This window comes from Stenotrophomonas sp. TD3 (assembly GCF_001939825.1).
In the GTDB taxonomy this organism is placed as follows: Bacteria; Pseudomonadota; Gammaproteobacteria; order Xanthomonadales; family Xanthomonadaceae; genus Stenotrophomonas.
The window spans coordinates 1,762,663-1,819,575 of the sequence record NZ_MOYM01000001.1; the positions used below are offsets into that span (position 1 = coordinate 1,762,663).

Sequence of the window (56,913 nt, forward strand, 5' to 3'; positions counted from 1 at the left end):
CCTGGCCAAGCGTGGCCTGGAACTGGTCGAGGACGGAAGCATTTCCTTCGTGCCGCCGAACTGGATCAACACCTACCGCCACTGGATGAACAACATCCAGGACTGGTGCATCAGCCGCCAGCTGTGGTGGGGCCATCGCATTCCGGCATGGTTCGATGCCGCCACCGGCAGCTGCTACGTCGGTCGCAGCGAAGAGGAAGTGCGGGCAAAGAACAACCTGGGCAGCGACGTGGTGCTGAACCAGGAAAGCGACGTGCTGGAGACCTGGTTCTCCTCGCAGCTGTGGCCGTTCTCCACCCTGGGCTGGCCGAACGAGCAGGCCATGGCCGAGCGCGGCTTCGACCGTTACCTGCCGTCGTCGGTGCTGATCACCGGCTTCGACATCATCTTCTTCTGGGTGGCGCGCATGATCATGGCCACCGACAACCTGGTCGGGAAGATCCCGTTCAAGGACGTCTACTTCACCGGCCTGATCCGCGACGGCCAGGGCCAGAAGATGTCCAAGAGCAAGGGCAACGTGCTCGACCCGCTGGACATCATCGACGGCATCACCATCGACGACCTGGTCGCCAAGCGCACCGGCGGCCTGATGCAGCCGAAGATGGTGGAGAAGATCGAGAAGGCCACCCGCAGGGAATTCCCGGACGGCATTGCCGCCCACGGTGCCGATGCGCTGCGCTTCACCATCGCCGCGCTGGCGACCCACGGCCGCGACATCAAGTTCGACATGAACCGCGCCGAGGGCTACAAGAACTTCTGCAACAAGCTGTGGAACGCCAGCCGCTTCGCCCTGATGAACACCGAGGGTGCTGCGTTCACCGGCGTGCCGACCCCGCGCACCGATGCCGAACGCTGGATCCTCGCGCGCCTGGCCGCGGTGTCCACCGAGGCGCAGGGCCACTACGCCAACTACCGCTTCGACCTGCTGGCGCAGTGCCTGTACGAGTTCGCCTGGAACGAGTTCTGCGACTGGTTCCTGGAGCTGAGCAAGCCGGCACTGAACGGTGCCGACGCCGCCGACGCCGAAAGCACCCGCCACACCCTGCTGTACGTGCTGGAAGCGCTGCTGCGCCTGCTGCACCCGCTCACCCCGTTCATCACCGAACAGCTGTGGCAGCAGCTGGCCCCGCGCCTGGGCCTGGCCGAAACCACGCTGTCGCTGCGCCCGTACCCGACCGCCGCCGAGTTCGAAGGCGATTTCGCCCAGGCCGAGGCCGACGTGGAATGGCTGAAGGCGGTGATCAGTGCGGTGCGTCGCGTGCGCAGCGAACTGAACGTCGCCCCGTCCAAGCAGGTGCCGCTGCGCCTGCAGGCCGGGCTGGAGCAGGACCGCGTGCGCATCGGACGCTTCAGCGCCTCGCTGTCGTTCCTGCTGAAGCTGGACAGCATCCAGTGGCTGGCCGAGGGCGAAAGCGCACCGCCGGCGGCCGCCGCGATCGTGGGCGAGCTGAAGCTGCTGGTGCCGCTGGAAGGCCTGGTCGATCTCGATGCCGAGCGCGCGCGCCTGGACAAGGAGATCAAGCGCGTGGAAGGCGAGCAGGAAAAGAGCGAAGCCAAGCTGGCCAAGTTCACCGACAAGGTGCCACCGGCGGTGGTCGAGCAGGAGCGCGTGCGCCTGGTCGACTGGAACACGCAGCTGGCCGGCCTGCGCGAGCAGCGCGCGAAGCTGTAACGCCGCGCTCGGGTGTGTGCCAACCAAGGTTGGCACCTACCGCGCCGGGAGAGGTTGGCACCCACCGAAGCGGAATCGGAAACGCCGGGCGATGCCCGGCGTTTCCATTTGCCCCGCATGGCATCATCGACGGATGCCGCTTTCCATCTTCCTGCTTGTTCTCGCTGCCGCGGCGCTGCATGCCAGCTGGAATGCGATCGTCAAGCGCGGGCCGGACAAGTTCCTCGGCACCGTACTGGTGACCGGCAGTGCCGCGCTTCTGTCGGCCGCTGCCCTGCCTTTCCTGCCCTTCCCGGCCGCGCACAGCTGGCCCTGGCTGGGCGCATCGGTGCTGTTGCAGGTGACCTATTACGGGCTGGTCGCACGCTGTTACCAGCAGGTCGACATGAGCCTGGCCTACCCGCTGATGCGTGGCAGCGCGCCGATCCTGGTCGCGCTGGCGGGCACCCTGCTCGGTGAGCCATTGCCCGCCGCAGCGTGGCTGGGCGTGGTGCTGGTGAGCACCGGCATCCTGTGCATGGCACTGGGGGCGCGCGGCGGCCAGCTGCGCCTGCCGCTGCTGACCGCGGCGATGATCGCCACCTACACCCTGGTCGATGCACAGGGCGCGCGGCAGTCAGGCAGCGCGCTCAGCTACACGCTGTGGCTGTTCCTGCTGTCGGGCATTCCGCTGCCGCTGTGGGCGTTGTACACGCGCGGCGGCGCGGTGCTGGACTATGCGCGGCAGCATTGGCCACTGGGCCTGGCCGGTGGCGTCGGCACCACGGCCTCCTATGCGATGGCGCTGTGGGCCATGACCCAGGCGCCGGTGGCGATGGTCTCGGCGCTGCGCGAATCCTCGATCCTGTTCGCGCTGCTGATCTCGGTGTTCCTGCTGCGCGAACGCATACCGCGCGCGCGCTGGCTGGCAGCCTGGCTCATCGTGGGCGGCGTGCTTGCCCTGCGGATGGCGTGAGGAAAGCGTGCCAACCAAGGTTGGCACCTACCGCGGCAGGCGATGTGTCGATCACAGCGGAGACCCGTCGGTAGTGCCGGCCGCTGGCCGGCAACCAGTCTGCGTTACAGCGGCGGCATTGCCTGCAGGTCGCCGTCGACCAGTTCGATCGCCATCACCACCGCATCCTCGCGGCCCTGTGCCGCCGGGTAGTAGCGCGGGCGGCGGCCGATCTCGTTGAATCCTTCGCTGTGGTACAGCGCCAGCGCCGGCGCGTTGGACGGACGCACTTCCAGGAATACGCGCTGTGCGCCGCGGTCGGCGGCCAGCTGCACCAGCGCGCGCAGCAGCTGGCGACCCAGCCCGCGCGACTGTGCCAGCGGATCGATGCAGATGTTCAGCACGTGCGCTTCATCGGCGGCGATGCTGAGCACGCCATAGCCGATCAGCAGGCCATCGCGCTCCATCGCCAGGCCGGGATAGCCGGCGCGCAGGCAGTCGATGAAGATGCCGCGGGTCCAGGGGAAAGGGTAGCCCCGCAGTTCGATCGCCATCACCGCATTGAGGTCGCTCTCGCGCAGCGCGCGCAGGCTGACCGGGCCGGGACGGGCGACCGCACTCATGGCGTGCCTCGCTTGCGCAGGGCACGCAGCTGCGGCCACAGCGCACGCTTGGCGGCCGGGTCGTGGCGCAGCTGCTCCAGCGGCCAGCTGTCCATCAACCGCTGCGTAGCCGGGTCATTCGGGTTGCAGCCGGACGCACGCAGCAGCGCGATCTGCAGGCGATCCGGCAGGCGGACCACCGGCTGGCGTGCGTTGCCGCTGGGCATCGGGCGCTCAGCCGCCGGCACGGTGTCCGGGGCGCTGACCGGCGTTTCGCGGCGCGGCGGTGCCGGGCGTTCCTGGCGGGCTGCGGGCGCCGGCCCGGCATGCTGTTCGCGCGACGGCACGGCGGCACGCACCGCTTCCGGCGCGGCGACGCTGGCCTCGGCTTCGGCCACGCTCAACTGCAGCGCGGCATCCAGCTCGGCAGCCAGCTGGCCGTCGTGATAGACGGTGTAGCCCATGGCCTGCAGCCAGGCCTGCTGGGCCGGTGACCACAGCACGGGCAGGTCCTCGCTCACGCGGCCTCGGGCTTCTTGCGCAGGCGCTGCACGGCCCACATCACCGGGCCGGACAAGGCGTACAGGATGCCGACTGCGAACAGCACGCGCGGCAGGTCGATGACCGCAATGGCGATGGCCACCGGCACCAGTGCCAGCACCAGGAACGGCACGCGGTCCGAACGGGTGCCCTTGGCAGCGCCGCCCTTGAAGCTCCAGAAGCGGATGCGGCTGACCATCAGCAGCGCAGCGATGATCGTAACCGCCAGCGCCACGTAGCGCAGCTGGTTGCCGTCCCAGCCCAGGTTGCCATCAGCGAACGCCCAGACGAAGGACATCATCAGGCCCGCTGCGGCCGGGCTGGCCAGGCCGACGAACCAGCGCTTGTCGACCACTGCCACCTGGGTATTGAAGCGGGCCAGGCGCAGTGCCGCGCAGGCCGCATACAGGAAGGCCACGGCCCAGCCGACGCGGCCGAGCAGCGGATCGTCGAACTTCAGCCACGACAGCGACCAGTGGTACATCACCAGCGCCGGGGCCATGCCGAAGCTGACCAGGTCGGCCAGCGAGTCGTACTGCACGCCGAATTCACTGCTGGTGCCGGTCAGGCGCGCCACGCGCCCGTCCAGGCCATCCATCACCGCCGCCACGAACACGGCGATGCTGGCGTTGACGAAATCCCCGTTGGCCGCGGCGATGATCGCGTAGAAGCCGGCGAACAGGCCGGCGGTGGTGAACAGGTTGGGCAGCAGGTAAATCGTGCGCGAGCGCGGCGGCGGTGTGATCGGGTCCATGGAATCCAGTTTAATCGACTTGCCAGTGCTCGGCGCCAATGCTGCAATCGGCGTTCTACGCCCATTCCGTGGAGTTTGCCATGCGTGCCCTGTCCTGCCTTGGATGCCTGCTGCTGTTGGCCAGTGCCAACGCCGTGGCCGGTCCCGTCTACAAATGGAAGGACGCCCAGGGCGTGACCCAATACTCGGAGACCCCACCGGCGGGCAAGAAGTACGAGACCCGCGAGCAGGCCCGCACCCCGCAGGCCGCGGCCAGCACCGAGATCCCGGCCGCGCCGGTCCCCGAGCAGTGCAGCACGGCCCGGGCCAACCTGGCCCTGCTGGACGGTGGCGGCCAGGTGATGCAGGACACCGATGGCGATGGCAAGCCCGATACCCCGTTGACCCCGGAGCAGCACACCGCGCAGAAGGGATTGGCGGAGGCGGCCATCAAGGCTTACTGCCCACCGGCGGGTTAAGGGCTCGGCAGGGCTGCGCCCTGCACCTGCAGAAGCTGCAAGCAACGGCAATGGCAACGTCAAAAGCGGCTCTGGTTTCCTGCTGGTTTGGCGGGGCGGTGTGGGCTGGCAGGACACGCCGTGAACCCCGCTCCGCGGTCCGGCCCAGCCGCTGGCGGCTGTGCGTTTGGGCGCTTGCGAAGCAGTGCTTCGCAAGCAAAGCGCCCTCACCCATGGGGGCTCGATGGCGCCATCCATGGCGCCAACGGTCCTGCCACCCCACACCGCCCCGCCCCTGACAGACCACTAGTGACGGTCAGTAGATCCACGCCATGCGTGGATGAAATCTGTCAGATCTCGAATTGAATCCGGGGTCAGATCCGTTTTCCTCCGGAAAACGGATCTGACCCCCACCGGCATGTCCAACAGATCGCGGGGTCTGTCAAAGGCGGGGTGGGTCCGGTTGCGGGGGCGTGAGCCGCATGGATGCGGCGACCGAGCCTACATGGACGTATTCACGGCGCCCCCGCAACCGGACCCACCCCGCCATCTCCCAGGAAACCCGTTCTTGCTGTTGCCGTTGCAGCTGACGTTGCTTGAGGCGGGTGCAGGGCGCAGCCCTGCCGATACCCCTCCCCCCGGCCGGGCTGGCAGAATAGAGGTCTCTGCCGTTATCCGAAGCCGACGATGCGCCTCTCCCAGTTCCACCTGCACACCACCAAGGAAACCCCCAGCGACGCCGAGCTGACGAGCCATCGGCTGATGCTGCGCGCGGGCATGATCCGCAAGCTGGCATCGGGCCTGTACACCTGGTCGCCGCTGGGCCTGCGCGTGCTGCGCAAGGTCGAACGCATCGTGCGCGAGGAAATGGACCGGGCCGGTGCCGTGGAATTCCAGATCCCGACCATCCAGCCGAAGGAACTGTGGGAGCAGACCGGCCGCTGGCAGAAATTCGGCCCGCAGCTGCTGAAGATCAAGGATCGCAAGGACCAGGTGTTCTGCTACAGCCCGACCGCCGAAGAAGCCGCCTGCGACTTCGCGCGCAGCGAGCTGTCCAGCTACAAGCAGCTGCCGGTGAACTTCTACCAGGTGCAGACCAAGTTCCGCGACGAGATCCGCCCGCGCTTCGGCGTGATGCGTTCGCGCGAGTTCCTGATGAAGGACGCCTATTCGTTCCACCTGCACGATGAGTGCCTGGTGCGCGAATACGAGAACATGAAGTCGGCCTACAGCCGCATCTTCACCCGCCTCGGCCTGGATTTCCGCATGGTGCAGGCGGATTCCGGTGCGATCGGCGGCGATGCGTCGCAGGAATTCCACGTCATCGCCGATTCCGGCGAGGACGCGCTGGTGTTCTCCACCGGCTCGGACTACGCAGCCAACATGGAAGCGGCGATCGCTGCCGATCCGGCACCGCGTGCGGCCGCCACCGAAGCAATGCGCAAGGTGGATACCCCCACCCAGAAGACCTGCGAGGACGTCGCGGCCCTGCTCGGCATCGACCTGCAGCGCACGGTGAAGTCGGTGGCGCTGATCGCCGGCGAAGGCAAGGCACAGCAGTTCGTGCTGGCGCTGGTGCGTGGCGACCACGAGGTCAACGAGATCAAGCTGGCCAAGGTCGCCGGCCTGGACGAGCAGCGCTTCGCCAGCGAGGCAGAAATCGCCGAGCACCTGGGCAGCGTGCCGGGCTTCCTCGGCCCGGTCGCCCCGGCCAAGGCCATCCGCGTGGTGGCCGATCGCGAAGTAGCGGCGATGGCCGACTTCGTCGTCGGCGCCAACGAAGCCGGTTTCCACCTGGCCGGCGTCAACTGGGGCCGCGACCTGCCGGAACCGGAAGTGGCCGACATCCGCAACGTGCGTGCCGGCGACCGTGCCGTGGACGGCGGTGAACTGAAGATCGCCCGTGGCATCGAAGTCGGCCACGTGTTCCAGCTCGGCCGCAAGTACGCCGAAGCGCTGGATGCCACCGTGCTGGACGAGAACGGCAAGGCGGCGGTGATGGCGATGGGCTGCTACGGCATCGGTATCTCGCGCGTGGTGGCTGCCGCGATCGAACAGAACCATGACGATGCCGGCATCATCTGGCCGGACGCGATGGCGCCGTGGCAGGTGGTGGTGTGCGTGATCAACCCGAAGGGCGATGCCGCCGTGGCCGACGCCGCTGCCAACCTGCTGCAGGAGCTGCGCGACGCGGGCCTGGACGCTGCACTCGACGACCGCGGCCTGCGCCCGGGCGCGATGTTCGCCGACATGGAACTGATCGGCATTCCGCACCGCGTGGTGGTCAGCGAACGCGGCCTGGCCGCCGGCACCTACGAGTACCGCTCGCGCCGCGCCAGCGACGCGGAGAGCCTGGACAAGGCGACCCTGCTGCAGCGACTGCAGGGCTGACGTGGAAAGACCGGGGCCTGCCCCGGTCTTTTTTTGCCTGCGCCAGCGCGGGCCGATATTGCAGCGGACATAATCCGGTCAAAATCACCGCGACAGCGTCGGCATGCCGCCACGGCATGTCCTGCCTGCATTTGTGCTTGGATTAATTCATCTCTATTCTGTCCGCCGACGCCATGGACTGGCTTGTCCCGTCCACTTATTAGTTTCCGGAGTAACCGTAAATGAGCATTGACCTGACCGGCCTGTCGGCGCGCGAGCTGGGCGCCCTGATCCGCACCGCGAAGAAGCAGCAGACCATCGTCGCCAAGCGCCGGCCGATCACCAAGGTTCGCGCCCAGCTGACCAAGCTGGCCAAGACCGAGGGTTACACCATCGAGGAACTGTTCGGCGACGCCCCGGCCCCGCGCGCGCGCAAGGTGGCCAAGGTCGCCAAGGCACCGTCGAAGACCGCTGGCCGCAAGCTGGGCAAGGTTGCCCCGAAGTACCGCAACCCGGCCAACCCCAAGGAAACCTGGACCGGCCGTGGCAAGCAGCCGCGCTGGATGGCTGAACTGACCGCCAAGGGCAACAAGAAGCCGGAAGATTTCCTGATCAAGAAGGCCTGAGGCCGGATCGGGATGCACTGAAAAACGCCGGCGAAAGCCGGCGTTTTTTCATTCCCCGGAAAGGAAAGGTGTGTGGACCAACGGTCCACACCCACAGGAAGCAGCCCAGAGGGCGATTACAGGGTTTTGCGGGCCGGCATCAGCAGGTTGCCGAACAGCAGGCCCGCCACCAGCGCCATCACCACGTTCAGTACGGTGAGGAACACGCTCTGGCCGGCGCCCACGTCCTGCTGCTGGACCAGGGTCAGCACGCCGCGCAGGCTGGTACTGCCGGGCACCATCATGATGATGCCCGGGAGGCGGATGATCGCGCCCGGACGCCCGACCAGGCGACCGAACAGGTTGCCGCCGGCGGTCAGCAGCATCGCCGACAGGAAGATGCCGGCCGGCGCGCCCCAGGCGTGGCCGCCGAACTTGGAGATCGCATAACCGGCCACCGAGGCGGCGATCACCCACGGGTAATCGCGGCGATTGGCCTTGAACAGCATCGCGAAGGCGAACGCCGCGGTCAGCAGCGAGCCCCACTCCACCCATGGCCCCTGCGGCCGCGTGGCGCGGATCACCGGATCCAGCCCGAGCACGTCGGCCAGGGTCACCGCGATCATCGCGCCGACGCTGAGCTTCATGATGGTGGTCAGCGCGCCGGCAAAGCGCGCGGTGCCCGACACCCAGTGCTGGCTGGCCAGCTCATTGACCGCATTGGTCAGCGACATGCCGGGCAGCAGCACCACCAGCGAGGCGATGATCACCGTGTTGAGGTTGAGCGCGCCAATGAAGGACGCCACCAGGGTGGCGACCATGCCGGCCAGCAGCGCCGCCAGCGCCTCGGCCGCTTCGCGGGTGGCCGGGCGACGATCGGTGACCATGCCGAGCAGGCCGATCATCAGGCCGATGACACCGGCCGTGGCAATGTCCAGCCACGGCAGCTTCCACATCCCGGCCACGCCGGCCGCGCCGAGGCTGAACGACAGGATGGTGCGCAGCTTGCCGCGCCGGCCCGGATCCTTGTCCAGCTGGCGCAGTGCAGTGTGGCCCTGGGCGATGCTCATCCGCCCGTTGGACACTTCTTCGGCGATATGGTCGGCGACGCTGAGCTTGTGCAGGTCGTTCTCACCGGGCGCCAGGCGGATCACGCGGGTGATGTCGCTGGAGCCGATCGCCTGCGCCGGATCGCTGAAGCTGAGGATGATTCCGGTGGGATTCGACCACGGTTCACAATCCAGATCGAGCTGGCGGGCCAGTGCCACCACCGCCGTTTCCAGGCGCTGGGCCGTGGTGCCATAGCTGTGCAGGCGTCCGGCGATCTCGGAAACAAAGGCCACGCGCTGTGCGTAGGTGGCCTGGGGCGTGGGGATCGTGTGAGCGTCTGCGGACATGCGCCGTAGTATTACCTACGCTGGGCCCCACCGGAGAAATTCATCCGAGTTCGACGCGAAGCCCGATACAGAACGGTTATGCTGCGATCCGAATGGCCCAAGTGACCCCGAACCACGCCCCCCAGCTCGAACAGGATGCCCACGACCCGGGCCTGATCCGCCTGTCCGGCACCTGGACCTTGAAGACCGCGCTGGCCGCGGCCGAGGTCCTGCACGGCGTTCCCGACAAACTGACCGGCATCGATGCCACCGGCATCGAACAGCTGGATTCGGCCGGCGTGCTGCAGGTGCTGCGCGTGGCCCATCGTGCCGATCTGCACGAAGACGCACTGCAGTTCCGCGCGGACCACCAGGCGCTGGTGTGCACCATCGAGGAAGTGGCCGACGACCGGCCCAAGCCCAAGCGCGATTTCGGCGTGCTGGCCGCGCTGGAACGACTGGGCGTCAGCGTCCACACCACCGGCCACAACATCAAGGCGCTGTGCAGCTTCCTCGGCGAGAACCTGGTCAAGGCGGCCCGGCTGGTCAAGGAACCCCGCCGCTTCCGGCTGACCGCCACCGTGCACCAGATGGAGCAGGTCGGGCTGGACGCGGTACCGCTGGTGGCGCTGCTGTCCTACCTGGTCGGCGCGGTGATCGCGTTCCTCGGCTCGACCATCCTGCGCGACTTCGGCGCCGAGATCTACGTGGTCGAGCTGGTCAACATCGCCTTCCTGCGCGAGTTCGCGGTACTGCTGACCGCGATCGTGCTGGCCGGCCGCACCGCCAGTGCGTTCACCGCGCAGATCGGTGCGATGAAGGCCCGCGAGGAAATCGACGCGATGCGCACCCTGGGCCTGGACCCGGTCGACCTGCTGGTGCTGCCACGCCTGCTGGCATTGCTGGTCACCCTGCCCCTGCTGACCTTCATCGCGATGGTCGCCGGCCTGGCCGGCGGCATCACCGTCGGCGCGTTCGACCTCGACATCCCGCCACAGATGTACATCGCGCGCATGCACGAGACGATGGAAGTGCGGCACATGCTGGTCGGCCTGTCGAAGGCACCCGTGTTCGCGCTGGTGATCGGCCTGATCGGCTGCCTGGAAGGACTGAAGGTCGAAGGCACAGCGCAGTCGGTCGGCGAGCGCACCACCTCCAGCGTAGTGCAGACGATCTCGCTGGTGATCATCATCGACGCCTTCGCGGCGTTGTGGTTCATGCACATGGACTGGTGACATGAGCACATCCGCCCTCCCCGAACCCATCGACATGCGCGACGACCAGGGCCACGAACTGGCCATCCGCGTGCGTGGACTGGTCAACCGCTTCGGCAGCCAGACCGTGCACGAAGACCTGGACCTGGACGTGCGCCGCGGCGAAATCCTGGGCGTGGTCGGCGGCTCCGGTACCGGCAAATCGGTGCTGATGCGCTCGATCCTCGGCCTGCGCGTGCCCGATGCCGGGCAGATCGAAGTACTCGGCCGCGACGCGCGTGCCGACGATGCCGAGAGCCGCCTGCACATCGAGCGCAACACCGGCGTGTTGTTCCAGGACGGCGCCTTGTTCTCCTCGCTGACCGTGGGTGAGAACGTGCAGGTGCCGCTGAAGGAACACCATCGCGAACTGCCCGAACGCTGGCACTACGAACTGGCACTGCTGAAAGTGAAACTGGCCGGCCTGCCCGCCGACGCGATCAACAAGCTGCCCTCGCAGCTATCAGGCGGCATGCGCAAGCGCGCCGGCCTGGCCCGGGCACTGGCGCTGGATCCGCCGCTGCTGTTCCTGGACGAACCCACCGCCGGGCTCGACCCGATCGGCGCGGCAGCGTTCGACCGCCTGATCAAGACCCTGCAGGAAGCGCTGGGGCTGACCGTGTTCCTGATTACCCACGACCTGGACACGCTGTACGCGATCTGCGACCGGGTAGCGGTGATCGCCGACCGCAAGGTGGTGGCCAACGCCCCCTTGCCTGACATCGAGAAACTGGATCATCCGTGGATCCAGGAATACTTCCACGGACCGCGCGCGCGCGCCGCGCGTGGCGAACAGATCGAGAGTGCCTGAGCCATGGAAACCAAAGCCAACTACGTGCTGATCGGCGCGTTCACCCTGATCACCGGCCTGGCCCTGCTGGCCTTCGGTCTGTGGGCCGCCAAGTACTCCTCCGACCGCACGTGGCAGGAGTACCGCGTGGTGTTCCGCGAAGCGGTGACCGGCCTGTCGGTGGGCAGCCCGGTGCAGTACAACGGCATCGCGGTCGGTTCGATCACCGAACTGAACCTGGTGCCGGACGACCCGCGCCAGGTGGTCGCGCGCATCCGCCTGAACTCCAACACCCCGGTCAAGACCGATACCCGCGCCAAGCTGGCGATCACCAGCCTGACCGGCCCGTCGATCATCCAGCTCAGCGGCGGCACGCCGCAGTCGCCGGCGCTGACCACGGTCAACAAGGATCCGGCACCGATCATCCCGACCACGCCCTCGGCGCTGCAGAACATCACCGACGTCGCCAACCGCATCGTCGAGCGCATGGACCAGATCCTCAGCGACCGTAACGTGGCCTCGATCAACGCGACACTGGCCAATCTGGAAACGATCAGCGGTGGCCTGGCCGATCGTGACCAGGGCACGCAGGCGCTGCTGCTCAGCGCACGCGATGCCGCCCGCAGCCTGGACACCACGCTGAAGACCACCAACGGCACCATCGAGCGCCTGGACAAGAATCTGGTGCAGCAGCTGCCGGGCATCATCGACAAGCTCGACGGCACCCTGGCCAAACTCGATTCGGCCGCCGGCAACGCCGATTCGATCCTTGGCGAGAACCGCGCCGCGATCAACAGCTTCGCCAACGATGGCCTCGGCCAGCTGGGCCCGACGCTGACCGAGCTGCGCGGCCTGATCCGCGACCTGCGCCGGGTCAGCGACCGCCTCGAGAACAACCCCGCGCGCTACCTGCTGGGCCGCGACGCACCGAAGGAGTTCGAACCCAAATGAGCCCGACCACCCTTCCGCGCCTGCTGCTGGCCGCTTCGATGGTCCCCCTGCTGGGCGGCTGCTCCATCCTCGGCAGCAGCGAAAAAACCGCGGTAACGCTGTACTCGCCGTCCGTGCAGGTCAAGGCGGACCCGGCGTGGCCGCAGGCCAGCTGGCAGCTGGTACTGGCCAAGCCCAGCGCCGCGCGCATGGTCGACAGCCCGCGCATCAATGTACGGCCGACACCGTCGCAGCTTGAGATCTACAAGGGTGCCAGCTGGGCGCAGCCGGCCACCGACATGATCGAGGACACCCTGCTGCGTGGCTTCGAGGATTCCGGCCGCATCCGCGGCGTGGCCCGCAGCACCGCCGGCATCCGCGCCGACTACAAGCTGTCCACCGACGTGCGCCGCTTCGAATCGGATTACCAGGGCCAGGCCACGCCGACGGTGGTGATCGAGGTCAATGCCAAGCTGATCCACGTGGCCGACCAGCGCGTGGTGGCTGACCGCACCTTCCGCCAGGCACAGCCGGTCGGCAGCACCGACGTACCGGCGGTGACCGCCGCGTTCGAGCGTGGCCTGCAGCAGCTGGCACAGGACATGGTGGGCTGGACGCTGCAGAGCGGGCAGGCTGACCAGCCGACCGTTGCACGCTGATCGCGCCGAAGCCGGGGCCCTTCCCAGCGGGAAAGGGATCCACTCCCCGAGCCCATGCGAGGTCCTTGTGGCGCCGTGCCAAGTCTGGCGGGGCGCCAGCGGGTGCATGCGATAATCACAATCCACGGCCCCTTCCCATCGCTGATGCCCGCATCCGTTTCCATCGCCGTCTGCACGTATAACGGCGAGCGCTTCCTGCAGGAGCAGCTCGACAGCCTGCTGGCACAGACGCGCCGCCCCAACCAGATCGTGATCCGCGACGATCTCTCGTCCGACGGCACGCTAGCGCTGTTGCAGGCCTTCGTACCACGTGCCGAAGCCGCGGGCATCGCAGTGGACCTGCAGGTGAACCCACAGAACGTCGGCTATCGACGGAACTTCGATGGCGCGTTGCGCGCCTGCACCGGCGAGATCATCTTCCTGTGCGACCAGGATGATGTTTGGCATGCCAACAAACTCGCGCGGTTCTGCGCAGAGTTCGATGCTCGCCCAAGGCTGCTGGCTCTGAACTGCGACGCCCAGTTGATCGATGAGGCAGGCGAATCACTTTCGAAAAAGCTGTTTGCTGCATTGCGCCACAGGAAAGCAGAGCGTTCGAGAATGCGCGCGGGCGACGGCTTCCGCGTGACGCTCAAGCTCAAGATGATGACGGGAGCCACGATGGCATTGCGCCGTGAGGTTCTTGCCGATGCGCTTCCGCTGCCAGATTCGGAATGGGTACACGACGCTTGGATTGCCGCCTGGGCGGCCGCGCGCGGAGATATCGATAGCCTGGCCGATACGCTGATCAGCTATCGGCTGCACAGCGGAAATCAACTGGGTTTAGGCGGAAACGATCCAATTCCTCGCCCCGTGCGGCGTCGACTTCAACTGGACTCCGAACAGGCACAGTGTGTGCAGTTTCTAGCGCGCGGACGCGAACGAGGCCTACCGGCATCACTGCTGGCCTGGGTGGAGCGCAAGCAGCGCCATCTCGCTGTGCGCGCACGCTTGCCAGCACCGCGCCTGCGACGCGTTCCTGCAGTTCTGAGGGAGCTGCTCGTCGGCAACTATGCTCACTTCGGGCGCGGCCTGCTGTCGGCCGGCATCGATCTGCTTCGCAGCTGAGCTCTGATTGCACCTAATTCATCCGGGATGAATCCAGCGGAAAGTCAGATTGATGCGTTCGCCCACCGGCCGGTGGGTCTTGGGCAGCGCATGCTGGTAATGGCTCTGGGTCCCCCCGCCCATCACCAGCAGATCGCCATGCCCCAGCAGAACCTCGGCCTTGCGCGCGTGATCGTCGCGGCGACGCAGCAGGAAGCGGCGTTCGGCACCCACACTCAATGAAGCAATCAACGGCGCCGGCCCCAGTTCGGGTTCACTGTCCCGATGCCAGCCCATGCCATCCTCGCCATCGCGATAGCGGTTGAGCAGCACGCTGTTGAACCGCGCCCGACAGAATGCCTCCAAGCAGTCACGCAGGCGGAGCAGCGCCGGATGCCATGGGGCAGGGACGAAATCAGTACCGGAATACCGGTAGCGCGCATCAGCATCGCCCATCCAGCAGCTCAACCGTGGCGAATCCACTTGCCGCCCAAAGATGCGGATGCGGTGCACCTCCCACGGCACCACCGCACGCAGATCGCGCTGCAGCGCGTCGGCCGCAGCGTGCTCTAACCAGCGTCGGTGCCAATGCACGGTGGCGTCGTTCAGATGCAGGTCCATGTTCGTCCGTTGCTCGTACGGCACCGGTCCTCGCGACAGGTGCCGTGCAAGGTTTCAGCCGCGCTGGAACGCGACGCCGGTCTTTTCCTTCAGATCTTCATCGCTGACACCCGGCGCAGCTTCCACCAGCAGCAGGCCGTTGTCAGTCACGTCGAACACAGCCAGGTCGGTAATGATGCGGTCGACCACGCCCACGCCAGTCAACGGCAGCGTACATTCGGCGAGGATCTTGTGCTCGCCACTCTTCGCGGTGTGCTCCATCAGCACCACCACACGCTGCACGCCGGCCACCAGGTCCATAGCGCCGCCCATGCCCTTGACCATCTTGCCGGGCACCATCCAGTTGGCCAGGTCGCCCTTGTCGGTCACCTGCATGGCACCGAGGATGGCCAGGTTGACGTGGCCACCGCGGATCATTGCGAAACTGTCGTGGCTGCCGAAGTAGCTGGCACCGGCACGTGCGGTGACGGTCTGCTTGCCGGCATTGATCAGGTCGGCGTCAACTTCAGCGTCGGTCGGGAACGGGCCGATGCCGAGCAGGCCATTCTCCGACTGCAGCCATACGTCCACGCCTTCGGGAATGTGGTTGGCCACCAGCGTCGGCAGGCCGATGCCCAGGTTCACGTAGGCGCCATCGGTCAGCTCCTGGGCGGCGCGGGCCGCCATCTCGTCACGGGTCCACGCCATGTCAGTTGCCCTCCGCGCGGATGGTGCGCTGTTCGATTCGCTTCTCAGGATGCGCGTTGTGCACGATGCGGTGCACGTAGATGCCCGGCAGGTGCACCTGGTCCGGGTCGATGGCACCGACCGGCACCACCTCTTCCACTTCCACGATGCAGACCTTGCCGGCCATCGCGCAGGCCGGGTTGAAGTTGCGCGCGGTCTTGCGGAACACCAGATTGCCAGCCTCGTCGGCCTTCCAGGCTTTTACCAGCGCCACGTCGGCGCGCAGCGCGGTCTCCATCACGTAGTGCTTTCCGTTGAACTCGCGGGTTTCCTTGCCCTCGGCCACCACCGTGCCGTAGCCGGTGGCGGTGAAGAACGCCGGAATACCCGCGCCACCGGCACGCAGGCGCTCGGCCAGGGTGCCCTGCGGGTTGAACTCCAGTTCCAGCTCACCGGCCAGGAACTGCCGTTCGAATTCCTTGTTCTCGCCCACGTAGGACGAAATCATCTTCTTGATCTGCCGCGTTTCCAGCAGCTGGCCCAGGCCGAAGCCATCGACGCCGGCATTGTTCGAGATCACGGTCAGGCCCTTGGCGCCGCTGTCGCGCAGCGCAGCGATCAGCGCCTCGGGAATGCCGCACAGGCCAAAGCCGCCCACGGCCAGGGTCTGGCCATCGGCGACCACCCCCTGCAGGGCCTCCGCCGCACTGGCGAAGCGCTTGCCGCGCTTTCCACCGGAAGTCGATTGCTGCATTGCTGTAGTACCCTGCGAATGGATAAGCGCATTCTAGCCGCAGCCCTGCATCCGACGGGTTTGCGGCGCAGCAAACCGCGCGGACGCAGCGGCCCGGGGCCGGGATGCCGCTTTCTGGCCCATGCCCCAACGCGGATACAATGGACGATCCCGCCGCGTCAGCCCGCGAACGATGCCCCCAGCGCCTCCTGCCCCCTCTCCTGCAGCCCACGAACGCGCCCTGTGCGTGGACCTGGATGGCACGCTGCTGGACACGGACCTCCTGTATGAATCGCTGCTGGTGCTGTTGGCGCGCAATCCGCTGTACCTGTTCCTGCTGCCGTTCTGGCTGCTGCAGGGCAAGGCCGCACTGAAGCGGCAGATCGCCGCACGCGCCACCGTCGATCCACGCCACCTGCCGTACAACCCGAAGGTGCTGGAACTGCTGCGCGACACGCCGCAGCGCCCGCGGGTGCTGTGCACCGCCTCGGACCAGCTGCTGGTCGCGCCGATCGCCGCACATCTGGGCCTGTTTGAACAGGTCATCGCCAGCGACGGTCAGCGCAACCTGTCCGGCCCCCAAAAGGCCCAGGCCCTGGTGGATGCGTTCGGCGAGCGCGGTTTCGACTACGCCGGCAATGGCACGGTCGACCTGGCAGTCTGGGCGCGCGCCGCAGGCGCCTGGGTGGTCAACAACGGCAGCGCACTGGCGGGCGCCGCAGCGCAACGCACGCAGGTACTGGGGCATTGGCCTGCGCCGTCCAGGCCGCAGGCGTGGTTGAAGGCGCTGCGTCCGCACCAGTGGCTGAAGAACCTGCTGGTGTTCGTTCCGCTGTTGACCGCCCACCGCTTCCTGGAAGCACCGGCGGTGGCCAATGCGCTGCTGGCCTTCACTGCCTTCAGCCTGTGCGCCTCCGGTGTCTATGTACTCAACGACCTGCTCGACCTCGATGCGGATCGCCGCCATCCGCGCAAGCGCCATCGCCCCTTTGCCGCCGGCCGCTTGCCGCTGCTGCACGGCCTGGTTGCGGGCCCGCTGCTGACGCTGTGCGGGCTGGCCGTGGCACTGGCCTGCAGCCCGGCATTTGCCGCCGTGCTGCTGGGCTACTACGCGCTGACCCTGGCCTACTCGCTACGCCTGAAGCGCATCGTCATGCTCGATGTGGTGCTGCTGGCAAGCCTCTACACCCTGCGCATCATCGGCGGCACGGTGGCCATCGGGGCAGAACTGTCGTTCTGGCTGCTGGCCTTCAGCATGTTCATTTTCCTCTCACTGGCTCTGCTCAAGCGCTATACCGAACTCCACGCGGTGCTGGCCCGTGGCAAGACCCGCGCCAACGGCCGTGGCTACGGCGTGGAAGACCTGCCGCTGCTGCAGTCGCTGGGCGCTGCCGCCGGCTACTGCGCTGTGCTGGTGATGGCGCTGTACATCAACAGCCCCGACAGCGTGGAGCTGTACCGCAACCCAAAGCTGCTGTGGTTCATCTGCCCGATCCTGCTGTACTGGGTCAGCCGCGCCTGGGTGATCGCGCATCGCGGCAACATGCACGATGACCCGATCGTGTTCGCTGCCACGGACCGGGCCAGCCAGGTCGTGGCCGCGCTGTGCGCCGGGTTTGCCCTGGTGGCGATCTGATGCGGGCCGGCGCGTATTCCTGGGGGCGGTATCCGCGCGCGCCACAGTCGCTGGTCAGGGTGCACGATCGGCTCGCCGCGCTGCCGGCCTTCGAGGGCACCGCGCTGCCGCATGGCAATGGACGCAGCTATGGCGACAGCTGCCAGAATCCGGGTGCCACCCTGCTCGACTGTCGCGGCCTGGACCGCTTCATCGCCTTCGATCCGGCCAGCGGGCGACTGCACTGCGAAGCCGGCGTCACCCTGGGCGAGATCATCGCACAGGTGCTGCCGCAGGGCTGGTTCCTGCCGGTCACCCCGGGCACGCGCCATATCACCGTGGGCGGTGCGATCGGCAATGATGTGCATGGCAAGAATCACCACCTGGCCGGCAGCTTCGGTCACCACGTGCTGTCCTTCGAGCTGCTGCGCAGCAACGGCGAACGCCGCGTGTGCCGTCCTGGCGATGGCGACGGCTGGTTCGAAGCCACCGTCGGTGGGCTCGGCCTGACCGGACTGGTCACCCATGCCGAGCTGCAGCTGCGCCGCGTGCCGGGCAGCAGCCTGGAGGTGGAGAACATCCGATTCTCCAGCCTGGCCGACTTCTTCGCACTGTCACAGGACAGCAGCGAAAGCCACGAGTACAGCGTGGCCTGGATCGACTGCCTGGCGCGTGGCCGCGGCCTTGGCCGCGGGCATTTCACGCGTGCCAACCATGCCATGCAGCCGGCCGACGAACGCCCGGCCATGCCCCGCCGGCAGTGGAAGATGCCGCTGACGCCACCGATATCACTGGTCAACCGGCTGACCCTGCGCCCGTTCAATACGCTCTACTACTGGCGCCAACCGACGCAACGCCGGCGCCACGCCTCGCACCTGCTGCCCTTTTTCTATCCGCTCGATGGCATCAGCGGATGGAACCGGATGTATGGTCCGGCTGGCTTCGTGCAGTACCAGTGCGTGCTGCCACCGCACGCGGCAGCAGACGGCGTTCCCGCCCTGTTGCAGGAAATCGCCCGCAGTGGCCAGGGTTCGTTCCTGGCGGTGCTCAAGCAGTTCGGCACGCGGCCGTCCCCTGGCATGTTGTCCTTCCCGCGCCCGGGTACCACCCTGGCCCTGGATTTCCCCAACACCGGCGAGACGCTCTGGGCCCTGCTGCGGCGCCTGGACCGGATCGTCGATGCCGCCGGCGGTGCCCAGTACCCGGCCAAGGATGCGCGGATGACCGCCGCCTCGTTCCAGCAGGCGTACCCGCGCTGGCAGGACTTCAGCCGATTCATCGATCCACGTTTCTCGTCCGGCTTCTGGCGCCGGGTGACGGAGTAAGCATGCAGAACGTCCTCATCATCGGCGCCACGTCCGCGATTGCCGAAGCCGTCGCCCGGCGCTATGCCGCGCGCGGTGCATCACTGTTCCTGGTCGGGCGCCGCGCCGACCGGCTGGCCGCCATCGCCGACGACCTGCGCGTGCGCGGTGCGCGTGCCACGCACACCCACTCCATGGACATCAACGACCTGGCTGCCCACGCCGATCTGCTGGCACAGGCCTGGCAGGCGCTGGGACGGGTGGACGTGGTGCTGGTCGCGCATGGCACGCTGCCCGATCAGGCTGCCTGCGAGGCCTCGGTGGAGACCTGCATGGCCGAGTTCGCCACCAACGGCACCTCGACCCTGGCCCTGCTGGGGCCCGTGGCCAATCGCCTGGCCGATGCTGGCAGCGGCGCGCTGGCGGTGATCACCTCGGTGGCCGGCGACCGCGGCCGCCAGAGCAACTACGTCTACGGCGCCGCCAAGGCGGCGGTCAGCACCTGCCTCAGTGGCCTGCGCCAACGCCTGGCCAAGCAGGGTGTGGCGGTGGTCGACATCCGCCCCGGCTTCGTCGACACGCCGATGACGGCTCATCTGCGCAAGGGCCCGTTGTGGGCGACGCCGGACCAGGTCGCGCGCCGCATCATCGCTGGCATTGGTCGCGGCACCCCGGTGCTGTATACCCCGGGCTTCTGGCGGTTGATCATGATGGTGATCCGCCTGCTGCCCCAGGCCCTTTTCAACAGGATCTCGCTGTGAGCACTGCAACGGACTCCGTGCTGGAGCAGAAGATCATCATTCCCGGCGGGGCCGGCCTGGTCGGCCAGAACCTGGTCGCCATCCTCAAGCGCCAGGGCTACCGCCGGCTGGTGGTGATCGACAAGCACGCCGCCAATCTCGCGGTGCTGGCACGCATGCATCCGGACGTGGTGACCGAACACGCCGACCTGGCAGAGCCAGGCGCCTGGGAGCACCATTTCGCCGAAGCCGATGCCGTGGTGATGCTGCAGGCGCAGATCGGCGGCACCGACCCCATGCCATTCGTGCGCAACAACATCACTGCCACCGACCTCATCCTCGATGCCATCGAGCGCCACGCCGTGCCCTACACGGTGCACATCAGCTCCTCGGTGGTCTGTTCGGTGGCCGACGACGACTACACCCGCACCAAGCGCGAGCAGGAACAACTTGTAGCCGCGCGTGGCATCCCTGCGGTCATCCTGCGCCCGACCCTGATGTTCGGCTGGTTCGACCGCAAGCACCTGGGCTGGCTGTCGCGTTTCATGCGCAAGGTTCCGGTGTTCCCGATTCCCGGCGATGGCCGCTACATGCGCCAGCCGCTGTACGCCGGCGACTTCGCCACCATCATCGCCAGCTGCCTGCGTTCGCGGATTGCTGGCCAGCGCTACAACATCACCGGCCTGGAGAAGGTCGACTACGTCGACATCATCCGCCAGATCAGGCACAGCACGCGTGCCCGCACCCTGCTGCTGCACATCCCCTACCGCCTGTTCCACCTGCTGCTGAGGATCTGGGCGCTGTTCGACCGCGACCCGCCATTCACCGCTGCGCAGCTGCAGGCACTGGTGGCCCATGACGAGTTCGAAGTCATCGACTGGCCTTCCATCTTCGATGTACGGCCGACGCCCTTCGCGCAGGCCATCGACGCCACCTTCAACGACCCCGAGTACGGCGATATCGCCCTGGAGTTCTGATCATGAGCGAGCGCATCGCTGTTCTCGGCGCGGGCCCGATGGGCCTGGCCGTGGCCTACCAGCTGGCCCGAGACGGGCACCAGCCCGTGGTATTCGAGGCCGATGACCGCGTCGGCGGGATGACCGCGAGCTTCGACTTCGGCGGTATGCCGATCGAACGCTATTACCACTTCCACTGCACCTCAGACCATGATTTCCTGACCGTGCTCGACGAGCTGGGGCTAGGCGCACGCATGCGCTGGACCGAGACCCGCATGGGCTACTGGTTCGGCAAGCGCCTGCAGGCCTGGGGCAACCCGATCGCCCTGCTGCGCTTCAAGGGCCTGGGGCTGGTGGCGAAGATCCGTTACGGCCTGCATGCCTTCCTGTGCACGCGACGCAACGACTGGCGCCCGCTGGACCACGTTGAGGCTTCGTCGTGGATCCGCCGCTGGGTCGGTGCCGAAGCCTATGAAACGCTGTGGCGCCGGTTGTTCGACTACAAGTTCTACGACTATGCCGGCAATCTGTCCGCGGCATGGATCTGGAGCCGGATCCGGCGCATCGGCCGCTCCCGCTACAGCCTGATGCGCGAAAAGCTGGGGTATCTGGAAGGCGGTTCATCCACCCTGCTCGATGCCCTGCATGCGGACATCCAGCGCCATGGTGGCGAGGTGCGGCTGTCCAGCCCGGTGCAACGCATCGTGATCGAGGAAGGCCGCGTGCGCGGCGTCCAGGTCGGCGGCGAGCATCTGGCCTTCGACAAGATCATTTCCACGGTACCGCTGCCGTTCGTGCCACGCCTGGCGCCGGATCTGCCGGAGGCGATCCTGGCGAAGTTCCGCGCACTGAACAACATTGCCGTGGTCTGCGTGATCGCCAAGCTGCGCAGGCCGGTCTCGGCCAATTTCTGGGTCAACACCAACGACCCGGACATGGACATCCCCGGCATCGTCGAATACACCAACCTGCGCCCGATGGATGCGCATATCGTCTACGTGCCGTTCTACATGCCCGGCGAGCACGAGCGCTATGGCGACAGCGACGACGTGTTCGCTGACAAGGTGCGCCGCTACCTGTGCATGATCAATCCGCAGCTGGGCGCAGATGACTTCATCGACGTGCGGGTCAGCCGCTACCGCCACGCGCAGCCGATCTGCGAACCGGGCTTCCTGGACCGGCTGCCGCCGCGCCGGCTGCCGGTGGAAGGACTGTGGGTGGCCGATACCTCGCACTACTACCCAGAAGACCGCGGCATATCCGAGAGCATCGGCTTCGGGCGTGCCATGGCCCGTGAGGCGGTGGCGTGACCCTGTCCCGCCCGTTTCTGCTGTTCCTGCTGGCCGGCGGCATCGCTGCGCTGGCCAACATCCTGTCGCGGATGCTTTACAGCCACTGGATGTCGTTCACCCCGGCGATCATCGCCGCCTACATCACCGGCATGGTCACCGCCTTCGTGCTGACCCGCTGGTTGGTGTTTTCCGGCAGCACCCGCCCCCTGCACCACTCGGCGTTCTACTTCGTGCTGGTCAACCTGTTCGCGGTGGCCCAGACCTGGCTGGTTTCCACCGTGCTGGCCTACCACCTGCTGCCATGGCTGGGCGTGGACGTGCTGCGCCTGGAGATTGCTCACGTGGTGGGCGTGGCGGTGCCGGTGGTCTCCAGCTACTTCGGCCACAAGTACCTGTCGTTCCGATGACTGTTCCCGGGGCGGCGTTTCCGGAAAACGGTTCCCACACATCCATGGCCGTAAACTACGGCGCTGACCTCATCCAGGATCCGATCGATGCCCCTGCCCGCCTTCAAGGCCTATGACATTCGCGGCCGCGTGCCGGAAGAACTGAACGAAGACCTGGCGCGCCGCATCGGCGTGGCACTGGCGGCACAGCTTGCGCCGGGCCCGGTGGTACTGGGCCACGACGTGCGCCTGACCAGCCCCGCGCTGCAGGACGCATTGGCCGCAGGCCTGCGCGGTACCGGGCGCGAGGTGATTGACATCGGCCTGTGCGGCACGGAAGAAGTCTATTTCCAGACCGACCATCTGGGCGCGGCCGGCGGCGTGATGGTCACCGCCAGCCACAACCCGATGGACTACAACGGGATGAAGCTGGTCAAGGAAAACGCGCGCCCGATCAGCTCAGATACCGGCCTGTTCGCGATTTCCGATGCGGTCGCCGCCGATACGTCCGAGGCGCAGCCGCCGCGCGCCGGGCAGAGCGCCCAGCACGACAAGAGCGCGTACATCCAGCACCTGTTGAGCTATGTCGATGCCGGCAAGCTGCGGCCGCTGAAGCTGGTGGTCAACGCCGGCAACGGTGGCGCCGGTGCCATCGTCGATCTGCTGGCACCGCACCTGCCGTTCGAGTTCATCCGCATCTGCCACGAGCCGGACGGCAGCTTCCCCAACGGCATTCCCAATCCGCTGCTGCCGGAGAACCGCGCCGCCACCGCCGATGCGGTGCGCGAACACGGCGCCGATTTCGGCATTGCCTGGGATGGCGATTTCGACCGTTGCTTCTTCTTCGACCACACCGGCCGCTTCATCGAGGGCTACTACCTGGTCGGCCTGCTGGCCAAGGCGATCCTGGCGCGCAACCCGGGCGGCAAGATCGTGCATGACCCGCGCCTGGTCTGGAACACCGTGGACATGGTCGAGCAGGCCGGCGGTGTGCCGGTGCAGTGCAAGAGCGGCCACGCCTTCATCAAGGAAAAGATGCGCGCCGAGGACGCGGTGTACGGCGGCGAGATGAGCGCCCACCACTACTTCCGCGAGTTCGCCTATGCAGACTCCGGCATGATCCCGTGGCTGCTGATCGCCCAGCTGGTCTCCGAAAGCGGGCGCTCGCTGGCCGACTGGGTCGAAGACCGCATGGCCGCCTACCCGTGCAGTGGCGAGATCAACTTCAAGGTTGCCGATGCCAAGGCCGCTGTCGCGCGCGTGATGGAGCATTTCGCCACGCAGTCGCCCACGCTGGACCACACCGATGGCATCAGCGCCGACTTTGGCGACTGGCGCTTCAACCTGCGCAGCTCCAACACCGAGCCGCTGCTGCGCCTGAATGTTGAAGCCCGCGGCGATGCAGCGCTGATGCAGGCACGCACTGACGACATCTCCCGCCTGATCCAGCAGTAACCGAGGAACGTATGAGCAGCATCCAGCCCGTCATCCTGTCCGGTGGATCCGGTACCCGCCTGTGGCCACTTTCGCGCGAGGCGTATCCGAAGCAGTTCCTGCCCTTGGCGGGCGAACTGACGATGCTGCAGGCCACTTGGAAGCGCGTCGCCCCGATCGCTGCGCGTGGACCGCTGGTGATCGCCAACGAAGAGCATCGCTTCGTCGCCGCCGAGCAGCTGCAGCAGGTTGGCGCCGAGCCGGCCGCGATCATCCTTGAGCCGGTCGGCCGCAACACGGCCCCGGCGATCGCGGTGGCCGCGCTGGAAGCCACCCGCGACGGTGCCGACGCTCTGCTGCTGGTGCTGCCCTCCGATCATGTGATCACCAACGAGACTGCGTTCCGCAGCGCCGTACAGGCCGCCGCTGCCGCCGCCGAAGCCGGCAAGCTGGTCACCTTCGGCATCGTGCCGACCGGCCCGGAAACCGGCTACGGCTATATCAAGGCCGCCGATGGCCAGGGCTTGCGCGCGGTCGAGCGCTTCGTTGAAAAGCCGGACCTGGATACCGCCACCGGCTACGTCAGCAGCGGCCAGTACTACTGGAACAGCGGCATGTTCCTGTTCAAGGCCTCGCGTTACCTGCAGGAGCTGGAACGTTTCCAGCCCGCCATGCTGGCCGGCAGCCGCCAGGCCTGGCAGCAGGCCCGTCACGATGCCGATTTCACCCGCCTGGACAAGGACGCCTTCACTGCCGTTCCGTCCGATTCGATCGACTATGCGGTGATGGAAAAGACCGCCGATGCGGTGGTGATTCCACTGGATGCAGGCTGGAACGATGTCGGTTCGTGGACCGCGCTGCGCGATGTCTCGCAGCAGGACGGCGATGGTAATGCCCACCAGGGCGACGTGATCGCCATCGACTGCCGCAACACCTATGCCTACGCACAACGCCTGGTGGCGCTGGTCGGGCTGGACGATGTGGTGGTGGTGGAAACCGACGATGCCGTGCTGGTCGGCAAGGCCGACCGCATGCAGGACGTCAAGACGGTAGTCGCGCAACTCAAGGCCGAAGGCCGCAGCGAGGCCACCTGGCATCGCAAGGTCTATCGCCCGTGGGGTGCCTACGATTCGATCGACAACGGCGAGCGCTTCCAGGTCAAGCGGATCACGGTCAAGCCCGGCGGCACGCTGAGCCTGCAGATGCACCACCATCGCGCCGAGCACTGGATCGTGGTCAGCGGCACCGCCGAAGTGACCCGTGGCGATGAAGTGATCCTGCTCAGCGAGAACCAGAGCACCTACATTCCACTGGGCGTGACCCATCGCCTGCGCAACCCGGGCAAGCTGCCGCTGGAACTGATCGAAGTGCAGTCCGGCAGCTATCTGGGTGAGGATGACATCGTGCGGTTCGAGGATACCTACGGGCGGAGCTGACCCGGAACCCGCTGGTGCATGCCGACCGGTGGTCGGGGTGCATGCCGACCGCTGGTCGGGGTGGGTGCCGACCGTTGGTCGGGGTGGGTGCCGACCGTTGGTCGGCACGTCACCTGCCGGGTCAGGCAATCTCCGCCATCACCCGCTTCAGACCGTCCTGCCAAGCCGGCAGAACGATGCCGAAATCCTGCTGCAGCTTGCGATTGTCCAGCACCGACCAAGCCGGGCGCTTGGCCGGTGTCGGGTACTCGGAACTTGCAATCGCTTCAACCGACGGCACCTTGGCCAATACTCCCGTCGCCAGCGCCTCGGCAAAAATCGCTTCGGCAAAACCGTGCCAGCTGGTCTGGCCGCTGGCGGTCAGGTGCCAGGTCCCGGACAGCTGCCCCGGATGCTGCAGCGCCTGCAAGGTGACATCGGCGATCAGCGCGGCCGGCGTCGGCGTACCGATCTGGTCGGCCACTACCCGCAACGCATCGCGTTCGGCGCCCACGCGCAGCATGGTGCGCAGGAAGTTCGCACCGTGCGAGGCGTACACCCACGCCGTCCGGAAGATCAGATGGCGGCCACCGGCCGCACGCACCGCGTCTTCACCGTCACGCTTGCTGGTGCCATACACGCCCAGCGGTGCGGTCGGCTCGTCCTCGCGGTAGGGCACGCTGCCCTGACCATCGAACACATAGTCGGTGGAGTAATGCACGAACGGCACGCCGTGCGCCGCGCACCAGCGCGCGATCACGCCCGGCGCCTGCGCATTGGCAGCGAAGGCAGCATCAACGTCCTGTTCGGCGCGGTCAACGGCGGTGTAAGCGGCCGCATTGACCACCAGCGACGGCTGCACGCGGTCCAGCACTGCCGGCAGGCTGTCGGGCTGGTCGAAATCGGCTGTTTCGCAGGCACTTCCGTCGGGCAGTTGACCGCTGCGGGTGGTCGCGACCACCTTGCCCAGTGGTGCCAGCGCGCGCAGCAGCTCTTGGCCGACCTGGCCGTTGCCACCGAACACCAGCACGGTCATGGCAGGTAGACCGGCAGGCGATCCTCGGCGATGTCCTTCAGGAACGGCGCATTCTCGTCCTTGGCCGACAATGTCGGTGCGCTGACCGGCCAGTCCACGGCGATGTCGGCATCGTTCCAGCGTATACCTGCATCCGCTTCCTTGACGTAGACATCCGTGCACAGGTAGCTGAACAGTGCGCGCTCGGACAACACGGCAAATCCGTGGGCGAAGCCTTCCGGAATCCAGAACTGCTTCCTGTTTTCAGCGCTCAGCACCACCGCTTCCCAACGGCCGAAGGTCGGCGAGCCGCGGCGGATGTCAACCGCGACGTCGTACACCTCGCCTTCCAGAACGCTGACCAGCTTGCCCTGGGGATGCGGCCACTGATAATGCAATCCGCGAAGGACGCCGCGCGCGGAGGAAGAGACATTGCTCTGCACGAAACTGCCTGGCAACCCCTGCTCCTGAAAGCGTTCCGCGTTCCAGATTTCGAAGAAGAAACCGCGTTCGTCGCCGAATACTGCTGGCTCGATCACGCAGCATCCCGGCAATGACGTTTCAATGATCTTCACGGCACCACGCCCCGTTCAGCCAGCTTGTTCAAGTACTGGCCATAGCCATTCTTGATCAATGGTGCGGCCAAGGCCTGCAACTGCTCAGCGTTGATCCAGCCCTTGCCGAACGCGATTTCCTCGGGACAGCAGACCTGCAGGCCCTGACGGGTCTGGATGGTCTCGATGAAATTGGACGCCTCCAGCAGCGATTGGTGGGTACCGGTATCCAGCCAGGCATAGCCACGGCCGAGCGCTTCCAGGTGGAGGTTGCCTTCGGCCAGATAGCGCTTGTTGAGATCGGTGATCTCCAGTTCGCCACGCGGCGACGGCTTCAGTTCGGCCGCGTAATCGCTGGCCTTGCCGTCATAGAAGTACAGGCCGGTCACCGCATAATTGGAGCGCGGCTTTTCCGGCTTCTCCACCAGGTCGATCACCTTGCCGCTCTGGTCGAACTCGGCCACGCCATAACGTTCCGGATCATTCACCCAGTAGCCGAACACGGTCGAGCCGTCGACGCGTTCGTCGGCGCGCTTGAGCACTTCGCGCAAGCCGTGGCCGTGGAAGATGTTGTCACCCAGCACCAGGCAGCTCGGCTTGCCGGCGACGAAGTCACGTCCGATCAGGTAAGCCTGGGCCAGGCCATCCGGGCTCGGCTGCACCGCGTACCGGATGTCCATGCCCCACTGCGAACCGTCGCCCAGCAACTGCTGGAACAACGCCTGCTCGTACGGGGTATTGATGATCAGCACCTCGCGGATGCCCGCCAGCATCAGCACGCTGAGCGGGTAGTAGATCATCGGCTTGTCGTACACCGGCAGCAGCTGCTTGCTGACGCCCTTGGTGATCGGATAAAGCCGGGTGCCGGAACCACCGGCGAGGATGATGCCCTTACGCTGGGTCATGGTGTCTCCTGGGTTCAGGCGGTGGTGCCAATGCGCTGCAGGCGGTAGCTGCCATCCAGCACGCCGTTGACCCATTCCTGGTTGTCCAGGTACCAGTCGACGGTGAAGGTGATGCCCTGCTCGAAGGTGTAGGCCGGTTCCCAGCCCAGATCGTTCTTCAGCTTGGAGGCATCGATCGCATAACGGCGGTCATGGCCGGGGCGGTCGGTGACATAGGTGATCTGGCTACTGCGCGGCTGGCCATCCGCGCGCGGACGGCGCTGGTCCAGCAGAGCGCAGATGGCCTGCACCACCTCGATATTCTGCTTTTCCGAGTTGCCGCCGACGTTGTAGGTCTCGCCGACCTGGCCCTTGGCCAGCACGGTGCGGATGGCTTCGCAGTGGTCGGACACGAACAGCCAATCGCGCACCTGCTTGCCATCGCCGTACACCGGCAGCGGTTCGCCAGCCAGGGCCTTGGCGATCACCAGCGGGATCAGCTTCTCCGGGAAGTGGTACGGGCCGTAGTTGTTGGAGCAGTTGGTGGTCAGCACCGGCAGCCCGTAGGTGTGGTGGAACGCGCGCACCAGGTGGTCCGAGGCCGCCTTCGACGCCGAGTACGGCGAATTCGGGGCGTAAGGGGTGGTTTCGCTGAACTTGCCGGTCTCGCCCAGGGTGCCGTACACCTCGTCAGTGGACACGTGCAGGAAGCGGAAGGCGGCGCCCTGCTCGGGCGGCAGCGACTTCCAGTAGTCGCGCACGGCTTCCAGCAGTCCCAGAGTGCCCACCACATTGGTCTGGATGAACGCACCCGGGCCATCGATGGAACGGTCGACATGGCTCTCGGCGGCAAAATTCAGCACTGCATCCGGCTGGTGTTCGGCCAGCAGCCGCGCCACCAGCGTGCTGTCACCGATATCGCCGTGCACGAACACATGGTTCGGGTTGCCGTCCAGGCTGGCCAGGGTCTTCAGGTTGCCGGCGTAGGTCAGGGCGTCGAGATTGACGACCGTGATGCCACGGGCGACCGCTTCGAGAACAAAGTTACCGCCAATGAATCCGGCACCGCCGGTGACAAGCCATGTGGGCACTACCTGATCTCCTGTTGATCAATCATGTGGGTCGCAGCAGCAACCTAATTCAGCTGGACAGGATACATCGGGGCCACCTTCACGACTGCCTTCACACCGTGAACGAAGCGCAGCACTCCGAAAGTTTTTGCGGCACCGCAGCACAACCATACGCATTCGCATGGTCCCCTCAAGCCAGCTAGAATCGGGATCCCACCCCCGAACCGGTTGCTGTGCGAGGACCGGACGTTCTCTCCGTTATTGAAGGACCCCGTACCAGATGAAAATCCTCGTCGCGTACAAGCGCGTGGTGGACTACAACGTCCGCATTCAGGTCAAGCCGGACGGTTCCGGCGTGGTCACCGACGGCGTCAAGCTGTCCCCCAATCCCTTCGACGAAATCGCCCTGGAAGAAGCCCTGCGCCTGCGCGACAAGGGCATCGCCAGCGAAGTCGTGGTCGCCACCATCGCCCCGGCCGACGCCCAGGCGCACCTGCGCAACGGCCTGGCCATGGGTGCCAACCGTGCCGTCCATGTGGTCACCGACCAGGCCATCCAGCCGCTGACCGCCGCCCGCACCCTGCTCAAGCTGATCGAGAAGGAACAGCCGGACCTGGTGATCCTCGGCAAGCAGGCGATCGACGACGACGCCAACCAGACCGGCCAGATGCTGGCCACGCTGTGGGGCCGCCCGCAGGCGACCTTCGCCAGCAAGCTGGACATTGCCGACGGCAAGGCCACGGTGACCCGCGAAGTCGACGCCGGCCTGGAAACGCTGGAAGTCGATCTGCCGGCCGTGGTCACCACCGACCTGCGCCTGAACGAGCCGCGCTTCATCAAGCTGCCGGACATCATGAAAGCCAAGGCCAAGCCGCTGGAGACCCTGCAGCTGGCCGACCTCGGCGTTGAAGCCGCCGATACCTTCAAGACCACCCAGTACGCCGCGCCGTCCAAGCGCAGCAAGGGTGTGATGGTCAAGGACGCGGCCGAACTGGTTGCCGCACTCAAGCAGAAGGGGTTGCTGTAATGAGCAGGATTCTCGTCATCGCCGAGCACCACGACGGCAAGCTCAACGCCGCTACCGCCAAGACTGTCAGCGCTGCTGCCGCCATCAGCGGTGCCAGCATCGACGTGCTGGTGCTGGCCGCCGACCCGACCGCCGTCGCCGCCGAGGCCGCGAAGATCGCTGGCGTCGCCAAGGTCCTGACCGTGGCCAACGCCGCCAACGCGCAAGCCATCGCCCAGGTGCTCGCACCGCAGATCGCGCAGCTGGCCAAGGGTTACACCCACGTGTTCGGCCCGTCGACCACCTTCGGCAAGGACCTGATGCCGTGCGTGGCCGCTCTGCTCGGCGTCAACCAGGTCTCCGACCTGATGACCGTTGAGGGCAGCCATACCTTCAAGCGCCCGATCTACGCCGGCAACGCCATCATCACTGTGGAAGCCCCGGCCGGGCAGATCGTGGTCGCCACCGTGCGTGCCGCCTCGTGGCCGGAAGCCGCCCAGGGCGGCACCGCCGCCATCGAAGCGGCCAGCGTCGATGCTGCCCTGCCGACCCACACCCGCTTCGTCGGGCTCGCCGCTGGTGCCAGCGACCGCCCGGACCTGCAGAGCGCCAAGCGCGTGGTCTCCGGTGGCCGCGGCGTCGGTTCGGAAGAGAACTTCAAGGTCATCTTCCAGCTGGCCGACAAGCTCGGTGCCGCCGTCGGTGCCTCGCGCGCCGCAGTTGACGCCGGCTACGTGCCCAGCGACCTGCAGGTCGGCCAGACCGGCAAGATCATCGCGCCGGATCTGTATGTGGCCGTAGGCATCAGCGGTGCGATCCAGCACCTGACCGGTATCAAGGATGCCGGCACGATCATCGCGATCAACAAGGACGGCGATGCGCCGATCTTCGAGATTGCCGATATCGGCCTGGTCGGGGATCTGTTCGCGATCCTGCCTGAGCTGGAAAAGGCGCTGTAAGGTTACGCTGTGAAATAGTAGGCTTTGCTGCATCGGCCGCCTAGTGCGGCCGATGCTCTTCCCGCTCCGGCCATTGGACCCCTTACCAGCGTGTCTCCGCAACCGTCAAAGCCCATGTCAAAGACCGTCCTGAATCAGGCACCGTCTCGGGATTTCTCATTCGTCCCGGACGTATCCGTGGTCATTCCGGTCTACGGATGCTCAAGCTGCCTGGAAGAGCTGACCGAAAGGGTCCTGGCTGCGGTCAAGAATGAGAGCAGAACAGTCGAAATCATCTTCGTCGACGACAACAGCCCAGACCAGGCATGGGAACGCATCCTGGAGTTGTCTCAACTCCATGCCGAGGTACGAGGGCTCAAGCTTTCACGGAACTTTGGGCAACACGCCGCGATAAGCGCTGGAATCGCACGAGCCCGAGGCAGGGCCATGATTGTGATGGACTGTGACCTGCAGGACATACCTGAGGAGATTCCCACGCTTCTGGCCGAGCTTAAGGAAGATGTCGAGATCGTCCTCGGACAACGCATTGAACGTCAGGACACCTGGTTCAAGCAGGCAGGCTCGCGCACCTTCTACCGTACTTTGGGCTGGTTGACCGATACCAATTACGATCCAAGCACCGCCAACTTCGGCGCCTACAGCCGCAAAGTCATCGACGCGATGAATGCGATGCCGGAAACGGACAGATTCCTTCCTCTGCTTGCCAGATGGACGGGCTTTCGGACGGTTCGTACCCCCGTGGTACACGGGGAGCGCACCGTGGGCAAGAGCAGCTACACGCTGAGCAAGCTGCTGCAGATGGCGACCCGGATCGCCCTTTCATTCTCGGACAAGCCGCTGAGACTGGTCATGTCCGCTTCTTTCGCACTCGCTGGCGTGGGCCTATGCGTTGCAGCATTCGCCGTGTATCGCTACCTCATGGGCGATGTTCGAGTCGCCGGATTCACCAGTATCCTGGCTTCGGTCTGGCTGGTGGGAAGCTTCCTCATGGCCAGCATCGGGGTGGTCGGCCTTTATGTCGGTCGCATGCACAACGAGACCAAGAGACGCCCGCAGTACCTGATCTGGCGTGACTCCTGGAGCAACGACAATGCCTGAACAGACCTTGCTCAACTACTCGCCCTTGGACTCGAATCGATTCGCGATCCACGTCGAGCGCGCGAACCTCGGGATCGATACGCCTGCGGCGCCCATGGTCGAGGCCATTATCGCCTCCCCGGCCGACCTCATCATTGCCCGCTTTCCGGCGGGCAGCAACGAGGTCCCCAATGCGCTGATCCAGCAGGGCGAAGTACTGCTCCACGCTGACACCCTTGTCTACTATGAAGTGCGGCTGCCAGCTTCTGCGGGAAAAGCGGCTCCCAATGTTCGCCGCGCGCAACTGAGCGACCTTGAGGCAATTCGCGGCATCGCCTCCGCAGGCTTCCAGAACTACCGGGCCCACTATGCGGCCAATCCGCTATTGCCCGCTGCACAGATTCTGGACGGATACATCGAGTGGGCCCAAAGCCGTGCCGACCCGTCCGACACAACCAGCGATACCTGGCTGGTGTTCGACGGCGACGATGCCGCTGGTTTCGCTACCTGCGATGTCCAGGACGGTGGCGTGGAGATCGTACTCAATGCAGTCCACCCCGCTTTCGAGCGACGAGGTCACTACGGCACGCTGCTGCGCCACCTGCTGCACCACTATGCAGAAGCTGGCCTGGTGCGCCTGAGTATCTCCACCCAGATCTGGAATTACACCGTGCAGCGACAATGGGCGCGTGCCGGGCTGTTGCTGGCGAGAGCGTACGATACGTTCCATATCGACCGCCGCCTGGCTGCACAACGGAGCAGGCCGTGAACCCCGCAACTCCTTTCTTTCCCTGGTTCATGGTCGCCGCAACGATTGTGCTGACCAGCTATGGTCAGCTCGTCATCAAATGGCAGGCAAGTTCGTACCAGGCAACGACGGCCGGGTGGCTGGGCAAACTCCCTCCTGTCATCCAGTTGCTCCTTCAGCCCTGGGTGATTTCCGCCTTTGTCGCGGCGTTCGCTGCATCCCTTTGCTGGATGCTGGCGGTTTCGCGACTGGAACTTAGTCGTGCCTATCCATTCATGGCACTGAACTTCCTGATCGTCTGCGTTGCGGCCATTCCGCTGTTTGGCGAAGCTTTCACCCTATCAAAGGCGATTGGCCTGGCGACCGTTGTCGCCGGCCTGATCATCATCAGCCAAGGCTGATATCAACTGCTCACACCAAAGAGACCTCATGATTCCGTTCAATCGCCCGTTCATGACCGGCAAGGAACTTCCCATGATCGGCCAGGCGCACGCCAATGGCCATCTTTCGGGAGACGGTCCGTTTACAAAGAAATGCCACCAGTGGATGCGGGAACGCACGGGCGCTGCGAGTGCTCTGCTCACCCACTCGTGCACTGCAGCACTGGAAATGGCCGCTCTTCTGCTGGATCTGGAACCCGGTGATGAGGTGATCATGCCCTCCTTCACGTTCGTGTCGACGGCAAACGCCTTCGCACTGCGTGGTGCGGTGCCGGTATTCGTCGACATACGGAGCGACACTCTCAACATCGACGAGGCCCTGATCGAAGCGGCGATTACTCCGCGTACCCGCGCCATCTGTGTTGTCCACTATGCGGGCGTGGCGTGTGAGATGGATACGATCATTGAGATCGCGCAACGACACGGACTGAATGTTGTTGAGGACGCAGCCCAGGACATCATGTCCAGCTACAAGGGACATGCGTTGGGGACGATTGGCCAACTTGGCGCGTTCAGTTTCCACGAAACGAAGAATGTCATTTCCGGCGAAGGCGGCGCTCTACTGTGCCGTGACGCCGCCTTCGGCGAGCGTGCGGAGATCATCCGCGAGAAAGGTACCAATCGGAGCCGCTTCTTCCGCGGACAGGTCGACAAGTACACATGGGTCGACGTGGGCTCATCCTATCTTCCCGGCGAAATCATCGCGGCATTCCTGAATGCCCAGCTGGATGACGCCGAAGAAATCACTGCGCGCCGGCTTGCCATCTGGGACCGCTACCACGCGTGGGCCGAGCCCTACGAAGCTGCGGGGCAACTGCGTCGCCCGATCATTCCGGCCGAGTGCACGCACAACGCACACATGTACTACCTGCTGCTGCCAAGCCTGGAGGCGCGCACTGCTTTCATCGCCGGAATGCGCGAGCGCGGAGTGCAAACGGTCTTCCACTACATCCCACTGCACTCCTCTCCCGCCGGAGAACGCCTGGGACGCGTGGCTGGAACGATGGAAGTAACCGACGACATCAGCAACCGCCTGGTACGCATGCCGCTCTGGCTTGGCCTCGAGCAGCAGCTGGATCAGGTCCTGGCAGCAGCGGATGCCACGATCGCGCAAGGCACCTGACGATGGCGCACGAGAGCACCACTGCGCACTCCAGCCCGATGCTGGACGAAGGACAACACGCCCTGCCACCGGTTGTTGGCCAACTGCGGGCAGGGACGCTGTTCCTGCTTGCCTACTATGCGTTTTTCCTGGTATCGAAACTCGTAGGTTTCATGCCGGGCTACTCTTTGGATGACTATGCGATCGTCCGGGCGGCCGGGGACAATAGCCTTGCCGGATTCTTCATCTCGCAGGGACGCTACGGCAGCGCACTGATGGATGTGATCCTGCATGCCTGCAACCTGACGATGTCGAGCTTCTCCACCATCGGACTGGCTGCGACAGCAGTGTTCAGCGGTTTGTTCTTCAGGGATGCGCTTGATCTTCCGCCCAAGGGCACGGCCACCATCGCCATCGGCCTCGGCGCCCTGCTGGGCGCCCATCCCTACTATACGGAGTACGTTTCCTATCGCCAGGCCGCGCTGCCGATGTCGCTGACTTTCCTCGGCATGTGGCTGGCACTCCGGCTGTACCGGGGCGCGCTCGGGGCAGGAACGGTGAGGGTCTCCCATCTCATTGCCAGTGTCCTGGTGGCCACTCTGGTCATGGGGTTCAACCAGCTTGCAGTCTGCTTCCTGTCGATTGCCGTGCTGTGTGTGCACGTCCGCCGCCTCCAGCACGGGCTTCCGCCAGGCCTCGGCCTGGGATTCCTGCGGAGACAAGGCTGGCTCGCGCCGCCTGTCCACGCCGCAGTGGCGGGCATTGTGCTGATCCTCTGCAACATGCTCGTGGCCAAGCTGGTGCTCGTCACGGCTGGTGTTCCAGCAACGGGGCGTTCGGAGCTGATTCCCGTGGAGCTGCTGACCCAGCGCTGGACCGAGCTGACGCACTTGGTTACCGTTCTCTGGGCACAATCCGAAACTGTTGCCGCATGGCCCGCAAAAGCACTCGCAGCCGCCGGCTTCATTGTCCTGTTGGTGGCCCGCCTGGGCACGGCCAAGGGTTCAGCCTGGCTGGCAGTCGTTGTTCTGATTGCCGCCACCGTCGCAGCGCTCATTCCCATCGCTGTCACGGTGACCTGGTGGCCCGTTCCCCGCACCCTGATCGCCGTCCCCTTCGCTCTGGCAGCGGCTGTTTCAGTGCTGATCCCCACCAGCAATCCCCGCGTCACTCTCGCCGGCATTCTTCTCATCACCAGCGGCTGCATCTTTTCCGCGCACAGTCAGTCGATTCTGTTCAATCAGCAACGGCTCAATCGTTGGGACCAGATGCAGGCAAGGGAAATGGCGCTCCTCGCGACCGAGAAGTATCCTGAGGCGGCTTCGAAGCTGGCAATCGTGGGTCCGACCTGGTCGCATGAAATCGCCCAAAGTATCGCTCAGGGCGACATGAACATCTCGGCACTGGGCGTTGATTGGGCACTGGATCCACTGTTCGACGAAGCGACCGGCCGCGACCAGAACGTCCGCCTGGCGCCCGAGTTCTCTGGACTGTGTTCAACCTCGGCCAAGTATCCTGCACCCAGCTCCCTGCACAAGCAGGGAGACGAGGTCGTGATATGCATGCACTGAGCTGCTCCTGCTGCAGACTCAGGTGCAAGCCCCGATTGAATGCAAGCTGATCCACTCTGATAGGTATTTCAAGATGAATGTGTTGGTTACTGGAGGAACCGGCTTCATCGGCTCCCACACTAGTGTGGAGCTGCTGGCATGCGGGCATGAAGTGACAATCCTGGACAACCTCGCCAACAGCGGTGTCGAGGTACTTGCCAGCATCGAAACCATCTCGGGGAAGGTGCCCGCTTTCGTCCAGGGAGACGTTCGCGACCGAGCGTTGCTGGAGCGTGTGATCCGCGAGCACTCCATCGACTCGGTCATCCACTTCGCCGCATTGAAGTCCGTCGGTGAATCCTGGGAACGCCCGCTCGACTACTTCGACAACAACGTAACCGGCACGATCTCGCTTCTTCAGGCCATGCAGGCCTGCGGTGTAGACAGGTTCGTATTCAGTTCGTCGGCCACCGTCTACGGCGAGGCAGATCAGTGTCCCATCCCGGAGTCGGCCAATACCCGCACCACCAATCCCTACGGGCGATCCAAGCTGATCTGCGAGCACATGCTCGAAGATCTCGCGGCGTCCACCCCAAGCTTCAGCGTTGCCTCACTGCGCTACTTCAATCCGGTGGGCGCCCACCCCTCCGGATTGATCGGCGAGGCCCCCCACGGCATTCCCAATAACCTGATGCCATACATCTCTCAGGTCGCAAGCGGGAAGCGCGAGTATCTGCGGGTCTTCGGCAGCGACTATGCGACCGTCGATGGCACGGGCGTGCGTGATTACATCCACGTGGTCGACCTCGCGCAGGCGCATGTCAAGGCGCTCGAGTTCCTCGCGCGCAACGAACGCAGCATCACCGTCAACCTGGGCACCGGGCAAGGTCATAGCGTACTGGAAGTGGTTGCGGCCTTCGAGCGCGCCAGCGGCCGTCAGATTCCGCTCAGGATCGTCGAACGCCGCACGGGTGATGTTGCCTCGTGTTTTGCCGACCCATCCGTTGCCCGTGAGCTCCTTGGATGGACGCCATCGCTGGGCCTTGACCAGATGTGCGTCGACGCGTGGCGATGGCAGATGCGGGTCGACTCCATGAAGGCGTGAATGGTCGATGCTGCCCACTACCCTCCATGACGTAACAGCAATCATCACCTTCCACCGCGAGGCGCTGTTGGCTCACAAGAGTCTTCTTTCGCTGCAGCGCTGCCGGATGGCTGCAAACAGCGCAGGCATCTCGCTGGAAGTCGTCGCGACCCTGGATCGCGCAGACGAGGAAACCACGCGCATCGTCCATTCTCACCTCGCCAACGGGTGCGTGGACCGCGTCCTGCATCTGGATTGCGGAGATCTGGGGCTGTCACGCAACCAAGCTGTGCTCGCCTCGTCCGGCGCGCGAATCCTGATCTGCGATGGGGACGACTACCTATCCGCCGATTTCCTCATCCGCTGCCATCAGCGCGCAGAAGCGCTTCCCGGATCAGCCATCCTCCATCCCGAACTGATCGTGACGTTCGAGGCAGAGACCGGCTTGTGGTGGCAGACCGGCAGCGACGCGGTGGACTTCGATCCAGCCTGCATGCTTACCGTCAACCCTTGGAACGCCTGCAGTTTCGCGCGCCGCGAGATCTACCTCGAGCTGCCCTATGCGAAGGCGCGTCCAGGCGAGTCGGGTTTCGGGTTCGAAGACTGGCACTGGAACTGCGAAACCTATGCCCGGGGGCATGCTCACGTGATTGCCGAGCGGACAGTCCACTACGTCAGGAAAAAGCGCTCTGGCTCGTTGAACAATGCGCATGCCAGCCAGAATGCGCTCATTCCTCCAACACGCCTGTTCGATCTGCAATGAGCAATATCCGCCATCTTCTCCGGGACGCCTACACCCTGACGGACCGGCTGTTGTTGACCAGGTTGCCGGAAAGCGCGAGAAGCTCCCTGGTTTCATGGCTTCTTGCATGTGCCCGGTGGATTCATCCATCAGGACACTGGCCAACCTCTGCGGCGTCATTGCTGGTTCGTCGAACATTGCGAGCACCGCAAAAGCATATGCAGATGCTGCCCAGCTGGGCGGTTCAGGATCTGCGCGACCTCTCGGTCACAGTCGACCCCCTGCTCGCCCCGGAGATAGTTCTCGATCAACGTCCACAGGCATTCCTGACCCCCGTGCACTGGACGCAGGCGGGTCATGCCTATGAACAGTTGCGGCGCAGCATCGGCAACCGACAGTTTGATACGGTTCTGCTGATTCCATGGCTCAAGCGGGGGGGGGCCGATCTTGGCGCTCTACACCATGCCCGAGCATTGCACGAAGCCTTCGGCCAACGCGTCCTGGTACTTGCGACTGAGCCCGGCGACTCTCCCTGGGCCAACCGTCTGGATGACGCCACGCCCTTTGTGGAATGCGGCCACTCACTGGCAACGCTGAGCCTTCCCCATGGTGAGCCCGAGGTCGTGCTGGCACGCCTTCTTGTCCAGTTGGCCCCCACCAGGATCCATATCATCAATTCACATACCGGGTGGCGGATGCTGCAGCGATTTGGCAAGGCCATCCGGCAGAAAACACGAGTGTTCGCCTCCCTGTACTGCGATGAGTTCGAAGCGGATGGTCGCCGTACCGGTCTTGCCCAGCAATTCCTGCCCACGTGTCTGCCGTGGCTGGATGCGGTCATCACCGACAACGCTGCGTCACCGACCGCATGGTGCGACTCGATCGGCGTCGATCCATCGCTGTTTCAAGTGGTTCATTTCCCCGCACCGGAAGTACCATCATTGCCCCCCAACCGGAGCATCAACCCGAAGCGTCTGCTCTGGGCCAGCCGCCTTGAACGCCAGAAACGTCCGGATCTCCTTGTGGAACTCGCGTCCTCCATGCCGGAGTTTCACTGGGATGTCCATGGCGCAGCACTGTCCGTGGATGACGAAAACCTGCGTCGGCTGAAAGCGCTGAGCAACGTGAGCATTCGCGGCAGCTATGAGCGGTTCTCGGACATTGTTGGTCCGGAGCACTTGGCGTACATCTACACCAGCTGCTGGGATGGTCTTCCGAACGTGTTGCTCGAAGCAACGGCATCCGGCATTCCGGTGATTGCGCCGCAGATTGGCGGCATCAGCGACTTGATTCCGACAGACATGCTGGTCCCGGCCAACGCTTCCGCGGTGGACTATTCTGTAGCAGTACGCAACCTGATGGATCCCGCTACCCGGGCGAAGTGGATCCAGACACAGTCGAACGCCGTCAGCAGCTTTACCTGGGAAAGGTTCGTCGCGTCATTGCAGCAGATTCCGGGCTACGCGCACTGACGCCGCTCCGCACCAACCCGGATCACGAACTCAGCTGATCTTGCGTGCAACCACCAGCCTGCTTCCACCAATGGGAAACCGGATGCCGGACTTGATCAGGCCCCGCTCCACGGCCATCACGCCCAGCAGCAGTTGATTGAGGATCCGGGGCAGACGCATCTCCGCATTGGCGTCCTGCTCCGGTACATCCTTCCTGGAGAGTCGCGACGCGAGCATCATCGGCAGCAGCAGACTGACAAAAGACGTCTCCAGCTCTACCTGGAAGCCCGAACGAATCAGCTTCTCCCGCAACTCACCGGTACGGTAGCGCCGCACATGACAGGCGTGCTCATCAATACTGCTCCACAGCCACTGATGCTGCGGCACGGTAAAGATAGCGGCGCCCCCAGCCACCAGCGCACGATGTATTTCAGAGAGGACAGACTCATCCTCTTCAATATGTTCAAGGACATCGAATGCACCGATGACATCGAATTCAGTGTCGAACGGGACCCGCCGCGCGTCCATCTGGAACAGGTCCGCCGATGCCATCCGCCGCGCAGCGAAGGGCAGGCCAGCGCTGAGGATCTCGCTGCCGGCAATCCTCGCTCCGGGAAATGCTTGGGCAATCCCATCGAGAACGAAGCCGGTTCCGCAGCCTATCTCCAGGAAGCTACGCAGATCCGGAGAATGGCGGCGCAACGCCCAGACGAGCAGCTGATTGCGCGCCCGGAACCAGAAGCTGCCTGATTCCAGACTGGCGAGCTCTGCAAACACTTCCGGCCTGTACCCACTTGTCGAAATGGCGTATTCAGAGGCGAACGCTGGCCAGCCATCGATGATTGGAGGCTCGAAGCTGCATTCAGGACAAACCCACTCCGATGCGTCATATGCGAAAGAACACCGTATACACCGCTTCATGCCATGTCTCTCCGAGCCATAGGGACAGAATGCGTCGGCACTCGGCCGAGGTATTCAATACTGATGTAGTTTTCCCGCCAGAATCAAGTTCCCGAACGCCCCTGCCTTGCCGCGCCCCCGAGCAGCCGGGAGGCTGGAGCTGCCGTGTTCCTCCCGGCGCGCTGCCAGCCGGGAACATGGCAAGGCAGCCGTCCTGCAAGGCATTCGACCGGGCCGTCAGCACGCACGGATGCAGGACGTTGGCGAAGTGTCAGCCTCTCCGCAAGCCGCGGAGGTACTTGCCCAACCGCAATCTGACCGGGGCAGGGATGGGCAACTTGCCAGCGACACGCCGCGCGGCTTCAAATAGCCCCACTTCTCCCTGTGCATCGAAGCGGCGCGTCTTCATGAATCGATTGACCACGCGAACAGGCAACGTCCACTTCCAGGATCGGCTCTGCATGACCTCCTGTAGCACAGCAGTGGCGTTCCGCTCCGCTTGGTTTGCACGCAACCAGTTTGCATGCTCATGCTCGGCTTGTTGCCTGTACTGCCGAGCCTCCGCGCCGATGTGTGTGAGGCGCTCACTGTAGACAACCAGCCGATCTTCGAGGGATTGCCTGTCGCCATCCACAGTAGTCCGCTGCCCCTGCACTTCTTCAAGTTCCGCGTTGAGGCGCGAAACGTCCTCCCGCAGCCCGAGCACGGCGGCCCAGCTTTCATTCAAACGGGTTTCAAGCCGCGGTTCGCCCTTGAAGCAGAACGAACGATGCTCGGTATCGTTGCCCAACTCATCCCAATGCATGGCATTGTCTATGGGAAGCAGTTCGCCAAGACGGGATTCAAGAACGCTCGTCCACGCCGCCCGTTGCTGCAGATTTTCGGTGTGGTCCACCATCGGCATCTGCTCAAGGAAGGCCTCGAAGGTCCCTTCCACCCCTAATGCCTTGCGCTTCTGGTCGTAATAGGGGTTGCTGCTCCGCAACCAGCAGGGAATGCCGTTGAGCTGGAGCCACATGGTGACATGATAAGAACAGATGTATCCGTACTCGCCCTTCAGCAGCATGGGCGACATCGCATCGCCACCCTTCATGATGAAGGACACCAGCATGATTGTATTCAGATCAACGAAGGGGAGCCCCCCTTCCAGCCGCTTGACGGTTTCGATCGAGTCAATCACTTCTTCCCGTGCATCCTGGAAAGCCTGGAAAAGTACGAGATCGCGAGTACCGGATCGTCGGGAGAGCACGTCCATGTGCGCGGAAATCTCTTCGATCTCGGCGCTGTTCCCTGTGTAACCAGAGGAATTAAGATGGAGGAAGGCACCGGTGTCAGCCCGCGTGGGAGTGAGCACCCGCGACAGTTCATTCAGAGGTTCAATCGCATCGTCGAACGAGTAACGCGCGTCCACACCCAATGACTGCATGGTTTGCAGCGAGTCGTGATCACGGGCACCAAAAAGCATCGGCTTGAATGCAGCGCAATGATGCTGGACGACCTCCGCAAAACCTGCGGAGATCTGCTGACCCGAAACGAAGTAGGCCGCACCAGGCAGATTGCGCAGGAAGAACTCCGTCACCTGCAGGACGAAGCCACCCCACATCTCATTGAGGAATCCGCCGCCGTACAGTTGCACACACGCGACGTTGCGCAGCGACCGGATGCGTGCAAGACCCAGCTGCGCCGCCTTCTCATTGCTCAGCGGCGCCGAGGACACAAACATCTGTGCATCAACGCCATATGACTGACGAAGCGAACCCACGCCCACATGGCGCGAGATGGCGTCCAAAGAAAGCACGGAAACAACCGAGAGCGTGGAAGATCGCTTGATCCGGCTGATACTTCCCATGTGCTGGAGGAGATCACCGAAGTTGCCATAGCCGAAATCACTGCCGATCAGGATCGCCTTGCTCTCCCCCGAGGCGAGGACATCGATGCTGTGCGAATCCGCATAGAAGTGGAGGTGCTGCATTAAACAACCTTGCTACTTTTCTCAGGGGCCAGACATAGCACGTCACGGACCTGACCGGCAAAAGCACCGGCGCCATGGCGTGTCTCAATCAGACTGCGACACGCCTCGGACATCCCCTGCCAATCCGCCCCCTCAGCGTACAGCGAGAGAACGGCCTCGACATAGGCCTCAACCAAGGCGGCATCGTCATACATGGACGGAATCAGGCGCCCAGTTACGCCATTCTTCACTACTTCGCTGATTCCGCCGACATCAGGCGCAATGATAGGCAGCCCCGCACCCGCCATTTCGAGCAGAATATTGGGGAGCCCATCAAAGGAACTGGTGTAGAGGAAAGCGTCGTACTCGCCCAAGGGCAGCTCGCTGAACGAGCTGAATCCGCCACGATACCGGATTCGGCCCTGCCCCTGGTCAAACACCTGTTTGGCATTCACTCCCGGATCAGCCGTGCCGAAAGCGTCAATCTTGACGTCCACACCCTGGGCCGCCAATCGCTCTGAAATAGCAGATAGCAGCTCGGGGCGCTTTTCCGGCGCCACCCGTGATGCCCACAACAGCTTTCTACGCGTCCCGAGACGGCCCGGGGCCCCGGCAACAATGGCGGCCGAACTCACGTCGCAACGTGCGTAGATCGGATGGTAGGAAGGTAGCGGTCCGAGGAGGCTGCGATCGGCTTCGATGATTGCCTCGCAGTCGGTAAGTACCCGCCAGAAACCGGGAAGATGCCTGCGAAGGACGCCCATGCCCCAAGGGCCTCGCAGAACCATGTCTCGCCAACGATACGTGGCGTCGCTGAAGCGGTAGTAGACAATGCGGAACAGGCGCGTCAACACCGGCGCATACGCGTCCAGCAGCCGGTGGGCAAATGGAGACGACTTCACGTGCAGCCTTGCATCCCCCTCACGAACGGCCAGCAGCATCCTGATGGTCAATGCATCCTGATCGGCGCTGTCCAGGTGGGGGAATGCATTGCAGATGTCGATGAATACCGAGCCCTTGGGAAGCTTGGCAACCCAGTCGTGGCGCTTCGCGGCCTGACCGGCAATCACAAGAATCCGCGCTTCAGGCTGCTGAGCGGCGATCTCATGAAGCACCTGCAGAATGTACTTCTCCGCACCCCCAGCGATGAGCCAGGGCAACAGCACGATGTCGGTGAAGCGGCCTTTGCCGATCATCCCGTAGAGGTGCTCCAGCTGCATTCCCCAGTGCTCGGGATTCCAAGGCATAGGGCTGTAGCTGCCCGCAACCTCCACCCGATGCGGTTCAATTTCCGGCTCCAGCTGGATCGCTTCCCAAAGCGATTCCTGCAGGGACTCCGATTCCATGAACAGGCGCGTATTGTCCTGGGCGAAGATCGCCTTCCGATCGGCCAACATCTCATTCCAGTCACCGGCCCGGCGACGACTCTCCCGCATGTCTGCGAGAAATACCTCCGGATCGAACAGTCGACTATGGGGAATCAGTCGGACCGACGCCGCATTGGCTTGGCGCAGCAGGCTCCCTGGGCGCTGGCGATAGAAGATCACCGTATCCGGGGCGACGATCATGTCGTAGCCAGCTGCCCGCAGTTGGCAATTGAAGTACCAGTCTTCGTATGCAAACCCCGTAGTGACGCGCAGATCATCGTACTTCAGCGAATCGAATGCAGAACGGCGAATGAAGATCCGCGAAACATACGGGTGCTGGAATGCAAAGTCGCCTGCAGTCAGGAACTTTGAATCAACATAGCGCACATTGTGGTACTGCTCACCGAACGCGCACAGGTACTCGAGGAAGACGGCAACCTCGGCTCGGTCATGCCCGCGCGCCGCCGCGAGCAACGCCACAATGGCATTGGACGAAACGAGATCGTCGGCGTCGGAGGTCCATACATACTCGCCGTCAGCGCGCCCGATGCCTGCGTTGCGGGCCAGACCCAGCGAACCAACATCGACGTCGACCTCCTTGACGGCGACGAAAACAGAAAGATCGTGTGCCCGGAAAACCTCCCGGGTTGCGTCATCGGCGCGATCGAACACCGCGACAAGCTCCACGGTGACACCTCCATCCCGGGCCCTGGCCGCGCATTGCACCAGCGACTTCAGAGTGGGCACGAGGTAGAGCGCTTCCCTGTGCATGTTCAACACCACGCTCACATCAATCATCAGTAACTCACCTTGAAGGGCATCTTGAACTTGAACCACATGGGCTGATCCACATCCGCCATTACATCGAACACGGCAGCCAACTCATCCGCATAGATGGTCACATTGTCACTGCGATCCCAGCGGCTGACCTGATTGACTCGAAGTGCGATGGAGTAGGACTGGCCACCACGCAACTGATTGGAGGAAGTGAATCGCACCCTCAACGATTGTCCAGCAACCACATCGGTACCTTTGCGCTGCGAATTGAAGATGCTCTCGCCGGTAAGGTCCTGGCCGAACTGGTCCTTGATCAGGAAACCGACACTGATGTTCTTCAGGTCCTTGTAGAACCGTACATCCACGGCTAGCGTGAGGTCCTCCCCCTGCTCGATCTTCCGGCACGGACGGCCGTCCGCGTCCACCAGCCCGACCTGCTCGATGCGCAGCACAGCACCATCCGCAAGCTCCTCCTCCGACGAAGTCGCGCCATCCGCATCGACCGGAGATGTCTGCGCCATTCGTTCAATTTCCGCAGCGGGGGCCTGATCCGGCAGACCATCCACCGTTACATCGTTGGCCTCCAGAATGATCTTGTTGTGCTCGACGAACACATCATTCATGTAGGCATTGGTCACCTCGGTGACATTTCCCTGCATCTTGAGGGTGCCACCATCGATCCAGATGGCGTAATCACAAAGTGCCCGCACTGCGTCGATGGAGTGACTGACGAAGAGCACGGTGCAACCGCTTTCCATGAGCTTGCGCATTCGCGCCATGCTCTTGTGCTGAAACCAGGCGTCACCAACGCTGAGAGTCTCATCAACAATGAGGATGTCTGGATCGACATGGATGGCTACAGAAAATGCCAGTCGCGCGAACATGCCGCTCGAATAGGTCTTGACCGGCTGGCTGACATGATCGCCGATGTCGGCAAAGCTGATGATCTTGTCCAGCTTGCCGTCAACTTCCTTGCGGGTCAGGCCCAGCAGCTGGGCGTTCATGTAGATGTTTTCGATACCCGTGAACTCGGGATTGAACCCCGAGCCGAGCTCCAGCAGAGCCGAGACGCGACCAGCGACCCTAGCCTCGCCGGACGTCGCCGCCAAGGTACCGCAGATGATCTGCAGCAGCGTCGATTTGCCCGCGCCGTTCTTGCCAAGGATGCCGTACACCTGCCCCTTGGGAATCTTGAACGACACATCACGAAGAGCCCAGAACTCCCGGTAGAAACGCCGCTCGTCATTGCCCAGCAGCATCTGCATCAACCGGTCGCGGGGCTTGTCGTAAATCTGGTAGCACTTGCTGAGGCTCTCGACCTCAATGGCGTTTTCAGATGACATCGGCGAAACCCTTTCTGGTCTTCTGGAACCATGCAAAGCCCAGTACCGCGACCGCAATGGAAACACCCATCATCTTCAGCCACATGCCCCAATGCATACTGCCGTGCCAGATGAGGAGCTCGCGGGACTGTTCAATGAAGTAAGTGATCGGACTGATGTACAGATAGGGCCGAAATTCCTCCGGCATCGCAACTGCCGGGAAGAACACGGGCGACATGAACATGAGCGCGGTCGTGACGACCACGATCACCTGGCCAACGTCACGCAGGTAGACCCCCAGCGACGCAAGAAACCATGACACGCCAACGCACAGGATCAGCAGCGGCACCATCACGATCGGCAGCCAAAGCGCCTGGATCGAGGGGATACCAAACAGGATCAGGTAGAACAGCACCCAGACCACCATGCTGATGGCAAAGTGGAACAGCGCCGCACCCAACGACACCACCGGGAGAATCTCCAGGGGGAAGATCACCTTTTTCACGTAGTTCGCATTGGACAGGATGAGCGATGGCGCCCGATTGATGCATTCAGAGAACAGCCCGAAGATCATCATGCCCACGAACAGGACCACCGCGAACTCAGTTTTCGAGCCAGACCCCCCAGCCCAACGCGCACGAAACACGACGCTGAAGACAAAGGTGTACACAACCAGCATGAGCACTGGGGTAAAGAACGACCACAAGAGCCCCATGACCGATCCACGATAGCGCCCGATCACTTCCCGCTTCACCATCTCCAGGATCAGCGTTCGATAGTGGAAGATGGAGCGCAGCGCCGTGATCGGCGCCATGCTCATCGCTTGATTTGAGTTGAACATGTTTGGACTTCCTGGGTTCATGCCTTGCCTGCCCCTTTGGGTGGACAGGTCGATACAGCGCTGGGGCGCGACCTCGGTCAGCCGCCCAACGCCCTTTCCAGATCCACCTGCAGATCCCCCAGGTCTTCCACGCCCACGCTCAGCCGCACCAGCGCGTCGCGGATGCCCAGCTGTTCGCGGCGCGCGACCGGGATCGAGGCATGCGTCATCACCGCCGGGTGGTTGACCAGGCTTTCCACGCCGCCCAGCGACTCGGCCAGGGTGAACAGCTCGGTCTTTTCGCAGAAGCGCTTGGCCGCCTCGAAACCGCCCTTGAGCACGATCGAGACGATGCCGCCGTAGCCGGCCATCTGCTTGCCGGCCAGCTCATGCTGCGGGTGCGAAGGCAGGCCCGGGTAGATCACTTTCTCCACCGCCGGGTGCTTGTCCAGCCACTGCGCCAGCGCCAGCGCGTTGGCGCAGTGGGCCTTCATGCGCAGCGGCAGGGTCTTCAGGCCACGCAGGGCCAGGAAGCTGTCGAACGGGCCCTGCACGCCACCCACCGAGTTCTGCAGGAAGGCCATCTGCTCGGCCAGTTCGGCGTTGTCGCCGACCACGACCATGCCACCGACCATGTCCGAGTGGCCATTGAGGTACTTGGTGGCCGAATGCAGGACCAGGTCCGCACCCAGTTCCAGCGGACGCTGCAGCATCGGCGAGGCGAAGGTGTTGTCGACCACCACGATCAGGCCATGGCGCTTGGCGATGGCGGCGACCGCGGCGATGTCGACGATCTTCAGCATCGGGTTGGTCGGGGTCTCGATCCACACCATCTTCGTCTTCGACGTGATGGAGGCTTCAAATGCAGCCAGATCGGTCAGGTCGACGAAGCTGAAATCCAGCCCGGCGGTGCGGCGACGCACGCGCTCGAACAGGCGGAAGCTGCCGCCGTAGATGTCATCCATCGCCACCACGTGGCTGCCGGCGTCCAACAGTTCGATCACGGTCGAGCTGGCCGCCATGCCCGAGGCGAAGGCGAAGCCGCGGGTGCCGCCTTCCAGCGAGGCCACGCAGCGCTCATAGGCGAAGCGGGTCGGGTTGTGCGTGCGCGAGTACTCGAAGCCCTGATGCTCGCCCGGGCTGGACTGGGCATAGGTGGAAGTCGCGTAGATCGGCGGCATCACCGCGCCGGTGCTGGGATCGGGCGACTGGCCGCCATGGATGGCCAGCGTGGCCAGGGCCAGCGCGCGGTCCGGGGAAGAAGCGTTGGACATGTCGTTTCCTGATTGGCGCCGATGACCGGCGCCGTCGAAGGAGCGGGAGTCTATCAGCGCGGCCTTAACGAGCTTTGACGCGGATAAACCGGGATTCAGCAGCGATCTGCGGCGATAAACGCCTTACTGAACGCGCCGACGCAGGTAATTCAGCAGGTCGATGCGGGTGATCAGGCCGAGGAAGGCGTCGCCGTCCATCACGATCGCCACCTGGCCACGGTCGAACACCGGCAGCAGGGCCTCGATCGGCGACTTCACGTCCAGCCGGTCCAGCTTGCTGACCATCGCGGTGGCGACGGTGTCGCGGAAGCGCGCTTCATCGCCATAGACATGCAGCAGCACGTCGCTTTCGTCGACGATGCCGACCAGCTGCTCACCGTCCATCACCGGCAGCTGCGAGACGTCGTACAGCTTCATGCGCTGATAGGCGGTGGTCAGCAGGTCGTTCGGGCCGATCACCACGGTGTCGCGCTGGCCGTACGGGCGCAGGATCAGGTCGCGCAGGTCGCCGTGCTGCGGGCGCTGCAGGAAGCCGTTGTCCAGCATCCAGTAGTCGTTGTACATCTTCGACAGATACTTGTTGCCGGTGTCCGGCACCAGCACCAGCACCTTCTTCGGCGTGGTCTGCTCGCGGCAGTACTTCAGGCCGGCGGCCAGCAGGGTGCCAGTGGACGAACCACCCAGGATGCCTTCCTTGCCCAGCAGCTCGCGCGCGGTGTGGAAGCTCTCGGCATCGCTGATCGCATAGGCCTTGGTGACACGGCTGAAGTCGGAGATCGACGGCAGGAAGTCTTCGCCGATGCCTTCCACCAGCCAGCTGCCCGACTTGTCGTTGAGCACGCCGTCATTGATGTATTCGGCCAGGATCGAGCCGACCGGATCGGCCAGCACCAGCTCGGTCTTCGGCGACAGTTTGGCGAACGCGCGCGACAGGCCGGTCATGGTGCCGGAGCTGCCGCAGCCGAACACGATGGCGTCGAGGTCACCACCCATCTGCTCGAGGATTTCCGGGCCGGTACCGAACTCATGCGCGGCCGGGTTGTCCGGGTTGCCGAACTGGTTGATGAAGTAGGCGCCCGGGGTCTGCTCGGCAATGGTCTTGGCCAGGTCCTGGTAGTACTCGGGGTGGCCCTTGGCGACGTCCGAACGGGTCAGGCGCACTTCGGCGCCCATCGCCTTCAGGTTGAAGATCTTTTCCCGGCTCATCTTGTCGGGAACGACCAGGATCAGCTTATAGCCCTTCTGCTGGGCCACCAGGGCCAGGCCCAGGCCGGTGTTGCCGGCAGTGCCCTCGACCAGGGTCGCGCCCGGCTTCAGGTCGCCACGCTGCTCCGCCGCCTCGATCATCGACAGGCCGATGCGATCCTTGATCGATCCGCCCGGGTTGGCGCTCTCGAGCTTCAGGTAGAGCTCGCAGACACCGGTGTCCAGGCGCTGGGCCTTGACGATCGGGGTCTGGCCGATGAGTTCGAGGACGGAAGAATGGATGGGCATTCGGAGGACTTTCGATTCGCGCCACACAGGGCCGGACCGATGATTATCCGACGGATGGCGCTGAATGTCAGGTCGGTGCGGGCATGCCGCCCGCCTGCCCCATGAAGGGATGCGGACGGCCCCGGATCGACGAGGAGACCGGTACCGCCCGCATCGGTGAGATGTACCTGCTGGCCAAGGCACCACCGCCTGTGGTGCCTTGGCGCGGCCGCCTCATCGGCGGTGCCGCGATGCCGGGGCAGAAGCGCCCGACGGGGCCATCGATGGCCAGGTCACGCCGTTCCGGGCGCGACGGGGTGCGTCAAAGCGTGGGGGACGTCGTTGGGAGCGGTGTTTCGTACATTCGCAGAAGTCGTTGCTTGGCCAGCAGCTTCTCACGCTTCATGCGACCCAGGGTGACATCATCGATCGGGAGTACACCCAACTCCGCGTCCATGCACTTCTTGTTCAACTTGCGGTGCTGGTCATGGAGTGCCCTGAACTCCGGATCACGCGCGCGACGGGCGTCGATCTCGCTCTGGGGCTGATCTTCAAACATGATGGACCTCCTTCGACAGATACACGAACGCCCCGGCCGCAAGGCACGGGGCGTTGTTCATGGAGGAGCGCCGGTCGATGGCCACCTGGACGCCTGCAACGACCTGCGGCACTGGCCTGCGCACGTCGATCTGCTGCGGTTCGCGCCCTGCTTGCATCGGCCCGGCCCTCCCATCGTCCGGTCCGCGGCATTGCGTCCCGGACGATTGACCCTACGCCTGCTCAAGGCGGGGTACAAGACCCCTGCGTCAAAAAGACCGAACCCCGCCGGGGCGGGGTTCAGGCTGAATGCTCATCGCAACGAAAAACAAACAATATCAATGCATTACGGGGCGATGATGACCTCGGCCGAGCGCGCCCGGGTGGAGGCGGCCTTCTTGCCACTGACCTGGATCCGGTTGCTGGCGACACCGGCCGCGACCAGGACATCGCGCAGCGCTTCGGCACGCTTCTGGCCCACGCCATTGGCGTTGTCGTAGGCCTCGATGCGCAGGCGCCCCTTCTTGCCGATGTTCAGGTACTCGGCCAGTGCCTTGGCCTGGTTGCGGGCGCCGCCGGACAGGCTGGAGGCGCCTGCGGCGAACGCGTCACCATTGAAGGTGAAGACTTCGCCACGTCCATCGAACTTCGACCCCGGCAGCTTCTGCCCGGACACCAGTTCGGCTTCCTCGCGGGCCAGCTTGGCGGCGTTCTGCTGTGCGGCACTGAGGCGCTGCTGCTGCTTGCCGGCCACGCTGGTCAGGGCGTTCTCGGCGTCCTGGCGGGCCAGGGTTTCCGCTTCGGCCGCCTGGCGCAGGCGTTCGGCTTCCTCGGCCTGCATCTGCGCCTGCATGCGCAGCTGTTCGGCCTCCTGGCGGGCACGGGCGGCGTCGCGGCGGCTGGCCTCGATCAGCAGGTCGCTGCGGGTGCGCTCCAGGCGGTCGACCTCGCGCGCGGCCATCGCGGTGCGCACGGCGGTCTCGGCAATTTCCACCCGGCGCTCGGCCAGATAGGTGGCCAGCTCCTGGTCGCGGCGCTTGGCCTTGTCCAGGGTGGCGATGGCCTGCTGGGCCTGCATGCGCTCGAAGGCGCCCAGCTCAGCGGTGTCGGGGTTGGCCTGGATGGCCATCAGGCGCTGGCTCAGCTGCGCCACCATCGGGTTGTCGGCGGCCACGGCCAGGGTCGGCAGCGCCAGCAGCGCGGCCAGGGTTGCGGCGGTCATCGGCTTCACCGGCGGTCCTCCCCGGTCGACAGCTGGCGTTGCAGCTGGTTGACCTCGTTGCGGCGCAGCTGCAGCTGCGCGGTGACGGTGGCTTCCTCGCTGCGGACGCGGGCCAGGTCGGCATCGGCGGCGGCGCGCAGGGCCATCGCCGGGGCGTTCTTGCGCTCGCGGCGGTCGCCGGCGGCGCGCTGGGCCTGCTCCAGCCCCTGCCGGGCCAGCCCGATCAGGTCCGGGGCGTACTGGTCGGCGTCGGCCTGGGTGGCCTTGTCGACCGCCTGCCGGGCCTGCGCCAGTTCCAGGGCGGCGTCCTGCGCCCAGGCGGGGGCAGACAGTGCGAATGCAAACGCCATCACATACAGGCCATGGCGCATTCGTGCGAAGCTAAGTCGTTTCATTGGGGAGGCCGTACCGGTTGTCGGTTCACGGCCATTGTCGTCAAGCCGACACCGTGCTGGCAACGGGCGTCGGCCGTTTCGTTGGGGAAAATTCGCAATGGATATCGGCTACTTCCTGAAGCTGATGACCGAAAAGAACGCTTCGGACATGTTTCTGACCACCGGGGCACCGGTCTACATCAAGATCGAGGGGAAGCTTTATCCGCTGGGCAACACCGGCCTGCCGCCGGGCATGGTCAAGAAAATCGCCTACTCGCTGATGGACGAAGGCCAGGTGCCGCAGTTCGAGCGCGAGCTGGAGCTCAACATGGCCATCGCCCTGCCCGATGCCGGGCGCTTCCGCGTCAACGTGTTCAAGCAGCGGGGCGAGGTCGGCATGGTCATCCGCGCCATCCGCAGCCGCATCCCGAGCATCGAGGAGCTGAACCTGCCGCAGGTGCTGAAGGACGTCATCATGACCCCACGTGGGCTGGTGCTGGTGGTGGGGTCCACCGGTTCCGGCAAGTCCACCTCGCTGGCGTCGATGATCGACCACCGCAACAGCACCACCACCGGTCACATCCTCACCATCGAGGACCCGATCGAGTACCTGCACAAGCACAAGATGTCGATCGTCAACCAGCGCGAGGTCGGGCTGGATACCCATGCCTTCCACAACGCGCTGAAGAACGCGATGCGTGAAGCGCCGGACGTGATCCTGATCGGCGAAATCCTGGATGCGGAAACGATGGAGGCGGCGATCGCCTTCGCCGAAACCGGCCACCTGTGCCTGGCCACCCTGCACTCCAACAACGCCGACCAGACCATCGAGCGCATCCTCAACTTCTTCCCGGAAAGCGCGCACAAGAACGTGCTGATGAACCTGGCGCTGAACCTGCGTGCGGTGATCAGCCAGCGCCTGGTGAAGAACAAGGAGGGCCGTCGCCTGCCGGCCACCGAGGTGCTGATCAACACGCCGATGATCCGCGACCTGCTGCGTCGCGGCCAGGTGCACGAGATCAAGGCGGCGATGGAAGGCTCGCTGGAAGAAGGCATGGAGAGCTTCGACCAGTGCCTGTTCCGGCTGGCCAAGGCCGGCATCATCGAGCAGGAGGAAGCCCTGCGCGCGGCCGACTCGCGCGATGGCCTGGCCCTGAAGTTCCGCCTGTCCGAGGGCAGCAGCGGCGAGCACGACCCGTACGCCGATTTCTCGGCGGGCGCGCCCAGCATCACCCACGGCTTCTGACCGCACGAAAAAGGGGACGGAGGGGATTAAGTCGTATATGCACTTACGACTTAATCCCCTCCGTCCCCTCTACTTTCAGGCGGCGTCAGGCTGGTTTTCCGGGCGTGCGCGGACGAAGGCGTCCACTGCCTGGCACGCCGCTTCGATGCGGCGCAGGGTCGGGTACGGCGTCAGGTCCAGACCGAAGCGATGCGCGTTGTACAGCTGCGGCAGCAGGCAGATATCGGCCAGGCTGGGACGGTCACCGTGGCAGAAAGTGCCGGTGTCCGTGCTGTTGGCCAGCAGGGCTTCCATCGCAGCGAAGCCCTCGGCGATCCAATGCAGGGTCCACTGTGTGCGGGCATCGGCCGGCAGCTGCAGGGTGCGCTCCAGGTACTGCATCACCCGCAGGTTGTTGATCGGGTGGATGTCGCAGGCCACCAGCTGGGCCAGCGCCCGCACCCGCGCGCGGCCAGCGGCGTCGGCCGGCAGCAGCGGCACCTGCGGGAAGCGCTCATCCAGGTACTCAAGGATCGCCAGCGACTGGGTGAGCGCATGCCCGTCATGCAGCAGGGTGGGCACCAGCTGCTGCGGATTGAGCGCGCGATAGGCGTCCAGGTGCTGTTCGCCGCCCTCGCGCACCAGGTGCACCGGCCGTGCGTCCCAGGCCAGGCCCTTCAGCTCCAGGCCGATGCGCACGCGGTAGGCGGCGCTGGATCGCCAGTAGGTGTACAGCACGATGCCGTCGTCGACCGGGATGTCCATCGCCGCCTCCATGCTCAGGACTTGGCCGCCTGTTCGATGCGCTGCTCGATCGCACCGAAGATGCTGTTGCCCGCGGCATCGAGCATCTCGATGCGGACCACATCGCCGAAGGACATGAACGGCGTGCTCGGCTTGCCGTCACGCAGGGTTTCGACCACACGCTGCTCGGCAAAGCACGATGCGCCCTTGCTGGTGTCTTCGTTGGCGATGGTGCCCGAGCCGACGATGGTGCCAGCACCCAGCGGACGGGTCTTGGCCGCATGCGCGACCAGCTGGGCAAAGTTGAACTGCATGTCCACGCCTGCTTCCGGCGCACCGAACCACTGGCCGTTGATGTGGGTCAGCAGCGGCAGGTGCACCTTGCTGTCCTGCCACGCAGCGCCCAGCTCATCGGGGGTGACGAACACCGGCGACAGCGCCGAACGCGGCTTGGACTGCAGGAAGCCGAAGCCCTTGGCCAACTCGCCCGGGATCAGGTTGCGCAGCGAGACATCGTTGACCAGGCCGACCAGCTGGATATGGCCGGCTGCCTGTTCCGGGGTGGCCGCCATCGGCACGTCGTCGGTGATCACCACGATCTCCGCTTCCAGGTCGATGCCGTAGTCCTCGCTGACCACCTTGACCGCATCGCGCGGGCCGTAGAAGCCCGCGCTGGTGGCCTGGTACATCAGCGGATCGGTGTAGAAGCTCTCCGGCACTTCGGCGCCACGGGCACGGCGCACACGCTCGACATGCGGCAGGTAGGCACTGCCATCGACGAACTCATAGGCACGCGGCATCGGTGCGGCCAGCGCCTGCGGGTCGAGGTCGAACACGCCATCGGCATCGCCGGCGTTGAGCGATTCGTACAGGGCGTTCAGGCGCGGCGCGATGTGGCTCCAGTCCTCCAGTGCCTGCTGCAGGGTGGCGGCAATGCCGGTGGCGCGCACGCCGTGGCGCAGGTCACGCGAGACGACGATCAGGGTGCCGTCGCGGCCGCCTTCCTTCAAAGAACCAAGCTTCATGGGTGGGTGTCCGGAGTCGTGGGCAAACAAGTTTCAAGTGTAATCAAATCTGCGGCGGCGCCAAGCTGCAGCGCGGCATCGGCCCACCCTACCGCAGGAGGGGGTTCGGCAGGGCTTGCAGCCCTGCACCTGCTCAATGCAACGGCAACGGCAACGTCAAAAGCGGCTCTGGCTTTCTGCTGGTTGGGCGGGGCGGTGTGGGTAGGCAGGACACGCCGTAAACCCGTCCCTGGGGGCTCGATGGCGCCATCCATGGCGCCAACGGTCCTGCCCACCCACACCGCCCCACCCCCGACAGATCCCCGCGGCGGCTTTTGGTGGGTGCCGACCGTTGGTCGGCACATCTGTCAGATATCGAATGAAATTCCGGGGTCAGATCCGTTTTCCTGCGGAAAACGGATCTGACCCCAAGAGCATTTCCGACAGACCGCAGCAAACTGTCGAAGGCGGGGTGGGTCCGGTGGCAGGGGCGTGAGCCGCATGGATGCGGCGACCGAGCTTACATGGACGTACTTGCAGCGTCCCCTGCCACCGGACCCACCCCCGCCATCCCACAGGAAATCAGCTTTTGCCGTTGCTTTAGCCTCCGCGGGTGCAGGGCGCAGCCCTGCAGAGAGATCCCCTACCTGAACAGGCCTTTTTGCGCGAAGTCTCGAACATCGTTTAGGCTTGTAGGGTCTGCAGCGGCCGTCCGTTTCCCTCCGGGATCGCCGGCGACCAGGGTCCGCCCTCTTCGCCCGCCCCCACTCCGACGCCGTTCGTCACGCATTCCAGCCTGCGCTTCGTGCCGGCTGCACCCAATTCTCGCAGCGCGGTTCACGGGAACGCTCCGAGTCAGCCGATCAGTTTGATCTGCCCCCGTCTGTCCGTTCGGACAGGCGTTTCTTGTACTTGGAGCAAACTCAATGTCTTTTGAATCGCTGGGCCTGGCGCCCTTCCTGCTGCGCGCGCTCGCCGAGCAGGGCTACGAAAACCCGACCCCGATCCAGCAGCAGGCGATCCCGCTGGCGCTGGCCGGTCGCGACCTGCTGGCCGGCGCACAGACCGGTACCGGCAAGACCGCTGCCTTCGGCCTGCCGCTGCTGCAGCACCTGGGCACCGCCTCGCAGGAAGTACGTGCCGGCCCGCGCAAGCCGCGTGCGCTGATCCTGGCCCCGACCCGCGAGCTGGCCACCCAGGTGCATGACAGCCTGCGTGGCTACAGCAAGTACCTGCGCATCCCCAGCGCCTGCATCTACGGCGGCGTCGGCATGGGCAACCAGCTGGACATCCTGCGCCGTGGCGTGGACCTGCTGGTGGCCTGCCCGGGCCGCCTGATCGACCACCTTGAGCGTCGCAGCGTCGACCTGTCCGGCATCGAAGTACTGATCCTGGACGAAGCCGACCGCATGCTCGACATGGGCTTCCTGCCGTCGATCAAGCGCATCCTGGCCAAGCTGCCGAAGCAGAACCGCCAGACCCTGCTGTTCTCGGCCACCTTCGAGGACAACATCCGCCAGCTGGCGCTGGAGTTCATGCGCAACCCGGAACAGATCCAGGTGACGCCGAAGAACACCGTGGCCGAGACCATCACCCACCGTGTGCACCCGGTCGATGCCGGCCGCAAGCGCGACCTGCTGCTGCACCTGCTGGCGCAGGACAGCCGCGAGCAGACCCTGGTGTTCGCCCGCACCAAGCACGGCAGCGACAAGCTGGCCACGTTCCTGGAAAAGTCGGGCATCAAGACCGCGGCGATCCACGGCAACAAGAGCCAGGGCCAGCGCCTGCGTGCGCTGGGTGACTTCAAGGCCGGCCGCGTGACCGTGCTGGTGGCCACCGACATCGCCGCGCGCGGCATCGACATCAACGAGCTGCCGAAGGTGATCAACTTCGACCTGCCGATGGTGGCCGAGGACTACGTGCACCGCATCGGCCGCACCGGCCGCAACGGTGCAACCGGCCAGGCGATTTCGCTGGTGGCGCAGGACGAAGTGAAGCTGCTGCGCGCGATCGTGCGCCTGCTGGGCCGCGACATGGATATCCGCGATGTGCCGGGCTTCGAGCTGCAGACGCCGATCCGCTGGGGCAACAGTGCGCCGGGCAAGGCCGAGCACGATACCGGCGAGCGCGCACCGCGCAAGAGCCACGCGCGCCGTCCGCACGGCGATGCACCGCGCCATGCGCATGCCGGCCCGAAGAAGGCCGGTGGTGGCCGTCGCGAGGGTGGTGGCAATGGCCAGCAGCGTGCAGGTGCCGGTCAGGGCCAGCGCCGTGGCGGTGGCGGCAATGGTGGCGGCCGTGGCCGCGGCCAGGGTGGCAACGGCGGCGGTCGCGCCGGCTGATCCCAGCTGACATGGATGGCGCTTCCCGCTGCGCGGGGGCTATCGAGGGACGGCGCTGACGCGCCGTCCTTTTTTGTTGCTGGCTACCCGGTGTTAAAGCACGCGGTGGCAGTACCGAGGGCGGATGGGCATGGGGGCAGCGCAGAACACGCTGTAAATACGTCCATGTAAGCTCGATGGCGCCATCCATGGCGCCAACGGTTCTGCGCTGCCCCCATACCCATCCGCTTCAAGCATTGCCTGCACCTTCTTCTCCCGCCGGGTAGCCGGGAGAAGAAAGATCAAATTCAAAGGCAAAAGCCGAAGCCGCAATTCCTTGCTTTGCTTTTGCCCTTGCTCCCGCCTTGGGGTTCGATGCATCCGCGCCCGCAGGAAATTGTCGAGGGGAGGCCCGGAGGCCCAGGCAGGACCGTTGGCGCCATGGATGGCGCCATCGAGCCCCCATGGATGGGTTTACGGCGTGTCCTGACTGGGCCTCCGGGCCTCCCCCAGCCAGGTAAAATCAAGGCGCCAAACGCCTCAACCCCGCGCTTTACTCGGATTCACCAGATTCCCGAAGAAGATCGCGTTGATCAGCAGCCGGTCCGTGCCGTGCCAGTACTTGCGATGCGCCGGATCATCGGCGAACAACACCACGTTGCCCTGCCCCTGCGCCGACACCAGCAGCCACGCACTGCCGGCCACCCGCGCGCGGTTGCGCTCGGACAGATAGCCGTTCACCCGCGGTGG

The 56,913-nt window shown here is 64.7% G+C and carries 54 protein-coding genes (2 of these 54 cut by a window edge); 30 read left to right on the plus strand and 24 right to left on the minus strand.

Annotation, left to right across the window (positions count from 1 at the left end; genetic code table 11):
* Positions 1-1,672 carry the 3' portion of a valine--tRNA ligase gene (locus BKE09_RS08260; protein WP_075675414.1) on the plus strand. 1,157 nt of this gene lie to the left of the window's left edge, so the window shows 1,672 of its 2,829 coding nt (coding positions 1,158-2,829); its start codon lies beyond the left edge, outside the window; the stop codon is at positions 1,670-1,672.
* Positions 1,673-1,805: 133 nt separating this feature from the next.
* Positions 1,806-2,627, plus strand: coding sequence for an EamA family transporter (locus tag BKE09_RS08265; protein ID WP_075675415.1), 822 nt, complete (start codon positions 1,806-1,808; stop codon positions 2,625-2,627).
* 104 nt (positions 2,628-2,731) lie between these two features.
* On the opposite strand, the gene rimI is transcribed toward BKE09_RS08265, so the two are convergent.
* From rimI to pssA, 3 genes are read right to left on the minus strand one after another with little or no spacing between them, the layout of a single operon-like run.
* Positions 2,732-3,229: a ribosomal protein S18-alanine N-acetyltransferase gene (gene rimI, locus BKE09_RS08270; RefSeq protein WP_075675416.1), complete on the minus strand. Its 498-nt coding sequence runs from the start codon at positions 3,227-3,229 to the stop codon at positions 2,732-2,734.
* Positions 3,226-3,729 carry a hypothetical protein gene (locus BKE09_RS08275; protein ID WP_075675417.1) on the minus strand — a complete coding sequence of 168 codons (504 nt, stop codon included), beginning with the start codon at positions 3,727-3,729 and terminating at the stop codon, positions 3,226-3,228. Before BKE09_RS08275 ends, rimI begins: the two co-directional genes overlap by 4 nt.
* Positions 3,726-4,502, minus strand: a complete 777-nt coding sequence (pssA, locus tag BKE09_RS08280; RefSeq protein WP_005415206.1) for a CDP-diacylglycerol--serine O-phosphatidyltransferase — start codon at positions 4,500-4,502, stop codon at positions 3,726-3,728. The genes BKE09_RS08275 and pssA overlap by 4 nt, the downstream gene beginning before the upstream one ends.
* 80 nt (positions 4,503-4,582) lie before the next feature.
* Between pssA and BKE09_RS08285 the strand changes: the two genes are divergently transcribed.
* From BKE09_RS08285 to BKE09_RS08295, 3 genes are all read left to right on the plus strand, one after another.
* Complete coding sequence (locus BKE09_RS08285) at positions 4,583-4,960, plus strand: DUF4124 domain-containing protein (protein ID WP_075676642.1); 378 nt, start codon at positions 4,583-4,585, stop codon at positions 4,958-4,960.
* A gap of 666 nt (positions 4,961-5,626) precedes the next feature.
* Complete coding sequence (locus tag BKE09_RS08290; protein WP_075675418.1) at positions 5,627-7,330, plus strand: proline--tRNA ligase; 1,704 nt, start codon at positions 5,627-5,629, stop codon at positions 7,328-7,330.
* 221 nt (positions 7,331-7,551) lie between these two features.
* On the plus strand, positions 7,552-7,935 hold the full coding sequence (locus tag BKE09_RS08295; RefSeq protein WP_005415203.1) for an H-NS histone family protein: 384 nt from the start codon (positions 7,552-7,554) through the stop codon (positions 7,933-7,935).
* 116 nt (positions 7,936-8,051) lie between these two features.
* On the opposite strand, the gene BKE09_RS08300 is transcribed toward BKE09_RS08295, so the two are convergent.
* Positions 8,052-9,311: a threonine/serine exporter family protein gene (locus tag BKE09_RS08300; RefSeq protein ID WP_014035912.1), complete on the minus strand. Its 1,260-nt coding sequence runs from the start codon at positions 9,309-9,311 to the stop codon at positions 8,052-8,054.
* Between the two features lie 92 nt (positions 9,312-9,403).
* Between BKE09_RS08300 and BKE09_RS08305 the strand changes: the two genes are divergently transcribed.
* The 5 genes from BKE09_RS08305 to BKE09_RS08325 all read left to right on the plus strand — a co-directional run bounded on the left by BKE09_RS08305 (position 9,404) and on the right by BKE09_RS08325 (position 14,029).
* Positions 9,404-10,525 carry an ABC transporter permease gene (locus BKE09_RS08305; RefSeq protein WP_075675419.1) on the plus strand — a complete coding sequence of 374 codons (1,122 nt, stop codon included), beginning with the start codon at positions 9,404-9,406 and terminating at the stop codon, positions 10,523-10,525.
* 1 nt (position 10,526) lies between these two features.
* Positions 10,527-11,354, plus strand: coding sequence for an ABC transporter ATP-binding protein (locus tag BKE09_RS08310; RefSeq protein ID WP_075675420.1), 828 nt, complete (start codon positions 10,527-10,529; stop codon positions 11,352-11,354).
* Between the two features lie 3 nt (positions 11,355-11,357).
* Positions 11,358-12,284 (plus strand): MlaD family protein, encoded by a 927-nt coding sequence (locus BKE09_RS08315; protein WP_014035909.1) that lies wholly within the window; start codon positions 11,358-11,360, stop codon positions 12,282-12,284.
* On the plus strand, positions 12,281-12,922 hold the full coding sequence (locus BKE09_RS08320) for an ABC-type transport auxiliary lipoprotein family protein (RefSeq protein WP_075675421.1): 642 nt from the start codon (positions 12,281-12,283) through the stop codon (positions 12,920-12,922). The genes BKE09_RS08315 and BKE09_RS08320 overlap by 4 nt, the downstream gene beginning before the upstream one ends.
* A gap of 144 nt (positions 12,923-13,066) precedes the next feature.
* A complete protein-coding gene (locus BKE09_RS08325; RefSeq protein ID WP_075675422.1) occupies positions 13,067-14,029 on the plus strand; it encodes a glycosyltransferase in 963 nt (320 codons plus the stop codon).
* 18 nt (positions 14,030-14,047) lie between these two features.
* Here the strand turns inward: BKE09_RS08325 and BKE09_RS08330 are convergent, their stop codons facing one another.
* From BKE09_RS08330 to BKE09_RS08340, 3 genes are read right to left on the minus strand one after another with little or no spacing between them, the layout of a single operon-like run.
* Positions 14,048-14,629, minus strand: coding sequence for an alpha-ketoglutarate-dependent dioxygenase AlkB (locus tag BKE09_RS08330; RefSeq protein WP_075675423.1), 582 nt, complete (start codon positions 14,627-14,629; stop codon positions 14,048-14,050).
* Between the two features lie 54 nt (positions 14,630-14,683).
* Positions 14,684-15,316: a CoA transferase subunit B gene (locus BKE09_RS08335; protein WP_075675424.1), complete on the minus strand. Its 633-nt coding sequence runs from the start codon at positions 15,314-15,316 to the stop codon at positions 14,684-14,686.
* Between the two features lies 1 nt (position 15,317).
* Positions 15,318-16,049: a CoA transferase subunit A gene (locus tag BKE09_RS08340; RefSeq protein ID WP_075675425.1), complete on the minus strand. Its 732-nt coding sequence runs from the start codon at positions 16,047-16,049 to the stop codon at positions 15,318-15,320.
* A gap of 172 nt (positions 16,050-16,221) precedes the next feature.
* Between BKE09_RS08340 and BKE09_RS08345 the strand changes: the two genes are divergently transcribed.
* The 8 genes from BKE09_RS08345 to BKE09_RS08380 all read left to right on the plus strand — a co-directional run bounded on the left by BKE09_RS08345 (position 16,222) and on the right by BKE09_RS08380 (position 25,191).
* Positions 16,222-17,664, plus strand: coding sequence for a UbiA family prenyltransferase (locus BKE09_RS08345; RefSeq protein WP_075675426.1), 1,443 nt, complete (start codon positions 16,222-16,224; stop codon positions 17,662-17,664).
* On the plus strand, positions 17,664-18,968 hold the full coding sequence (locus tag BKE09_RS08350) for an FAD-binding oxidoreductase (RefSeq protein WP_075675427.1): 1,305 nt from the start codon (positions 17,664-17,666) through the stop codon (positions 18,966-18,968). Before BKE09_RS08345 ends, BKE09_RS08350 begins: the two co-directional genes overlap by 1 nt.
* Positions 18,969-18,970: 2 nt before the next feature.
* Entirely contained in the window at positions 18,971-19,708 is a 738-nt protein-coding gene (locus BKE09_RS08355; protein WP_075675428.1) for an SDR family oxidoreductase, read from the plus strand.
* The gene (locus BKE09_RS08360; protein WP_206120587.1) at positions 19,705-20,664 is read left to right on the plus strand and encodes an NAD-dependent epimerase/dehydratase family protein; all 960 of its coding nucleotides are present in this window, start codon (positions 19,705-19,707) and stop codon (positions 20,662-20,664) included. Before BKE09_RS08355 ends, BKE09_RS08360 begins: the two co-directional genes overlap by 4 nt.
* A 2-nt stretch (positions 20,665-20,666) precedes the next feature.
* Positions 20,667-21,953: an NAD(P)/FAD-dependent oxidoreductase gene (locus BKE09_RS08365; RefSeq protein ID WP_075675429.1), complete on the plus strand. Its 1,287-nt coding sequence runs from the start codon at positions 20,667-20,669 to the stop codon at positions 21,951-21,953.
* On the plus strand, positions 21,950-22,342 hold the full coding sequence (locus tag BKE09_RS08370; RefSeq protein WP_075675430.1) for a GtrA family protein: 393 nt from the start codon (positions 21,950-21,952) through the stop codon (positions 22,340-22,342). The genes BKE09_RS08365 and BKE09_RS08370 overlap by 4 nt, the downstream gene beginning before the upstream one ends.
* An 87-nt stretch (positions 22,343-22,429) precedes the next feature.
* On the plus strand, positions 22,430-23,776 hold the full coding sequence (locus BKE09_RS08375; protein WP_075675431.1) for a phosphomannomutase: 1,347 nt from the start codon (positions 22,430-22,432) through the stop codon (positions 23,774-23,776).
* 11 nt (positions 23,777-23,787) lie between these two features.
* Positions 23,788-25,191: a mannose-1-phosphate guanylyltransferase/mannose-6-phosphate isomerase gene (locus tag BKE09_RS08380; protein WP_075675432.1), complete on the plus strand. Its 1,404-nt coding sequence runs from the start codon at positions 23,788-23,790 to the stop codon at positions 25,189-25,191.
* A gap of 121 nt (positions 25,192-25,312) precedes the next feature.
* Here the strand turns inward: BKE09_RS08380 and rfbD are convergent, their stop codons facing one another.
* The 4 genes from rfbD to rfbB are packed head-to-tail and all read right to left on the minus strand — an operon-like array spanning position 25,313 to position 28,714.
* On the minus strand, positions 25,313-26,206 hold the full coding sequence (rfbD, locus tag BKE09_RS08385; protein ID WP_075675433.1) for a dTDP-4-dehydrorhamnose reductase: 894 nt from the start codon (positions 26,204-26,206) through the stop codon (positions 25,313-25,315).
* A complete protein-coding gene (gene rfbC, locus BKE09_RS08390) occupies positions 26,203-26,760 on the minus strand; it encodes a dTDP-4-dehydrorhamnose 3,5-epimerase (RefSeq protein ID WP_075675434.1) in 558 nt (185 codons plus the stop codon). Before rfbC ends, rfbD begins: the two co-directional genes overlap by 4 nt.
* A complete protein-coding gene (gene rfbA, locus BKE09_RS08395; RefSeq protein WP_075675435.1) occupies positions 26,757-27,644 on the minus strand; it encodes a glucose-1-phosphate thymidylyltransferase RfbA in 888 nt (295 codons plus the stop codon). The genes rfbC and rfbA overlap by 4 nt, the downstream gene beginning before the upstream one ends.
* Positions 27,645-27,658: 14 nt before the next feature.
* Positions 27,659-28,714 carry a dTDP-glucose 4,6-dehydratase gene (gene rfbB / locus BKE09_RS08400; RefSeq protein ID WP_075675436.1) on the minus strand — a complete coding sequence of 352 codons (1,056 nt, stop codon included), beginning with the start codon at positions 28,712-28,714 and terminating at the stop codon, positions 27,659-27,661.
* 259 nt (positions 28,715-28,973) lie between these two features.
* On the opposite strand from rfbB, the gene BKE09_RS08405 reads away from it, so the two are divergent.
* The 10 genes from BKE09_RS08405 to BKE09_RS08450 all read left to right on the plus strand — a co-directional run bounded on the left by BKE09_RS08405 (position 28,974) and on the right by BKE09_RS08450 (position 38,873).
* A complete protein-coding gene (locus BKE09_RS08405) occupies positions 28,974-29,720 on the plus strand; it encodes an electron transfer flavoprotein subunit beta/FixA family protein (RefSeq protein ID WP_014035896.1) in 747 nt (248 codons plus the stop codon).
* Positions 29,720-30,658, plus strand: coding sequence for an electron transfer flavoprotein subunit alpha/FixB family protein (locus BKE09_RS08410; protein ID WP_075675437.1), 939 nt, complete (start codon positions 29,720-29,722; stop codon positions 30,656-30,658). The genes BKE09_RS08405 and BKE09_RS08410 overlap by 1 nt, the downstream gene beginning before the upstream one ends.
* Before the next feature lie 114 nt (positions 30,659-30,772).
* Positions 30,773-31,756, plus strand: coding sequence for a glycosyltransferase family 2 protein (locus BKE09_RS08415; protein ID WP_075675438.1), 984 nt, complete (start codon positions 30,773-30,775; stop codon positions 31,754-31,756).
* Positions 31,749-32,504: a GNAT family N-acetyltransferase gene (locus tag BKE09_RS08420; protein ID WP_075675439.1), complete on the plus strand. Its 756-nt coding sequence runs from the start codon at positions 31,749-31,751 to the stop codon at positions 32,502-32,504. The genes BKE09_RS08415 and BKE09_RS08420 overlap by 8 nt, the downstream gene beginning before the upstream one ends.
* Entirely contained in the window at positions 32,501-32,884 is a 384-nt protein-coding gene (locus BKE09_RS08425; RefSeq protein ID WP_240502890.1) for a hypothetical protein, read from the plus strand. The genes BKE09_RS08420 and BKE09_RS08425 overlap by 4 nt, the downstream gene beginning before the upstream one ends.
* Before the next feature lie 28 nt (positions 32,885-32,912).
* Positions 32,913-34,046, plus strand: coding sequence for a dTDP-4-amino-4,6-dideoxygalactose transaminase (gene rffA, locus BKE09_RS08430; RefSeq protein ID WP_075675440.1), 1,134 nt, complete (start codon positions 32,913-32,915; stop codon positions 34,044-34,046).
* A 2-nt stretch (positions 34,047-34,048) separates the two neighbouring features.
* Positions 34,049-35,596: a glucosyltransferase domain-containing protein gene (locus BKE09_RS08435; RefSeq protein ID WP_075675441.1), complete on the plus strand. Its 1,548-nt coding sequence runs from the start codon at positions 34,049-34,051 to the stop codon at positions 35,594-35,596.
* Positions 35,597-35,669: 73 nt separating this feature from the next.
* Positions 35,670-36,680 (plus strand): UDP-glucose 4-epimerase GalE, encoded by a 1,011-nt coding sequence (galE, locus tag BKE09_RS08440; protein WP_075675442.1) that lies wholly within the window; start codon positions 35,670-35,672, stop codon positions 36,678-36,680.
* Positions 36,681-36,687: 7 nt separating this feature from the next.
* Positions 36,688-37,422 (plus strand): glycosyltransferase family A protein, encoded by a 735-nt coding sequence (locus BKE09_RS08445; protein WP_075675443.1) that lies wholly within the window; start codon positions 36,688-36,690, stop codon positions 37,420-37,422.
* Positions 37,423-37,619: 197 nt separating this feature from the next.
* On the plus strand, positions 37,620-38,873 hold the full coding sequence (locus tag BKE09_RS08450) for a glycosyltransferase family 4 protein (protein WP_075675444.1): 1,254 nt from the start codon (positions 37,620-37,622) through the stop codon (positions 38,871-38,873).
* A 30-nt stretch (positions 38,874-38,903) separates the two neighbouring features.
* Here BKE09_RS08450 and BKE09_RS08455 read toward each other — a convergent pair whose 3' ends face one another.
* From BKE09_RS08455 to BKE09_RS08500, 10 genes are all read right to left on the minus strand, one after another.
* Positions 38,904-39,629, minus strand: a complete 726-nt coding sequence (locus tag BKE09_RS08455; RefSeq protein WP_206120588.1) for a class I SAM-dependent methyltransferase — start codon at positions 39,627-39,629, stop codon at positions 38,904-38,906.
* A gap of 394 nt (positions 39,630-40,023) precedes the next feature.
* Positions 40,024-41,724, minus strand: a complete 1,701-nt coding sequence (locus BKE09_RS08460; RefSeq protein WP_075675445.1) for a hypothetical protein — start codon at positions 41,722-41,724, stop codon at positions 40,024-40,026.
* Positions 41,724-43,868 (minus strand): glycosyltransferase, encoded by a 2,145-nt coding sequence (locus BKE09_RS08465; RefSeq protein ID WP_075675446.1) that lies wholly within the window; start codon positions 43,866-43,868, stop codon positions 41,724-41,726. Before BKE09_RS08465 ends, BKE09_RS08460 begins: the two co-directional genes overlap by 1 nt.
* Entirely contained in the window at positions 43,868-45,190 is a 1,323-nt protein-coding gene (locus BKE09_RS08470; protein ID WP_075675447.1) for an ABC transporter ATP-binding protein, read from the minus strand. Before BKE09_RS08470 ends, BKE09_RS08465 begins: the two co-directional genes overlap by 1 nt.
* Positions 45,180-46,010, minus strand: a complete 831-nt coding sequence (locus BKE09_RS08475) for an ABC transporter permease (RefSeq protein ID WP_240502891.1) — start codon at positions 46,008-46,010, stop codon at positions 45,180-45,182. The genes BKE09_RS08470 and BKE09_RS08475 overlap by 11 nt, the downstream gene beginning before the upstream one ends.
* 77 nt (positions 46,011-46,087) lie before the next feature.
* A complete protein-coding gene (locus tag BKE09_RS08480; RefSeq protein WP_075675448.1) occupies positions 46,088-47,263 on the minus strand; it encodes a cystathionine gamma-synthase in 1,176 nt (391 codons plus the stop codon).
* A gap of 123 nt (positions 47,264-47,386) precedes the next feature.
* The gene (locus tag BKE09_RS08485) at positions 47,387-48,757 is read right to left on the minus strand and encodes a pyridoxal-phosphate dependent enzyme (RefSeq protein ID WP_075675449.1); all 1,371 of its coding nucleotides are present in this window, start codon (positions 48,755-48,757) and stop codon (positions 47,387-47,389) included.
* Positions 48,758-49,058: 301 nt separating this feature from the next.
* Entirely contained in the window at positions 49,059-49,295 is a 237-nt protein-coding gene (locus BKE09_RS08490; protein ID WP_005407964.1) for a YdcH family protein, read from the minus strand.
* A gap of 324 nt (positions 49,296-49,619) precedes the next feature.
* Complete coding sequence (locus BKE09_RS08495) at positions 49,620-50,504, minus strand: OmpA family protein (protein ID WP_083663072.1); 885 nt, start codon at positions 50,502-50,504, stop codon at positions 49,620-49,622.
* Positions 50,501-50,866, minus strand: a complete 366-nt coding sequence (locus tag BKE09_RS08500) for a DUF4398 domain-containing protein (protein ID WP_005415160.1) — start codon at positions 50,864-50,866, stop codon at positions 50,501-50,503. Before BKE09_RS08500 ends, BKE09_RS08495 begins: the two co-directional genes overlap by 4 nt.
* A 121-nt stretch (positions 50,867-50,987) precedes the next feature.
* On the opposite strand from BKE09_RS08500, the gene BKE09_RS08505 reads away from it, so the two are divergent.
* A complete protein-coding gene (locus BKE09_RS08505) occupies positions 50,988-52,115 on the plus strand; it encodes a PilT/PilU family type 4a pilus ATPase (RefSeq protein WP_014645840.1) in 1,128 nt (375 codons plus the stop codon).
* A 75-nt stretch (positions 52,116-52,190) separates the two neighbouring features.
* Here BKE09_RS08505 and maiA read toward each other — a convergent pair whose 3' ends face one another.
* Together maiA and BKE09_RS08515 are read right to left on the minus strand one after the other, a co-directional pair.
* Entirely contained in the window at positions 52,191-52,859 is a 669-nt protein-coding gene (gene maiA, locus BKE09_RS08510; RefSeq protein WP_075676653.1) for a maleylacetoacetate isomerase, read from the minus strand.
* 14 nt (positions 52,860-52,873) lie between these two features.
* Positions 52,874-53,863: a fumarylacetoacetate hydrolase family protein gene (locus tag BKE09_RS08515; RefSeq protein WP_075675450.1), complete on the minus strand. Its 990-nt coding sequence runs from the start codon at positions 53,861-53,863 to the stop codon at positions 52,874-52,876.
* 905 nt (positions 53,864-54,768) lie between these two features.
* On the opposite strand from BKE09_RS08515, the gene BKE09_RS08520 reads away from it, so the two are divergent.
* On the plus strand, positions 54,769-56,184 hold the full coding sequence (locus tag BKE09_RS08520) for a DEAD/DEAH box helicase (protein WP_046428694.1): 1,416 nt from the start codon (positions 54,769-54,771) through the stop codon (positions 56,182-56,184).
* A 519-nt stretch (positions 56,185-56,703) separates the two neighbouring features.
* Here the strand turns inward: BKE09_RS08520 and BKE09_RS08525 are convergent.
* On the minus strand, positions 56,704-56,913 hold the end of the coding sequence (locus tag BKE09_RS08525) for a M14 family zinc carboxypeptidase (RefSeq protein ID WP_075675451.1). It continues 2,385 nt past the right edge of the window; 210 of the gene's 2,595 nt are visible here — the last part of the coding sequence; its start codon lies off the right edge, out of view; the stop codon is at positions 56,704-56,706.

Bases quoted from the DNA above. Each gene is read 5' to 3' on its own strand.
- BKE09_RS08265 (WP_075675415.1), top strand. From the start codon at position 1,806: ATGCCGCTTTCCATCTTCCTGCTTGTTCTCGCTGCCGCGGCGCTGCAT.
- rimI (WP_075675416.1), bottom strand. From the start codon at position 3,229: ATGAGTGCGGTCGCCCGTCCCGGCCCGGTCAGCCTGCGCGCGCTGCGC.
- pssA (WP_005415206.1), bottom strand. From the start codon at position 4,502: ATGGACCCGATCACACCGCCGCCGCGCTCGCGCACGATTTACCTGCTG.
- BKE09_RS08285 (WP_075676642.1), top strand. From the start codon at position 4,583: ATGCGTGCCCTGTCCTGCCTTGGATGCCTGCTGCTGTTGGCCAGTGCC.
- BKE09_RS08290 (WP_075675418.1), top strand. From the start codon at position 5,627: ATGCGCCTCTCCCAGTTCCACCTGCACACCACCAAGGAAACCCCCAGC.
- BKE09_RS08295 (WP_005415203.1), top strand. From the start codon at position 7,552: ATGAGCATTGACCTGACCGGCCTGTCGGCGCGCGAGCTGGGCGCCCTG.
- BKE09_RS08300 (WP_014035912.1), bottom strand. From the start codon at position 9,311: ATGTCCGCAGACGCTCACACGATCCCCACGCCCCAGGCCACCTACGCA.
- BKE09_RS08305 (WP_075675419.1), top strand. From the start codon at position 9,404: ATGGCCCAAGTGACCCCGAACCACGCCCCCCAGCTCGAACAGGATGCC.
- BKE09_RS08310 (WP_075675420.1), top strand. From the start codon at position 10,527: ATGAGCACATCCGCCCTCCCCGAACCCATCGACATGCGCGACGACCAG.
- BKE09_RS08315 (WP_014035909.1), top strand. From the start codon at position 11,358: ATGGAAACCAAAGCCAACTACGTGCTGATCGGCGCGTTCACCCTGATC.
- BKE09_RS08320 (WP_075675421.1), top strand. From the start codon at position 12,281: ATGAGCCCGACCACCCTTCCGCGCCTGCTGCTGGCCGCTTCGATGGTC.
- BKE09_RS08325 (WP_075675422.1), top strand. From the start codon at position 13,067: ATGCCCGCATCCGTTTCCATCGCCGTCTGCACGTATAACGGCGAGCGC.
- BKE09_RS08330 (WP_075675423.1), bottom strand. From the start codon at position 14,629: ATGGACCTGCATCTGAACGACGCCACCGTGCATTGGCACCGACGCTGG.
- BKE09_RS08335 (WP_075675424.1), bottom strand. From the start codon at position 15,316: ATGGCGTGGACCCGTGACGAGATGGCGGCCCGCGCCGCCCAGGAGCTG.
- BKE09_RS08340 (WP_075675425.1), bottom strand. From the start codon at position 16,049: ATGCAGCAATCGACTTCCGGTGGAAAGCGCGGCAAGCGCTTCGCCAGT.
- BKE09_RS08345 (WP_075675426.1), top strand. From the start codon at position 16,222: ATGCCCCCAGCGCCTCCTGCCCCCTCTCCTGCAGCCCACGAACGCGCC.
- BKE09_RS08350 (WP_075675427.1), top strand. From the start codon at position 17,664: ATGCGGGCCGGCGCGTATTCCTGGGGGCGGTATCCGCGCGCGCCACAG.
- BKE09_RS08355 (WP_075675428.1), top strand. From the start codon at position 18,971: ATGCAGAACGTCCTCATCATCGGCGCCACGTCCGCGATTGCCGAAGCC.
- BKE09_RS08365 (WP_075675429.1), top strand. From the start codon at position 20,667: ATGAGCGAGCGCATCGCTGTTCTCGGCGCGGGCCCGATGGGCCTGGCC.
- BKE09_RS08375 (WP_075675431.1), top strand. From the start codon at position 22,430: ATGCCCCTGCCCGCCTTCAAGGCCTATGACATTCGCGGCCGCGTGCCG.
- BKE09_RS08380 (WP_075675432.1), top strand. From the start codon at position 23,788: ATGAGCAGCATCCAGCCCGTCATCCTGTCCGGTGGATCCGGTACCCGC.
- rfbD (WP_075675433.1), bottom strand. From the start codon at position 26,206: ATGACCGTGCTGGTGTTCGGTGGCAACGGCCAGGTCGGCCAAGAGCTG.
- rfbA (WP_075675435.1), bottom strand. From the start codon at position 27,644: ATGACCCAGCGTAAGGGCATCATCCTCGCCGGTGGTTCCGGCACCCGG.
- BKE09_RS08405 (WP_014035896.1), top strand. From the start codon at position 28,974: ATGAAAATCCTCGTCGCGTACAAGCGCGTGGTGGACTACAACGTCCGC.
- BKE09_RS08410 (WP_075675437.1), top strand. From the start codon at position 29,720: ATGAGCAGGATTCTCGTCATCGCCGAGCACCACGACGGCAAGCTCAAC.
- BKE09_RS08415 (WP_075675438.1), top strand. From the start codon at position 30,773: ATGTCAAAGACCGTCCTGAATCAGGCACCGTCTCGGGATTTCTCATTC.
- BKE09_RS08420 (WP_075675439.1), top strand. From the start codon at position 31,749: ATGCCTGAACAGACCTTGCTCAACTACTCGCCCTTGGACTCGAATCGA.
- rffA (WP_075675440.1), top strand. From the start codon at position 32,913: ATGATTCCGTTCAATCGCCCGTTCATGACCGGCAAGGAACTTCCCATG.
- BKE09_RS08435 (WP_075675441.1), top strand. From the start codon at position 34,049: ATGGCGCACGAGAGCACCACTGCGCACTCCAGCCCGATGCTGGACGAA.
- galE (WP_075675442.1), top strand. From the start codon at position 35,670: ATGAATGTGTTGGTTACTGGAGGAACCGGCTTCATCGGCTCCCACACT.
- BKE09_RS08445 (WP_075675443.1), top strand. From the start codon at position 36,688: ATGCTGCCCACTACCCTCCATGACGTAACAGCAATCATCACCTTCCAC.
- BKE09_RS08450 (WP_075675444.1), top strand. From the start codon at position 37,620: ATGCAGATGCTGCCCAGCTGGGCGGTTCAGGATCTGCGCGACCTCTCG.
- BKE09_RS08460 (WP_075675445.1), bottom strand. From the start codon at position 41,724: ATGCAGCACCTCCACTTCTATGCGGATTCGCACAGCATCGATGTCCTC.
- BKE09_RS08465 (WP_075675446.1), bottom strand. From the start codon at position 43,868: ATGATTGATGTGAGCGTGGTGTTGAACATGCACAGGGAAGCGCTCTAC.
- BKE09_RS08470 (WP_075675447.1), bottom strand. From the start codon at position 45,190: ATGTCATCTGAAAACGCCATTGAGGTCGAGAGCCTCAGCAAGTGCTAC.
- BKE09_RS08475 (WP_240502891.1), bottom strand. From the start codon at position 46,010: ATGTTCAACTCAAATCAAGCGATGAGCATGGCGCCGATCACGGCGCTG.
- BKE09_RS08480 (WP_075675448.1), bottom strand. From the start codon at position 47,263: ATGTCCAACGCTTCTTCCCCGGACCGCGCGCTGGCCCTGGCCACGCTG.
- BKE09_RS08485 (WP_075675449.1), bottom strand. From the start codon at position 48,757: ATGCCCATCCATTCTTCCGTCCTCGAACTCATCGGCCAGACCCCGATC.
- BKE09_RS08490 (WP_005407964.1), bottom strand. From the start codon at position 49,295: ATGTTTGAAGATCAGCCCCAGAGCGAGATCGACGCCCGTCGCGCGCGT.
- BKE09_RS08500 (WP_005415160.1), bottom strand. From the start codon at position 50,866: ATGCGCCATGGCCTGTATGTGATGGCGTTTGCATTCGCACTGTCTGCC.
- BKE09_RS08505 (WP_014645840.1), top strand. From the start codon at position 50,988: ATGGATATCGGCTACTTCCTGAAGCTGATGACCGAAAAGAACGCTTCG.
- maiA (WP_075676653.1), bottom strand. From the start codon at position 52,859: ATGGACATCCCGGTCGACGACGGCATCGTGCTGTACACCTACTGGCGA.
- BKE09_RS08515 (WP_075675450.1), bottom strand. From the start codon at position 53,863: ATGAAGCTTGGTTCTTTGAAGGAAGGCGGCCGCGACGGCACCCTGATC.
- BKE09_RS08520 (WP_046428694.1), top strand. From the start codon at position 54,769: ATGTCTTTTGAATCGCTGGGCCTGGCGCCCTTCCTGCTGCGCGCGCTC.